A 55,703-nucleotide genomic window follows, 5' to 3' on the forward strand; every position below is an offset into this window, starting at 1 on the left:
GAAGTGATGCTGACCATGGAAAGGCTCCAATGCCGGTTATAGATAACCGGTCATCGACACTGGCCGCATCAATTTGAGATCGACTGTGTACCGACTCGGTATCCGAACCGGTACACAGTCGATGGCGTCAGGCGCTCAGGCGCGCGGTGACTTCGTTCAGTTGCCCGGACAGGCCATGCAGGTTCTGGCTGGCGCTTTCGGTGCGCTGCACGTTGTCGAGGTTGGTGCTGGCGATCGAAGTGATTTCGGTGAGGTTGCGCGAGATGTCCTCGGCCACCGAGGTCTGCTCTTCGGCAGCGGTGGCGATCTGACGGTTCATGTCGCGGATCGCTTCCACCGCGTGAGTGATACGCTCCAGCATCGCGCCGGCCTGGGTCACCTGTTCAACGCTTTCGTCACTGCGCGTCTGGCCGCTGTCGATGGCTTGCGCCGCGTCCACCGCACCGGTCTGCACGCTCTGGATGATCTGGTTGATCTCGATGATCGACTCGGCGGTGCGTTGTGCGAGGTTGCGCACTTCATCGGCAACCACCGCAAAACCACGCCCGGCTTCACCGGCGCGCGCCGCTTCAATCGCGGCGTTGAGCGCCAGCAGGTTGGTCTGCTCGGCGATGCCGCGAATCACTTCCAGCACCTTGCCGATACGGCCGCTATCAGCTTCCAGACGACGAATGACGGTCGCGGTATTGGCGATTTCACCGCGCATCTGCGTGATCGAATGGATGGTGCTCTGCATGACCTTCTCACCCTGTTGGGCGGACTGGTCAGCATCGTCGGCAGCACGCGCAGCATCAGCGGCGTGGCGGGCCACTTCCTGCGCAGTGGCGGACATTTCGTTCATCGCCGTGGCCACCTGATCGGTGCGGTTGAACTGCTCGTTGGTGCCGCCGGCCATGGTCGTGGCGATGGCGTTCAGCTCACCGCTGGCGCTGTCCAGATCCGACGCACTGCGTTGCAAACGGGTGAAGGTATCGGCGAGGAAATCGCGCAGGGTGTTGGCCGCTGCGGCGAGGTTGCCCAGCTCATCCTGACGCTCACTGACCACACGTTCGGCCAGTTTGCCGCGACTCAATTGGGTGACGTAATCGATGAGTTTGCGAATCGGCTCGACCAGGTTGCGGTTGACCAGCCACAGGCTCAACAAGCCGATCAGCAGACCCGACGCGAGCATCACCAATAGACCCAGCCACACGGTGCGATCAGCCTCGGCACTGATCAGCGCCGACTGCGCGCTACCCTGCTTGCGCAACTCGGCGACCAGCTCGCTCATCTGATCGCTGGCGGCGCGGTCGACGCCTTTGACCGCCGCGTCACCCGCCGTCGGATCACCACCGGCCGCCACGTAGGCGTCGCGGCCCTTCTGGTAAGCGGAACCGAGTTGACGATGCTCATCACGCAAACGTTCGATGCGGCTTTTCAGGCTCGGCTCAATGCCTTTCTGGCTGGCCAGTTCACCGAGGATGTTCTGCACATCGCGCTGACGGTCTTCGAACTGGCCCCAATATTTGGCCAGATCCGCCGGTTGCTTGCCGCGCAGCAAAACGTTTTTCCACTCCTGCACCTGCACCTTGAATTGCAGGTTGGCTTCGTCAATCAGTTGCGAGGTGTGCAGGGGTCCGGCGATCAACTGGCTGTAGCTTTGCACGCCGTTGGACAGGAAATGAAAACAGGCCAGCGCAATCAACAGCACCGCCAGCAGGCTGCCGCTCAACAGGGCGAGAATTTGCGCTCTCAGGGATTTTTGCAGCATCTAAAGATACTCAGGACAAGGATGAGGCACGCCCGGTAAGGCGTGAAATTTTGCCGGACATCCATGTCGGCGAGCCTTGGCTCATGGCCAATGGCGCGCAACCTAACGCACCTGTGATCGGCGCGCCAGAGCGCTTCTTGAAGAAAATCCGACCGTCGGTAAGTCGCTGATTTGACGTCATTTTGCTGTCACACAAACGTCATGTGACATTGCGATGATGCGGCTCAGTGAACCTGCCATTTGCGCGACCGACGCCCCCTCCTCGCAGCGAGCCTTCATGAACCACAGCCTCGATATCAGCCATCGCGATCCTGATCTGTTTGGTCTGCTCTACGGCTTTCGTTTCCTGCCCGGCGAGCGTGGCCGAGAAGTCGACTCGGCGACGGCGTTGCGCTGCTTGCAGGACGACAATGAAAACGCTGAATTCCTCTGGCTACACCTGAACCTGGCCCACGCGGCGTGCGAGCGCTGGATGAAAAGTCATCTGCAATTGCCTGAAGAGTTTTTCGAGGCGCTGCACGAAGGCTCGCGCTCGACGCGTATCGAGCATGTCGATTCGGCGTTGCTGGCGGTGGTCAACGATGTAGTGTTCAACCTGAGCAGCATGGTTTCTTCGGACGTGTCGACGTTGTGGGTTTGTGTGCGCAGCAAACTGATCGTCAGTGCACGTCTGCAACCGCTGCACTCGGTGGACAAATTGCGCTCATCGGTGAAGGCCGGCGAACGCTTTCGTTCGCCCTCGGAACTGCTTGTGCATCTGCTCCGTGATCAGGGTGAAGTGCTGACGCAGATCGTGCGCAAAACCAGCCTTAGTGTTGATCAGGTCGAGGACGAATTGCTCTCCTCGCGGCTGTCGACCAACCGTGCCGAACTCGGTGCCAACCGCCGAGTGCTGGTGCGTTTGCAACGGCTGCTGGCGCTGGAGCCGGGTTCGCTATTACGCCTGCTTAATCGGCCGCCGCCCTGGTTGCAGAAGGAGGACGTCAAGGAACTGCGCAAGTCCACCGAGGAGTTTGCGCTGATCATCAACGACCTCACCGCCCTCGGCGAGCGGATCAAATTGCTCCAGGAAGAGATCGCCGCCAACCTCAACGAACAGAGCAACCGCACGCTGTTCACTCTGACGGTGGTCACGGTGCTCGCGTTGCCGATCAACATCATCGCCGGTTTTTTCGGGATGAATGTGGGCGGGGTGCCGTTGTCGCAGGATCCGCAAGGGTTCTGGATTTTGGTCGCGCTGGTGGCGACGTTTACCGTGATTGCCGGGCGTTGGGCGTTTCGCAAGCGCGGGGATTACTAAGAGCAAAGATCGCAGCCTTCGGCAGCTCCTACCTTGGAATGAGTTCCCCCTGTAGGAGCTGCCGAAGGCTGCGATCTTTTGATTTTGCCTCCAGATCAATGGTTGGGGTATTCAGCCAAACACTGATCTGGCGCAGTCACTCTGTAACATTCTGCAACGATCATGGGCGACATTCCTTCCCTCGCTCAGGATTGTCCTCTCATGGCTACTCCCTCCCTGACCGCCAGCCCCGCGTCCGCCGCCAGCGGCAGGCCGGCCCTTGATAGAAAAACCGGTCCGTTTACCTACGTGATCTTTTTTGCGGTGTTGGCGATGGGGATGCTCTTCACCGCCTACAGCCTGATGCACGACATGCACGAACTCGGCACGGTGGTCACCACCTGGACGCCGTTCCTGTTGCTCGGTGTGGCGCTGCTGATTGCGCTGGGTTTTGAGTTCGTCAACGGTTTCCACGACACCGCCAATGCGGTCGCGACGGTAATCTACACCCACTCGCTGCCACCGAATGTTGCCGTGGTCTGGTCGGGGTTCTTCAACTTCCTCGGTGTACTGCTTTCGAGCGGCGCGGTGGCGTTCGGCATCATTGCTTTGCTACCGGTGGAGTTGATTCTGCAGGTCGGTTCGTCCGCCGGTTTCTCGATGATCTTTGCTCTGCTGATTGCGGCGATCCTGTGGAACCTCGGCACCTGGTGGCTGGGTTTACCGGCGTCGTCATCGCACACGCTGATCGGCTCGATCATCGGTGTCGGTGTGGCCAATGCCTTGATGCATGGCCGCGACGGCACCAGCGGTGTCGATTGGGCGCAGGCAACCAAAATCGGTTATGCGTTGCTGCTCTCGCCGTTGGTGGGTTTCGGTTGTGCGGCACTGTTGCTGCTGGCGCTGCGCGCATTCGTGAAGAATCGTTCGCTGTACAAGGCACCTGAAGGCAACACCCCGCCGCCATGGTGGATTCGCGGTTTGCTGATTCTGACCTGCACCGGTGTGTCCTTCGCTCACGGCTCCAACGACGGGCAGAAAGGCATGGGCCTGATCATGTTGATTCTGGTCGGCACGCTGCCGATGGCCTATGCCTTGAATCGCACCATGCCGGAAGAACAGTCGTTGCAGTTTGCCGCCGTGGCGCAAGTCACCCAGCAAGCGCTGGTAAAAAGTGCGCCGCTGCCGACGCCCGCCGATCCGCATGCGGTGCTCTCCGATTACGTGCGCAGCAAGGACGCCACGCCACAACTGATTCCCGCCCTCGCCGCCCTCACCGGGCACATTGGCGAAGAAGTCAGGGGCTACGGCTCGCTGGCAAAAGTTCCGGCCGAAGCCATGGGCAACGTGCGTAACGACATGTACCTGGCCAGCGAAAGCATTCGCCTGATGGACAAGAACAAGGTCGGCAATTTCGACGCTGACACCAGCAGCAAGCTGCAACTGTTCAAGCAACAGATCGACAACGCCACACGGTTTATTCCGCTGTGGGTGAAGATCGCCGTGGCCATCGCGCTGGGGCTCGGCACCATGGTCGGCTGGAAGCGGATTGTGGTGACGGTCGGCGAGAAAATCGGCAAGACCCACCTGACCTATGCGCAAGGTGCGTCGGCGGAAACCGTGGCGATGTTGACCATTGGCGCGGCGGACATGTTCGGTTTGCCCGTTTCGACGACACATGTGTTGTCATCCGGTGTAGCCGGAACCATGGTTGCCAACGGTGGTGGGTTGCAGATGAAGACCATCCGTAATCTGTTGATGGCGTGGGTGCTGACCCTACCGGCGGCGATCCTGTTGTCAGGCAGCCTCTATTGGCTGTTCACCCAGATTTTCTGACCCTCCACAACTCCCGTGTAGGAGCTGCCGGAGGCTGCGATCTTTTGATCTTGTTTTTAGAAAGCAAAATCAAAAGATCGCAGCCTCCGGCAGCTCCTACATTTGGATGTGTGGTGTTGGTTAGAGCGCGGAGCGAATCAGATCGCCGAGCCAATCCATGAACACGCGCACTCGCAAAGGTAGGTGTCGCTGCCTGGCATACAGCAATGAAATGCCCATCGCCGGCGCGGTGAATTGCGGCAGCACAGTGACCAGTTCACCGTTTTCCAGATGCGGTTGCATGCCGGTGCGCGGCACCTGCGTCAGACCAAATCCGCCCAGGCACGCCGACTCATAAGCATCAGTGCTGTTGACCGTAATGCTGCCAGCCATCGGCAAGCGTTTAACCTGCCCGCCCTCCTCGTACACAAAGCCTTCCGAACGCGAGCCCAGCACGCCGACGTAATGCACCAGTCGATGCTGCGCGAGATCTTCCAGCGACTGCGGCACACCGTAGCGCTCGAGGTACGCGGGGCTGGCGCAATTGACCATGGGGAAGTCACCAAGATGTCGCGCGACCACCGATTGATCCGGCTGCGCGCCAATCCTCACCACGCAGTCGAACCCTTCGCTGAGCAGATCGACCCGACGGTCGGTGCTGCTGATTTCCAGCTCAAGATTCGGGTGGCGATCCATGAACTGCGGCAGGCGCGGCATGATCAGGCGCCGCGCGAGAATGTTCGGCATGTCGACCCGAATGCGCCCGGTCAGCGAGGCCTCGTCCTGACGGAACAAGCCTTCGATCTCGTCCATATGCGAGAGCAGATCCTTGCTGCGTTCGTACAGCACCAGACCGTCCTGCGTTGCCTGTACTTTGCGCGTGGTGCGTTGCAGCAGGCGTGTGCCGAGCAGGGCTTCCAGCGCTTGCACGTGTTCGGACACCGTTGAGCGGGGCAGTCCGAGGTTCTCGCCAGCGAGGGTGAAACTCGACAGTTCACTGACCCGCACGAAGGTGCGCAGCAGTTCCAGTTTGTTCATGGGGCACCTGTGGATTGTTCGGCTGAGCCGATCAGTGATTCCGGTTTCAGTCTGTTTATCACCACAGGACGGATAAATAAACTTTGATCCATCACCTGATCACTCACGGCAATCGAGGAAAAACCATGAACCGCAAAATCGCATTGATCACCGGCGCCAGTCGTGGCCTGGGCAAAAACGCCGCCCTGCACCTCGCCGCCCAAAGCATCGACATCATCGGCACCTACAACAGCCGCGCCGATGAAGCCCAGGCGCTGGTGCTTGAACTGGAAAAATTCGGCGGCAAAGCCGTGATGCTGCAACTGGATGTCAGCCGCAGCGAGAGTTTTGCCGGTTTCGGTGCGCAGGTTGAGCACGCGTTGCAGGAAACCTTCAAACGTCAGCGCTTTGATTTCCTGATCAACAATGCCGGAATTGGCGTGCACGCGCTGTTCGCCGAAACCACGCCGGAGCAGTTCGATCTGCTGATGAACATCCAGTTGAAAGGGCCGTTCTTCCTGACCCAGCAGTTGCTGCCACTGATTAACGACGGCGGGCGCATCATCAATATTTCCAGCGGCCTGACCCGTTTCAGCCTACCGGGTTACGGCGCTTATGCGGCGATGAAGGGTGCAATGGAAGTGCTGACCCGCTATCAGGCCAAAGAGCTGGGCGCACGGCAAATCGGTGTGAACATTCTGGCGCCAGGTGCCATTGAAACCGACTTTGGCGGCGGCGCCGTTCGCGACAATGCGGCGGTGAATGCGATGGTCGCCGACAACACCGCGCTGGGTCGTGCCGGTCAGCCGGATGATATTGGCGGGGCATTGGCGTTGTTGCTGTCGCCGGGTGGACAGTGGATCAATGGCCAGCGGGTTGAGGCATCCGGCGGCATGTTCCTCTAACCAACGCTGAAACACTTTCCCTGGTAGGAGCTGCCGAAGGCTGCGATCTTTTGATATTGTTTTTAAAGACAAGATCAAAAGATCGCAGCCTTCGGCAGCTCCTACACGGGGAACGAGGTTAGTTCTGGCAGGCATTGCGGGTCATGAAGCGCTCGCGCACTACGTCATAGCCCCAGTGATACACGTAGGTGTACGGCAGGAAAAACAGCAACACGCCGATGTCGAGCAAAAACGCCTGCCACAGGCTGACCGACAGCCACCAGGCAATCAACGGCACGCCCATCACGATCAAACCACCCTCGAACAGCAGCGCGTGCACCACCCGTACCCAGGCGTTGTGCGCAACGTTCATACGCGCCAGCAGGCGATCGAAGAAGCGGTTGAACACCACGTTCCAACCCAGCGCCAACAGGGCGATCAACACCGTCACCGCGCCCATTTCAAGCATCGGTTTTTGCATGATCCACGCCAGCAACGGGGTGCAGATCAGAATCGCCAGCAGTTCGAAACCGATGGCCTGGAAAATACGTTCAGTGATGGATTTGTTGGCAGTCATGGCCTGAGTCCTTGAGTGAAGATGGTTGCCATGATCTATGCTCGCATCGATACTTCATAACCAGTAACCATCGATCAAGGCGATAGTTGATGATCTCGCAAGAAGTGCTGTTGGCGTTTGTCCAGGCTGCCACGCAAGGTTCGTTTTCGGCAGCGGCGCGCAAGCTCGGGCGCAGCCAATCGACCATCAGCGCGGCGGTGGCCAGTCTGGAGATCGATCTGGATCTGCTGTTGTTCGATCGCAGCAGTCGCAAACCGACCCTGACCCCGGCCGGACATGTGATGCTGCAACGCGCCGAGGCGATTCTGGCGGCCAGCAGTCGCCTCGAGATGACTGCGCGGCAACTTTCCCAAGGCGTCGAACCGAAGCTGACCGTGGCGATTTCCGACACCTATCAGTCGGACCGTTTTGAAGCGGCGTTGGTCGGGTTTGAGCAGCGTTATCCGGATCTGGAGCTGGAATGTTTGATTGCCGAATGTGATGACCTGATCGAATTGGTCCAGCGTGGTCGTGCGCATCTGGCGTTCGCCGAAATGCAGGAGAGCTACCCGCCGGATCTGGTCACCTCGACCGTGGCCGAGCACACGGAAATTGCCTTGTTCGTCAGTCGTGAGCATCCGCTGGCGAAGCTTGATCACATTGATCAGCATGTGCTGGAGCAGCACCGCGAGCTGCGTCTGGCGACGATCGTCAATCCGTATGACAGTCGTGGCAAAGGTCGGGTGTGGTCGGCACCGAGTTATTTGATGTTGCTGGAAATGGCTGAGAAAGGCTTTGGCTGGGCGCCGCTGCCACGTTGGCTGGCGCAGCGCTTTGGCAATGATTTGCTGGTGGAATTGAAGGTGCGTGGCTGGCCTAAGCCGGTGTTTGTTGATGCTTTGTGGTCGCGGCTTTATCCGCCGGGGCCGGCGGGGAGCTGGTTGTTGAGCAAGATGCTGGAATAGCGGCGCAGCCAATCGCTGGCAAGCCTGAAGTCAAAAGCCCCTCACCCCAGCCCTCCCGAAACGTCGGACCGCCCGGAGGGAGAGGGAGCCGACCGAGGTGTCTTGCGTCAGACATCGACCTGAAAGACCGGGTCGTTTATGGATTCACAGCTGAGCTTTCAGGTCGGTGAACCTCTCCAATATCCCCCAATCGGTCCCCTCTCCCTCTGGGAGAGGGCTAGGGTGAGGGCAATTCCAGCGCCGAAAGCCGCCCTTCAATAAACCGCCGCTCCGGCTCTTGTCGGGTCAGCTCCAAAGCGCGCAAGTAAGCCGCCCGCGCCTCCTCCACCCTGCCCAGCTGCCGACAAAACTCCGCCCGCGCCGAATGCGCCAAGTGGTAATCCTGCAACTCCCCTCGCACCAAAATCCCTTCAATCAGATTCAACCCTGCCAGCGCCCCATCACGCTTGGCCACCGCCACCGCCCGGTTCAACTCGATCACCGGCGAAGGCACCGCGCGCAACAGCACGTCATACAAGCCGACGATCTGTTCCCAATCGGTTTCTGCCGCCGTCGGCGCCTCGGCATGCACTGCGGCAATCGCCGCTTGCAGGCAATAGGGCCCAAATCGCCGCGTGGTCAGCGCACGCTCAACCAGCGCACAGCCTTCGGCGATCAATTCGCTATTCCACAATGAGCGATCCTGATCATCCAGCAGCACCAATTCACCACTCGGCGAAGTGCGCGCCGAGCGTCGCGATTCGTGCAACAGCATCATCGCCAACAGCCCCATCACCTCCGGCTCTGGCAGCAACTCCATCAACAACCGCCCCAGCCTGATCGCCTCACGGGTCAGATCTTCACGGGTCAACTCAGCCCCGCCCGACGCCGAATACCCCTCGTTGAACACCAGATAAATCACCCGCAACACACTGTCGAGGCGCTCGGGCAATTCGCTCAGGCTAGGTACTTGATAAGGGATTTTCGCGTCACGGATCTTGGCTTTCGCCCGCACTATGCGTTGAGCAATCGCCGCCGGCGCGGAGAGAAAGGCGCGGGCGATTTCCTCGGTGGTCAGGTCGCAGACTTCACGCAAGGTCAGAGGCACTTGCGAATCCGCCGCCAGTGCCGGGTGACAACAGGTGAAGATCAGTCGCAGACGATCATCTTCCACGTCTTCACCGCTCCAGTCGGCCTGCTCGAGTTCTTCCAACTGCGCCAACAACAATGGCTGCGAGGCCTTGAACCGCGCGCGGCGGCGCAACACATCAATTGCCTTGAAGCGCCCGGTCGACACCAGCCAGGTGCGCGGGCTGTCCGGCACGCCGTCGCGTTGCCAGCGCTCGACCGCGACGAAGAACGCCTCATGCAAGGCCTCTTCGGCGAGGTCGAAATCGCCCAGCAGACGAATCAGCGTCGCCAGAATCCGCCGCGAGTCTTCGCGATAGACCTGCTCGACCCGCGCCCGAACCTCAGACATTCAACTGCCGCACCGGCCGCACTTCCACGCTGCCGACCCGCGCCGCCGGAATGTTGCCGGCGACCTGGATCGCTTCGTTGAGATCCTTGGCGTCGATCAGGTAGAAACCGGCCAATTGCTCTTTGGTTTCGGCAAACGGGCCATCGGTGATCGACACTTTGCCGTTACGCATGCGCACCGTGGTGGCGGTCTGCACCGACTCAAGCGCTTCGGCGGCAACCATCCGCCCACTGCCCTGAATCGACTCGGCGTAGGCCCAGCACTCGGCATCCTCCGGGCTGTCGGGCGATGAATGCAGCAGGCGTTCATCGCTGTAGACCAGGCATAAATACTTCATGGCGTTCTCCTGAATCGGACGGTTCAACTATGGCTGAAGATCAGGGGGTCACATCGAACAGCGTCGCACCGCTCATCGGATCGAACGGCGCCGACCAGTGTTCGTGGGCGATTTTCCACGCCCCGCCGATCTGCCGATAGCAGGCGGTGACGCGCATCCAGCAGCTCTGGGTTTCGCCTTTGTCATTGGTGCCGCCGCAGTTGGCCACCCAGTGGGCGAAGGCGATGTTGTCGGCGCTTTCGATGGCGATTTCATGGAACTCGAAGACGTGCGGGCCGGGGCACATTTCCATGCACTCGACCCAGTGCGCGCGGTAGGCGGGTTTGCCCTTGAATTGCAGGGCCTTGATCGCGTCGAAGGAGACGATGTCATCGGCATACAACGCCATGACTTTCTCTACGTCCTTGGTCATGACGGCTTCGCGGTAGGTGTTGATCAGGGTCTGGATTTCAGATTGTGCGCTCATGCTGTTCTCCGTGGTTTTTGTTGTGAAGACACTCTTAGTCGTTCGGCGATTGGGCAGATCGACAGAGCAAACAAAAAAATTCTACAGAAGACAAAATCGCTAGAATCCGAGGCTCATCTTTGTAGGAAAAAGGAAATTCCCGTGTCAGCCCAACTCGTGCCGTACGACAGCCTTAACGCCTTGCAGCGTGAGCAAGTCGAGGCGATTGAAATCCATGCCGAGCAGATCAAGTTCTCTGGCGATATCCACGGCGCTTTGCACACGCTGCTGTCGAAACCCGGCCCCGGCGTGAAAGGTTTTGCGCTGTTGGCGGATGACGTGCCGGTGGCGTTTCTGCTGCTCAAGCGCCCGCCGGTGTTGCCCGCTTGGGCCAATGAGCACAGCGCCACCTTGCATGCGTTGCAGGTCGATCGCCGCGCGCAGGGCAAGGGTTACGGCAAGGCCTGTCTGCAAGCGTTGCCCGAAGTCGCGCGTCAGGCCTGGCCGGAGATCAAGGGGCTGGAATTGTCGGTGGACGCGGACAACGACGCAGCCATCGCGCTGTACGCCAAGCACGGCTACGTCGACAGCGGCGAAGCGTACAAGGGCCGGATCGGTTACGAACGGCGCATGGGCCTGGTTTTCTAAGTCATCGAGGGATGCACGATGATCGATTCAATCGAAGCGCTGGAAGCGATTTACGGATTGCCGCATGAACGGGCGGTGCGCAAGCAGATCGGTTTTCTCAACGAGGATTATCAGGCGATGGTGCGGGTTTCGCCGCTGGTGATTGTCAGCTCGGTGGGGACCGATGGCCTCGATAACTCGCCGCGCGGTGATGCGCCGGGGTTTGTGCGGATCATTGACCAAAACACCTTGGCCTTACCGGACCGTCCGGGTAACAACCGCATCGATACCTTGCGCAATGTACTGCACGATTCGCGTGTGTCGTTGCTGTTCATCATTCCGGGGATTGGCGAGACGTTGCGGGTCAATGGCACGGCGATGATCAGCGCTGAGCCGGCTCTGCTGGAAAGCTTTGCGGTGAATGGCAAACCGGCGAAGACGGTGTTGCTGGTGACGGTGGAGGCGGCGTTTTTTCATTGTTCAAAAGCGTTTGTACGCTCGGATGCTTGGAATCCTGAAACGCATCTGCCGCGCTCAGCTCTGCCCTCTGCCGGCGCCTTCCACAAACGCCTGAATGATGGCGAGTTCGACGCCGAGACCTACGACCGTGAAGCGCCTAAACGGGTAACCGACACCCTCTACTGATACAACACGATCCCCTGTAGGAGCTGCCGAAGGCTGCGATCTTTTGACCTTGCTGTTAAAAAATCAAGATCAAAAGATCGCAGCCTTCGGCAGCTCCTACAGTGGAGATCGGGCTGGGGTCAGAGAGTCAGGATCATCTCGTGCCACGCCATGCCGCCGTGATCGGACTCCGACGGTTTGATGTAGGCAAACCCAAACCCGGCATACAGCGGGATGTGCTTCTCCTTGCACATCAGATGAATCGTCGCTTTATCCATCCCGCGCATGCGCTCGATGAACTCGCCCATCAAGCGCTTGGCCAATCCCTGCCCCTGATAATCCGGGTGCACCACCACCGACATGATCACCACGTTCGGGCCTTTCGGGTCATGGCCGATCAACTCTTTGAAGGCCTCGTCCGACATCTGCACGTCAAACGCCGCGCCGGAGTTGACGAAACCCGCCACCACGCCATCTACCTCGGCGACGATAAAACCCTCTGGCCAAGTGGCAATGCGCGTGGCGATCTTCTCGCGGGTCGCCGCTTCGTCGCCTTCGTAGGCAACGGTTTCGATGGCGTAGCAGCGATCCAGGTCGGCGGCGGTGACGTTGCGAATGACGGTGTTCATGGCAGCTCGGAAATCAGCAGAAGAAAGTGCCGAAAGCATAAAGGAATAAGGCCTGCATATCGATGCGCACGGGCGGCGTAAAGCCTGCGTATAAGTGCTTTTCTTCGTGTTCGCGGCGGGCTATTTCTCAGGTGTGTCTCTGATCACCCTTGGGGGAAACCGTTTATGAGCAGCGTTGAAATCGGCCTGTTGATGGTGTTGGGCATCAGTACGTTCGGCTTTATCACCTTGGGCATCGACCTGTTGCGGGCGCGACGTAAACAGCGTTGAAAGCCTGAGGCGGATCATTGATCCGCCTCACTGCTGCGGGCTCAGGCCTTGGTATCGACCGGCACGCAGATTTCCAGCTTGCCGGTGTGCAGCTTCGGATTGAAATCGGCGCTGTAGCGCTCCAGTTCCGGGGCGTTGAGCTCCACGTAATGAGAGCTCGGCAACCAGGTCTTGTAGATGTATTGCAGGGTTTGCGGCAACTGATCGAGCGGTCCCTTGTGCTCAAACACCGCGTACTGCCGTGGCAGCACTTCCACCCACTGATAAACCTTCTGGTCGAGGTCATCGAGCTTGCTGATTTCCACCCCGGCGATGTAATCGAAGCCGCCCTTGCCATCGAAGTTGCTGCAGACCCCGTAGGTCACTTCGTTCTTTTGCCCCTGGATCTTTCCCAGATGCGGCAAGAACTTTTCCCACAACGCCGGAATGTCTTTTGCGCTGTCCTGGGTAAAACGACCGCGAAAGCCTGCAATCAGCAGGAAGTGTCCATGTTCGAAGCGAGGTTCAGCCACTTCGACGCGTTTTTGCTCATCCATGACTCGACTCCTGGAACAAAAAAGGGGGTTCGGCTGGGAGTATAGAAAGCCGAATCCAATTCGCACGTTTACAGCGAGTGCAACTGCTCGACGGCGCCCGAACCGACAAATTCGTTGTAGCCGGATACGATCACGTAGACCGCGAAATAGCAGAAGATCGCTGCAGATGCCATATAGGAGTAGCGCAATAGCTTGTCGCCCAGCAACTTGCCACCGTGACTCGCCGCGAAGCACAAACCGGCCGACCACAGTAGCCCGGCGCAGAGGAAACCACCGAGGAACAGCGCCGAACTCAGCGGGCCACCGCCACCGGAACGCGCGATCAAGGTGCCGCCGACCGCCGCAAACCAGAGAATCGCGCTTGGCGATGACATAGCGAGAAATATCCCCCGGAAGAACTCCTTGCGATGGGAGTTCTGCCCCACTTCCGCCGTCTCGGCCAGCAGCGCCTCGTGATGGATTGCCGAGTGAATCATCTTCGCCGCAAAGTAGATCAGCAGCGCCGAACCGCCGATCCATAGCACCCAGCGCACGGTTTCGTACTGCAGCAGAACCGTCATCCCGGCCAACGCCAGCACCGCATAAATCAGGTCACCGACACAGGTGCCGAGGCCCAGCGCGAAGCCTTGAAAGTAACCACGCTGCATCGCCAGCGTGATCATGGCGATGTTGGCCACGCCGATATCCAGGCACAGCGAAAGGCTCAGCAAGAAGCCGCTGGTGAATTCCATCTACCGATTTCCTTGGAACAAAATTGTTTACAAACGGGCTGGACAGTATGCCATCACTGACCTTATCTTCCGCCACAGGTCACCGCAGTGACCAGCGTCGCTCGGACGGTTCCGGGCGCTTACGTTATCCGAGGCAACAATGGCTGAACAAGGTTCGCCGCGCCGCTTTGCGCGCATAGATCGACTCCCCCCTTACGTTTTCAACATCACCGCCGAGCTGAAGATGGCCGCGCGTCGTCGTGGTGAAGACATCATCGACTTGAGCATGGGCAACCCCGACGGGGCCACGCCGCCGCACATTGTCGAGAAACTCGTACAAGTTGCGCAACGCGAAGACACCCATGGTTACTCGACGTCCAAGGGCATTCCGCGCCTGCGCCGGGCGATTTCCAACTGGTACAAGCAGCGCTACGAGGTCGATATCGACCCGGAAAGCGAGGCGATTGTCACCATCGGTTCCAAGGAAGGCCTGGCGCATTTGATGCTGGCGACCCTGGATCAGGGCGATACCGTGCTGGTGCCGAACCCGAGTTACCCGATTCACATCTACGGTGCGGTGATTGCCGGCGCCCAGGTGCGTTCGGTGCCGCTGGTGCCGGGCGTGGACTTCTTCGATGAACTGGAACGGGCCATTCGCGGTTCGATCCCGAAGCCGAAAATGATGATCCTCGGCTTCCCGTCAAACCCGACTGCACAGTGCGTGGAGCTGGATTTCTTCGAACGGGTGATCGCCCTCGCCAAGCAGTACGACGTGCTGGTGATTCACGATCTGGCCTACGCCGATATCGTTTATGACGGCTGGAAAGCCCCGTCGATCATGCAGGTGCCGGGCGCCAAGGACATCGCCGTGGAGTTTTTCACCCTGTCCAAGAGCTACAACATGGCCGGCTGGCGCATCGGTTTCATGGTCGGCAACCCGGAACTGGTCAACGCCCTGGCGCGGATCAAGAGTTACCACGACTACGGCACCTTCACCCCGCTGCAAGTGGCGGCGATTGCTGCGCTGGAAGGCGATCAGCAATGCGTGCGCGACATCGCCGAGCAGTATCGCCAGCGCCGTAACGTGCTGGTCAAAGGTCTGCATGAGCTGGGCTGGATGGTCGAGAACCCGAAAGCTTCGATGTATGTCTGGGCGAAGATTCCTGAGCAGTACGCGCATCTGGGTTCGCTGGAGTTCGCCAAGAAATTGCTGGCCGAAGCCAAGGTCTGTGTTTCGCCGGGGGTGGGGTTTGGTGAGTATGGCGACGATCACGTGCGCTTTGCGCTGATCGAAAACCAGGACCGGATTCGTCAGGCTGTACGCGGGATTCGCGGGATGTTCCGGGCGGATGGCCTGACTCCAAAAACTTCCGCCTGACACTTACCCCCTGTGGGAGCGAGCCTGCTCGCGAAGGCGTCGTGTCAGCTACATCAATGCTGACTGACCCACCGCTTTCGCGAGCAAGCTCGCTCCCACATTGGTTTTGTGTGTAGCGAAAAAAATCATCACCCACAAAAAAACCGCATCGCTGCGGTTTTTTTGTGTCTGCAAGAAGCTGTTTAAACGAACAGCGACAACAGCAGGATAAAGCCCAACGCAACCACCGAGAGGATGGTTTCCATCGCCGTCCAGGTCTTGAACGTCTCGGCCACGGTCATGTTGAAGTACTGCTTCACCAGCCAGAAACCGGCGTCATTCACGTGCGACAGAATCAACGAACCGGCACCCGTAGCGAGTACCAACAGCTCACGGTTAACGCCCGGGATCATCCCGACTACCGGCACCACAATGCCCGCGCCAGTGATGGTCGCGACCGTCGCCGAACCGGTCGCGATACGGATCACCGCCGCCACCAGCCACGCCAGCAGGATCGGCGAAATCTGCGCGCTGACCGCCATGTGGCCGATCACATCGCCCACGCCGCTGGTGACCAGCATCTGCTTGAAGCCACCACCAGCACCGATGATCAGAATGATCGCGGCGGTTGGCGCCAGGCTTGCATCGAGCCACTTGAGCATTTGCTGGGAACCGATGCCCTGCTTGTGCCCGAAGGTGTACAGCGACAGCAGCAACGCCAGCAGCAGTGCCGAGATCGGGTGACCGATCATGTCCATCCAGGTGCGGAAGAAGTGACCGTCCGGCAGCGCCACGTCAGCGAAAGTTTTCAGCAGCATCAGGAACACCGGCAGCAGCACGGTGATCAGGGTGATGCTGAAGCTCGGCAGCGTAGTCGAGTCGTCATTTTCGCGGGCCAGTTGATCGACCAGTTCCTGATTCGGGTGACCCGGAATGTGCTTGGCGATGAACGTACCGAAAATCGGGCCGGCGATGATGGCGGTCGGCAGCGCAACGATCAGACCATAAAGAATGGTCTTGCCGATGTCGGCACCGAACACGCCGATGGCCAGCAGCGGGCCCGGGTGCGGTGGCACCAGACCGTGAACGGCGGACAGACCGGCAAGCAGCGGGATACCGATCTTGATGATCGACACGCCAGTGCGACGCGCAACGATGAACACCAGTGGAATCAGCAGCACGAAGCCGATTTCGAAGAACAGCGGAATGCCCACCAGGAACGCGGCGAACATCATTGCCCATTGGACTTTGTCTTTACCGAACGCCCGGATCAGGGTCTGGGCGATCTGATCCGCCCCGCCCGACTCGGCCATCATTTTGCCGAGCATGGTGCCCAGCGCAAGGATGATGCCGACAAAACCAAGCACGCCACCGAAGCCGTCCTGGAACGCCTTGATGATGGTGCCGATCGGCATGCCGGAGGTCAGGCCGAGGAACGCGGCGGCGATGGTCAGGGAAATGAACGGGTGAATCTTGAATTTGGTGATCAGGATAATCAGGCCGATTACCGTGACCACTGCATCGAGCAGCAGGAACGTCTCATGGGACATGCCAAACATTGGGGGTGTCTCCTGGATTGTTGTTGTTATTAAAGCGGGTTAAACAGAAGTCGGGAGGACAGCGCTATCTCTTTCAACACACTCATACCGCCTGCTTCAGACCGTGGGCCTGCCACCAGACGTGAGCCTGGGACGCCAGTTCTTCAACGCTGTGGACCGAAGCATTCAACGCCAGGGTCAACGGTTCGCCCTTGGGCGACTCGAGGGTGGCGAACTGGCTTTCGATCAACGTGGCCGGCATGAAGTGGCCCGGACGATGGGACACACGTTCAGCGGCAACTTCAGGGGTCAATTCAAGAAACACGAAACCCAGGCCCGGCAAGGCACTGCGCAACACTTCGCGATAACTGTGTTTAAGGGCTGAGCAGGTCAGCACCGGGCGTTTGCCCAGCGCGTCGACGCGACGCAGTTCATCGCACAGGCTGTCGAGCCAGCCAGCACGGTCGTCGTCGTTCAGGGGGATCCCCGCGCTCATCTTTTCGATGTTCGCGGCCGGATGGAAAGTATCGCCTTCAATGGCAGTGGCGCCGCTCAATTGGCACAGGGCCTCGCTGACGCACGTCTTGCCGCAACCGGCAACGCCCATGATGACCAGGGCGGTGATGGGATGACTCATATAACACCTCAGCGCGCAGACAGCGCTACCTTTGCTAGCTATGACTCTAGTGCACAGGCAGAAGTTGCCGACGCCTTCTTGTCGTTTTTTTGGGTTGCAGCAGGTTTGTTCCCAACACCAAAAAGCGAAGATCAGGCAGGACCTCGCTTACGCATTTACAGCTGCATCAGGACAGCGCTACCTTAGTGCCTTGATTTTTGTTTGGCAAGCCGTCGATGACCACCCCTAAAAACGATAAAAATACCCGCACCACCGGCCGTCCCACCCTGAATGAAGTTGCCCGCCTGGCCGGTGTCAGCCCGATTACCGCCTCCCGCGCCTTGCGTGGGGTCAGCACGGTCGCCACGGAACTGGTGGAAAAAGTGCAGAAAGCAGCCAGTGAACTCAACTACGTAGTGAACCCTGCTGCCCGTGCGTTGGCCTCGGCGCAGAGCCATTCTGTAGTCGTCTTAGTGCCTTCGCTGTCCAACCTTCTGTTCATCGATACGCTGGAAGCCATTCATCGGGTGCTCACGCCCAAAGGCTTTGAAGTGCTGATCGGCAACTTCCACTACTCGCGCGATGAAGAAGAAAACCTGCTGCGCAACTACATGGCCTATCAGCCGCGCGGTTTCTTGCTGACCGGGTTTGACCGCACGGAAAGTTCGCGGCGAATGATCGAGGCGAGCAACATTCCCTGCGTGTACATGATGGAACTGGACAGCGCTGCCGGGGTGAATTGCGTCGGCTTCTCGCAGCTCAGTGCCGGTGAAACGGCGGCCGAACATTTGCTTTCTCGCGGACGCAAGCGTCTGGCTTACATTGGCGCGCAACTCGATCAGCGCACCTTGTTGCGCGGTGAAGGTTTTCGCAAAGCGTTGCAGAAGGCTGGCCGTTACGACCCGGATCTGGAAGTGTTGACGCCGCGTGCTTCGTCGGTGGGCCTGGGTGGGGAATTGTTTTTGCAGTTACTCGCCGCGCATCCGGATGTTGATGCGATCTTCTTTGGTAACGACGATTTGGCGCAGGGCGCATTACTGGAAGCGTTGCGCCACGGCATCAAGATTCCCGAGCAGGTGGCGATTCTCGGTTTCAACGACTTGCCGATGTCCGAGCACATGGTGCCGCGCCTGAGCAGCATCAACACCCCGCGTGAAGCGATTGGCCGCCGCGCGGCGGAGCAGATGCTGACGTTGATGGCGGGTAACAGCGTGGCGCGTCCTGTTGAAGACATGGGCTTTGAACTGAAGATTCGCGAAAGTACCTGAAAATGTCGCGATCCCCTGTAGGAGCTGCCGAAGGCTGCGATCTTTTGATTTTGCTCTTGAAAACAAGATCAAAAGATCGCAGCCTTCGGCAGCTCCTACAGTTTTATGTGGTGCTCACAAATGCTGAGTTGAAACACAATCCCTGTGGGAGCGAGCTTGCTCGCGAAAGCGGTGGTTCAGATAAACCTGTGTCGTCTGACACACCGCTTTCGCGAGCAAGCTCGCTCCCACATTGGATCTCCACTGTTTCTAGTGGCTGAGCAGGTCGACGAGGACCAGTGCGCCCTTCTGCAATGGCTGGCTCTTGAGCCACACCGCATGCACCGGCATCACCAGACCGTTTTCGATATTGCGAAAATTCAGCCGTTTCAGCCGTCCGCTGTCCAGCCGCGACTGCACCACCGACAACGGAAAATTGCCCCAGCCCAATCCCGCCTCGACCATTTCCATCGCCGTCTCAAGGCTGTCGGTGCGCCAATACGACTCTGCCACCAACGGCCGCGTTTCACTGATCGGCAAGTCGCGACTGGCGACGATGATCTGCCGCACATGTACCAGATCCTCGAGAAACACATCCTGGCCCTGCAACAACGGACTGTCCGCCGCTAGCGTGGCGATCATCCGTTCGCTGCCGACAAACTGAAAACGCTCCAGCACATTCATGCTCAGCCCGGCGAAGGCCAGGCACACGCTGACCCGGCCGCTGTGCAGCATCGCCAGCACGTCATCCTGCGGTGCGGTCAGCACTTCGATATCGAGCAGCGGATGGCGCTCGGCGATCACCTTGATCGCCGCCAGCAAACGGCGCCGGTCGATGTCCGCGACTACGCCAATCGACAACTTGCTCTCCAGCCCCAGCGACAACTCCACGGCATGCACTTGCAACTGCTTGAGCTGCTCGGCAATCAGTCGCGCATGGGGCACCAGCGACAGTGCCATCGCCGTCGGTTGCGGTTCCCGATGGCTGCGGTCAAACAGCAGATAACCCAGCTCAGCCTCAAGGTTGCCGATACCCATGCTCACGGCCGATGGGACCTTGCCCAACGCGCGAGCCGCCGCTGAAAACGAGCCGCGCTCAATCACCGCAAGAAACAGCTCAATGCTGTCGCTGTTGAAATTCACTTTGCACACCTATCAATATAACTGAAAGTAGCTGACTTTTTCTGTCAGCCCCATTGAAGCTATCTTTCGCCCCCTTCGCCAGTCCCGCTGGCCAACAAATGGCAAGAAAGAGGCAAATCCCCATGCAAGGCGTCAAACGCAAACTGGTCTATGTGTCGCTCTATGAAGTGATCGGCATGACCTTCTCCGCCCTTGGCCTCGCGCTGTTGTCCGGCACTTCGCCGGGTAGCACCGGGCCATTGGCGGTGATCATCACCACCATCGCCGTCACCTGGAATTTCATTTACACCTCGATGTTCGAGCACTGGGAAAGCCGCCAGCAATCACGCACCCGTACGGTAAAACGACGAATCGCTCACGCGGTCGGCTTTCAACTGACGCTGATCGTATTCCTGATTCCGTTGATTGCCTGGTGGATGAACATCAGCCTGATACAGGCGTTTCTGCTGGATCTGGCGTTGATCATTTTCATCCCCTGCTACACGTTTGCCTTCAATTGGCTGTTTGACCGGATCTTCGGGTTGCCTGCCTCGGCGCTACCGGATTCGGCGGCCGCGGCATAAATCGTTAATTCGTAAGCAGATATTGCGAGAAATCAGCGGTTTACCCGGTTAAACCGCCGATATTCACAATCCGTTAACTCCGATAGCAGGCTAAGATTTTCCATCAATAAAAAATGGATCAGCCCATGACTGCTCACGCCCCCGCCGCCGCGCCACGCGACGGCATCGACCCGATACGCGCCGCACAGGTGTCCGCCCGCATCGATCGCCTTCCGGCGGTCGCGACGATCTGGCGCTTGGTGGCGCTGCTGTCGATCGGTGGTTTCTTCGAACTCTACGATCTGTTCCAGACCGCCTACATCAGCCCCGGGCTGATCCGCGATGGCATTTTTGCCACCGGTAATCAGGGCGTGTTCGGTTTCTCCGATCAAGCGGCGTTTGCTTCGGCGACGTTCCTCGGCCTGTTCCTCGGCGCCAGCCTGCTCAGTCCGTTGGCGGATCGGTTTGGCCGCCGTGCGATCTTCACCTTCGCCTTGGTCTGGTACACGCTGGCGACGGTGTTGATGGGCATTCAGAGTTCGGCGCTGGGCATCATTTGCATGCGCTTTCTGGTCGGCATCGGCTTGGGTATCGAACTGGTAACTATCGACGCCTACCTCTCGGAACTGGTGCCCAAGCGCATGCGCAGCTCGGCGTTTGCCTTCGCGTTTTTCGTGCAGTTTTTGTCGGTACCGGCGGTGGCGTTGATGTCGTGGTGGCTGGTGCCGCAAGCGCCGTTCGGCGTGTCCGGCTGGCGCTGGGTGGTGTTGGCCAGCGCGGTGTTTGCGCTGTTCATCTGGTGGTTGCGCAAACGCCTGCCGGAGTCGCCGCGCTGGTTGGCGCAGCATGGCCGCTTTGATGAAGCCAACCGGATTCTCGATGGCATCGAAGCGCGCTGCGAGAAGGATCACGGTAAACCGTTGGATACGCCGGAAACTGTACCCGTCGACGTCGAAGGCAAGGGCCGTTTTGCTGATATCTGGCAGCCGCCGTACCGTCGTCGCGCGTTGATGCTGATTGTCTTCCACATTTTCCAGGCCATCGGTTTCTTCGGTTTCGGCAACTGGCTGCCGGCGCTGCTCTCCGGCCAAGGTGTCAGCGTCACCCACAGTTTGATGTACGCGTTCATCATCACCCTCGCCTACCCACTCGGGCCGTTGCTGTTCGTGAAATTCGCCAACCGCTTCGAGAACAAATGGCAGATCGTCGGGTCGGCCCTCGGCGCGATGACCTTCGGCACCTTGTTCGCCCTGCAAACCAGTGCGTTCGGGCTGATCTTCTGCGGGGTCATGATCACCTTCTGCAACGCCTGGCTCAGCTTCAGTTATCACTCGTACCAGAGCGAACTGTTCCCGACCAACATTCGCGCCCGAGCGGTGGGTTTCTGCTATTCGTTCAGTCGTTTGTCGACGGTGTTCAGCAGCTTGCTGATCGGCCTGTTTCTCGACAACTTCGGTACGCCGGGCGTACTGGCATTCATCGTCAGCAGCATGCTGATCGTGATGCTGACCATCGGCTGGTTCGGTCCGCGCACGCGCAATCTGTCGCTGGAGAATATTGCGCATCGCTGAGAGGCAACGGTCATCCTCTGCCGCTTATAGGCAAGGGATGACCGCCACGAACACCTGACTGACAAGCAAATTGTTGAAATAACAGGATTTATTCAGAAGGCACGGTAATTGCTCCTCTACGCGAGTCAGCAATTACCTACAGGCCTACACATCATGTTGATCAGTGCCAAACAACAGCAAATCATTCACCTGCCCAAAGCGCTGAATGACGATGCGACGTCCACCGCTGCGGCCGGTCTGCAAGGTGGCCTGCACGGCGCCATGCTGCAAACCCTGCAAAACCAGACCCAGGCGCAAACCGCTGAGGCCACCGCCAAGGTGCAGGACTCGGCCACGCAGATCGCCACCCAGCAAGTCAGCGAAGCCTCGCGTATCAGCGACAACGTCGACGAAGCGTTCGCCAAGACCCGCGTGGGCCTGCAGTCGACCGACGCCACCAGCGCCTCGGCGACATCCGCCACTGACGAGTTCAAGGACTACATGAGCAAGACGCCGGAACAGCGTTTGCGCGACAGTATCCTGCAGTCCATGGGGCTGACCGAAGATGACATCAAAGCCATGCCGCCGGAGAAACAACTGGCCGTCGGCAAGGAGATCGCCGAGCGCTTGCAGGACAAGATGAAGTTGGCGCAGGCGGAGAAAGACAACGACGTGAAGGACAGTGACAAGCAGGCGGACAAGTTTCTCGCAGCGCTCTGAGACCCCGCATTCCTGGCTACCGCACGGTATGCCTGTAGGAGCTGCCGAAGGCTGCGATCTTTTGATCTTGCTTCCAACAACGAATCAAAAGATCGCAGCCTCGTTCCACTCGACAGCTCCTACAGGCCACTTTGTGGAATCAGTTCAGTTGCAGGGTTTCATTGAACTGACTGATCGCATCCACCACATGCCGTGAGCCCTGCTGAATCTCGAGGATCACCTCGCCCGCCTCGTTCGCCAGTTCCACGCCGAGCCCGGTGCGGCTCAGGCTTGATTGCATACTCGACACCGCACTCAGCGACAGGTCATGGTTCTTGCGCACCACATCGACAATTTCCAGGGTCGCCTGACTGGTGCGCGCTGCGAGGCTGCGCACCTCGTCCGCTACCACGGCAAAACCGCGCCCGTGTTCCCCGGCCCGCGCCGCTTCAATCGCAGCGTTGAGCGCCAGCAAGTTGGTCTGATCGGCAATGCCGCGAATGGTCTGAACGATTGTGCCGATGATGTCCGACTGCTTGCTCACCGCATCGATGCTGACGGCAGCTTCGTTGAGGTCGCGGGAGATGTCCTGAATAATCTGCACGGTTTGCTGCACGACCTGTGAGCCTTTTTGCGCGCAGGCATCGTTTTGTACCGAGGTGCTGTGGGCCGATTCGGCAGCGTTCTGCAAAGTGGTCATCTGATGGGTAATGTCGCTGGCGAACTTGACCACTTTGTACAGGCGGCCCTTGGCGTCGAACAATGGGTTATACGAGGCTTCCAGATAGACCATGTGCCCGGACTTGTTCTTGCGCTCGAAACGATGTGAGTGATATTCGCCGCGGTTGAGCGAGGCCCAGAATGCCTTGTACTGCGAGGATTCCGCTTCGCTGCGATGGCAGAACATGCTGTGGTGATGGCCGATGATTTCGTTGAGCGAGTACTGCATGGTCTTGAGGAAGTTGTCGTTAGCGGTAATGACATTGCCTTCCGGGGTGAACTCGATCACCGCCATCGAGCGACCAATCGCGGCCAGCATGCTCTCTTCTTCGTGTTCCTTGTTGATCCGCGCGGTGATGTCCGCCGCCACTTTGATCACACTTCTGACTTGCTTGTCCGGGCCATACACCGGCATGTAACTGGCTTCGAGCCAGACTTCCCTGCCGGCCTTGTTCAAACGCAGAAAAGTCCCGCTGATCGGTTCACCACGGGCCAGGTCACGCCACAGCTTTGCGTATTCCTCACTGCGGTAAAACACCTCTTCACAAAACACCCGATGATGTTTACCACGCACTTCATCGGCGCTGTAGCCCATGGTCTTGCAGAAATTTTCGTTGGCATCCAGAACGATGCCGTCAGGGCTGAACTCGATCATTGCCATCGAACGGCTGATCGCTTCCAGCTTGGCGTTGGCCTCGGTCAAGGCGCAGCTGAAGCGCTCGATCTGCTGCAGGTCAGCCTTGTGATGTAGGTTGAACATGGTTGTATCACCTTCCGCGCGTTCTTTTGATTTGATGAAAGTTCAGGTCTTTCAGAATCCACCACTACGTTCCATAGAACAGGCACACGCATTCCTCCACGGGAGGAAGTTGTCAGGTGATAAATGATGATCAATCGGAGAGTCCATGCAGCGACGCTCTAATCAAGACATCCTTCTCTTGATAGCCCGCACGCGGGCCAGCCCTAACGCGTTGAAGAACTTCCATGTAAGTGACGCTCCTTGTTGGTTCAGTGTCGGTGCCTCGGGTTGCGCACTCTGGCAGCATGAATTCACGGACCAACGATGTGTTCGCGCCATGTTTTGACATGACGGTCGACATAGTTAGTTACGAGAAGCATAGCCAGCGGCAAGCCTTGCGCAAGGCCACTAGTCGGCCAGTATCTGGCACTTTTTGCACAAGAAACGGTTCAGCGCGGGGAAAGTTGTTGGCGGGGCGGACGCTTTCGCGAGCAAGCTCGCTCCCACATTCGGAACGCATTCCACTGTGGGAGCGAGCCTGCTCGCGAAGGCGCCATAAGAAGCACTACAAAAACAACAGAAATAACTTACAGACTTCCAGCCACTTTGGTCGCCACCTCCGCAGGCACCCAAGGCTTCCAGACCTGCGGCTGATCACGCAGGAACGCCTGCGCCACCACTCTCGGCTGCAAACGCTTTTCGCTCATCCCGGCCAAGGTCTGGTTCAACAGATCAATCGGCAGATCAACCTTTTCAAAGAACGTTACCAGTTCCGGGTACTGCGCCTTGAACGGCGCCGACACACCAATCGCCAGACTCGCCGGCATCGAACGGGTGCCTTTGGGATTCGGGTTATTGGCATCGGCCAGGGTCTTCCAGGCCTCGGCATCGAACGGCGGCTCTTCCAGTTTGACCAGTTTGAAGCGGCCGAGCAGCGGCGTCGGTGACCAGTAGTAGAACAGCACCGGTTTACCCCGTTTGATCGACGACGCTACCTCGGCATCCAGTGCCGCGCCGGAACCGGTGCGGAAGTTGACGAAGCTGTCGTTCAGCGCATAAGCCTTGAGCTTCTGGCTGTTTACGATCTCCGAGGTCCAGCCGGTCGGGCTATTGAGGAAGCGTCCGCGTGAAGGGTCTTCCGGGTCACGGAACACGTCTTTGTAGCGCGGCAGATCCGCCACCGACTTCAACTCTGGCGCCAGTGGTTTTATCCCGCGCTCGGGGTCGCCCTTGATCACATATTCCGGCACCCACCAGCCTTCGGTGGCGCCCTTGACTGTGTCACCGAGGCCAAACACCTTGCCTTCTGCGGCAGCCTTGACCCAGGCCGGACTGCGCCCGGCCCATTCCTCACCGATCACCTGAATGTCATTTTTCGCCAGCGCGGCCTCAAGGCTGACCGTGCTGCCGGGCAAGGTGTCGGTCGGGTAACCGTAGCCTTTCTCAACGATCAGACGCAGCACTTCGGTAATGAAACTGCCGCTTTCCCAAGTGATGTCGCCGAAGTGAATCGGCGCGGTTTTCTCCGCCGCCGAAACAGCGCCGATGCTAAGGCTGAAGGCCAGCAGCGAAGTGCCGAGCAGGGTTTTGATCGATCTCATGCAGACCTCTTGTCTTCCATAAATTGGTTGGCGCTATGGCGATCGCACAGCGCTTGGGAACGGCTCATGTACTCGCTGACCGAACGCTGGGAAATGCCCAGTTCGGCAGCGATTTGCGGGTAGGTCAGGCCGTCGATGCGGGCGAGCAGAAACGCTGTGCGAACCTTGCCGGGCAGGCGCTGCAAGCTGTGATCAAGGCGCTTGAGGGTTTGTGACAGTTGAACCAGTTCTTCAGGCGAGGCGGCGTAATTGACGTCGATCTGCTGGCGATATCCGCGCTCCAGATCTCCACGCCGCCAGCGCTGGTAAAGCAGGCGTTGGGCGATGGTCGTCAACAAGGCGCGGGGTTCGCGGATGGCTCTTAACGCCGGGGCTTCGAGCAACTGCGCAAAGGTCTCGGAGGCGATGTCTTCGCTGCTGGCCGCGTCGTGCAGATGACCGCGCAGATAGGCACAGAGCCAGCGATAGTGGACGCGAAACAGACTGTCCACGGTATGACGATGGGAAAGGTCGGCGCCGGACATAGGGGCTCCTTGATAGGGGGTCGCTGAATGTCCGGTGTTCCGGTGGCGCGATCGTAGCAAGGCGCCTTATTCGTTAAAAATACTTAAAATGAATTTTTATATTCCATTTACAAATAAAAGATCGAAAGATCGCAGCCTTCGGCAGCTCCTACACCAATCCCCTGTAGGAGCTGCCGAAGGCTGCGATCTTTAGCGCAAGCGGCCATAGCCAAGTCCTTCAGCCTCACGCTGATAGTCGAGCAGGATTTGATAATCGCGCTCACTGGCCGCAAACACCTCAGGCAATCCCAAGGTCTGTGCGACATCAGGGAGTTCGCGCAAGGTTTCATTCATTACCTGTCGGAGCTGCTCGATCTGCTCGTCCGTGGCACTGGCGACCGTAATGAACGGCAGGGTCGGGCTCAGGGCACTGCGCGCAATCACCTGCAAGGCACGGACTTCTTCCGGCGCATATTGCGCCAGATAGGCGTAGGTAACGCTGTCGATGGCAGCCAGATCGGCGCGGTTTTCGCGCAACCAGCGCAGGCTCTCGCGATGTCCCCCGCTGGTGCCGACCGAGGCGAAGAATTGTCCGTCCTGATGCAGCGGCGCGAGGCGCTGACGGAACAGGTTCATGCCACTGTTGGAGTCCTGACTGTTGATCACCCCGCGACTGTCACGGAACTCTGCGAGGGTTGTGCGCCGGTCATCAGCACGGCTGAGGATCAGGCTGCAATGGTAGCCGGCGCTGGCGTCGGGGAGTTCGTAGCGTGGGCGGCCGACGATGCGCACTTGTCCGCGCAAAGCGGTCATCAGCGGGTAGCCACAGGTTTGCGTGAGCAGCAGATCGGGGGATAACCAGAGTTCGGGTAATGACAGGCCTTCAGCGCTCAGGCGGGTGTGGCCAAGCTGCTCAAGGATGCGCGCAATCCAGCGCTCATTGGCCGCGCGGATCGGCTCGGGGGCGACGTACATCAGGAGTTCGGTGTGGTGTTGGGTCATACACATTTTTCCCGAGTTACAAATATCCAATGTGGGAGCGAGCCTGCTCGCGAAAGCGCTGGGTCAGACAACAGATTCATCAACTGACACGACGCCTTCGCGAGCAGGCTCGCTCCCACAGGGTTTTGTGGTGTTCTTGGGTCAGTGGAACGGATGCTCGGGACTGTCGATCGGCCTAAAGACATTGCGTTGCCAGAACTCGCCATACCCTTGCACCAGAAACCCGCCACTGCGCGCGATCCACTGCTCGCGATGCATCCGGTAAACCGTCGGCAAGTCGTACCATGCAAGCTTCGGCAAGTCGTGATGCACCAGATGAAAATTCAGATTCAGGAACAACCAGCGCCATGGCCAACCGGCCTCATTGAGCACCGTGCGTTGTTCCGGTTGCGCATGCGGACGGTGTTCATAGTAGGAACGGATCATCGCGACCGATAGCGCCGGCACGCTGATCAGCAGCAGGTAATGCCAGACCGGAAGCACACTGAAACGGGCGATGAACCCCAGCATCAGCAGGGTGAACGCGCCGTGGGTCAGCCACATCAGCCATGCCTGGCGTTCGCCATTCTTCAGCCGCTGCAGTTCTTCACCAGCGAGCGCCAACAATGCCAGGGGGGCGCCCAATGCGAAACGGCCGAGCACGGTTTTGTTCAACCAGTACAAGCTGCGTTCGAACAGCGAACTGCCCTGCCAGCCAGCGCGGGTCAGGTAACGGCTCTCCGGATCGACGCCGGGCACAGTCAGATCCTCATCACGGTGATGCAACAAATGGCTGTCGCGATACAGCGTGTACGGATACCAGACCGCGAATGGCGCGTAGCCGAGGATTTTGTTGAGCAAGGTCCAGCGCGTCGGATGCCCGTGGAGCAATTCGTGCTGCACTGACAGCCACAGGACCAGTAGCGGAATTAGCAGCAGCGTGCTCAAGCCACGACCGAGCCACTGACTATTGAGCACAATGGCAAACCAGCCGCCATAGACGCCGATCAGCAACAGCCAGGTCGGCCATTCGGTGCGGGCGGTGAACCGCTGGCGCAGGATTTCGATCTGCTGACGATGGGCGGCGTCGAAGTAATGGGGCATGGCATTGCTCGGAACGGGATTGATCCCCTTCTGTGCAACGACGCGGCGCAATCTTGCAGATTATTTTCAGATCAAGGCAGGAGCCCGAGAACCGGGCTCCGGAAAGACGTGATCAATGGCCGAAAATGTCGACTTTCTTGGCTTTCTTCTCTGCGCGTTTTTCAATCGCGGTCTTGGCCGGTTTCTTCTTCGCGGCTTTCTTTGAATCCATACCTTTGGACATGATGCGTACTCCACTCACAGGGGATGTGAGGTCAGGTATACACCTATCCAGAGCCGTGCGTTCTTTTATAATCGGCGCTTTGCCCACCGACAGTCCGATCCCATGCCCGACACCCAATACAGCCTGCTCGACGAGTCGTTATGGCCGTTGATGAACAAGTTTTACCGCAGCCATCAATCATCGATGAAAGCCGTTCGCGATGCGCAATTGTGGGTAGCGAGGCGCGGAGAAATCGTTGGCGCGTTGTGCTTGCGGCCGGTGGCGGGTGGGCATTGGTTGACCGGGTTGTTTGTTGATCCGGGCTGTCGTGAACAGGGGATTGCAGCGCAGTTGATCGCGGCGGCGGTGCTTGATGTGAACGAGCCGGTTTGGCTGTTCTGTCATCCGGATTTGCGTGAATTTTATGAGCGACGCGGGTTCACCTTCGATCCGGCCCTGCCGCAAGCGATGGCGGAGCGCTTGAGCCGGTATGCGCGGAGCAAGCCGATGATTGCGATGGAACTTGTTTAAAGATCAAAAGATCGCAGCCTTCGGCAGCTCCTACACCGATCCCTGTAGGAGCTGCCGAAGGCTGCGATCTTTTGATTCTGGTTAGTCGTCGGCTGTGGGATCGAGATCCGGGAACATCACTTCAGTGAAGCCGAATTTGCTGAAGTCAGTGATCCGCGACGGGTACAAGCGGCCGATCAGGTGATCGCATTCGTGCTGCACAACCCGTGCGTGGAAACCCGACGCAATGCGCACAATCGGCTCGCCCTTCGGATCAAAACCCTCATAGCGAATCTGCTGATAACGCTCCACCGCGCCACGCAACCCCGGCACCGACAGGCAGCCTTCAAAGCCCTCTTCCGTAAGCGGACTCAGCGGCGTGATCAGCGGATTGATCAGGATCGTCTGTGGCACTGCTTCAGCGTCCGGGTAACGTTCGCTGTGTTCGAAACCAAAGATCACCAATTGCAGATCGACACCGATCTGCGGCGCGGCCAAGCCAACGCCACCGACGCTTTCCATGGTCTGGAACATATCGTCGATCAGTTGCCACAGCTCAGGGCTGTCGAACATCTCGGCCGGCACTGGCGGGGCGATACGCAGCAGGCGCTCGTCGCCCATTTTCAGAATTTCACGGATCATGATCAGACTTCGTCAGTGTCCGGCTTGAGCGAATGATCGCGGCCCAGGCCCGAGACGTGTTGTTTGGGATGTTCATCGAGTTCGCCGGGGACTTTCTCACCCGCATCCTTGCCCTCGCTGGACATGTGTTCGATCACCGCGTTCATCTCGGCGCCGAGCAATAGCACCGCGGCGGAAATGTAGAAGTACAGCAACAGCACGATGATCGCCCCGATGCTGCCATACATCGCGTTGTAGTTGGCGAAGGTTTTTACGTAGAAGGCGAACCCCAACGAGGCGATGATCCACACCACCACGGCCAACACAGAACCGGGTGTGATGAAACGGAATTCCTGTTTGACGTCGGGCATCACGTAGTAGATCAGTGCCACGGCGACCATCATCAGAATCACGATCACCGGCCAGCGTGCAATCGTCCACACGGTGACGATGAAGTCTTCCAGTCCCACTTGCGCGGCGATCCAGCCCATCACCTGCGGCCCGAGCACCATCAGCGCGGCGGCCACCAGCAGCATGCCGGCAATGCCGACGGTGTAGACAATCGACAATGGGAAGCGCTTCCAGACCGGTCGGCCTTCGACCACGTCGTACGCCGCGTTCATCGCACTCATCATCAAGCGCACACCGGCGGAGGCGGTGTACAGGGCGATAACGATACCGACGGAAAGCAGGCCACCCTTGGACTGCTGCAACTGGTCGATCACCGGATTGACCTGCTCCAGCGCCTGCGGTGGCAGGACCAGTTCCGACTGCAGGCGCAGCCAGGAGAAAAAGTCCGGCAGGTGCAGGAAACCGATCAGGGCGATCAGGAACAGAATGAACGGGAACAGCGAGAACAGCATCTGGTAAGCCAGTGCCGAGGCGTAGGTCGACATCTCGTCGTCGACGAATTCAGTGACCGTGCGCACCATCACCCGGTGCAGGGGCAGACCTTTCATGTCCGGAAAAATCATTCGCGTCTCCTTTCGCCGCAGAACAGGTTGAAGTCGTGGCGACTCAGGGGCGTTTTTTACATCACGTTAGCCTGTTTGGCGAACCTCGTTGGGTTGCTGCAGGCTTTTGACACAAAAACGGCCATCCTTGGATGGCCGCTCGTGTATTTCGTTCAAGGCTGAATTACGCCTTGTCGACGCCTTTTTTGACCGCGTCCTTGGCTTTGCCGACGGCTTGCTGGGCTTCGCCTTTTTTCTCTTGAATCTTGCCTTCGGCTTGCAGCTTGGTGTTGTCGGTGGCTTTACCGACGCCTTGCTTGACGTTGCCGACCGCTTCGTTGGCCATGCCTTTTACTTTATCGCCTGTGCTACTCATGGTGTTTCTCCTTGGTGCAATTAGGGGGAAAAGTCAGTACGTAATGATTGACTGGCCGGGTTTGCGCCAAGTTTCATTTATTTTCAGGGGCTCATTTCGTCGTGGCATGCAGGTTGGGCTTTATGTTTGCGTGCGTAGCCCCGAGAATGCGCAACATATGGGCGCCAAACGCCAGGAACCGATCCCGCAGGAATGTTATGAAACTCGATAAAACGCAGGCCATCGCCCGACGCAACAAGGAACTGGGCGGTGCCGTGCTCGGCACCAACAACTGCCACTTCGCCGAACTGAACCGCAACCGCAACATCTGGTGGTTCGACCTGCCAGTGTCGCGTCTGGCCATCGGTCAGTACGAGTGGATTCACCTGCTGATGCACACCCCGGCCACCGATGAACTGCTGCACCTGAAAGTGCCGACGGTGTTTTTGCGTGAAAAGCTTGAAGGGCTGGTGATTCGCAACGAAGGCAAGCGTAAAGCGGCATTGAGCCTGGAATTGAGTGCGGACAAGGATTCGTATCTGCAGGACATGCGTCCGGCGGGGACCAACGTGAATTTCGCGCCGTTCCGTCAGTAGGATTTGTGCTGTCCCCTTTTCCCCTCACCCTAGCCCTCTCCCAGAGGGAGAGGGAACTGACCGAGTTGTTTGGGCGAGCTACATCGACCTGAAATATCGAGTCGAACTCAGGTTCTGAACAGCACCCTTCGGCTCCCACCCCTCCTCGCCCATTGGGAAAAGGAACTGACCGAGGTATTCGGGCGAGATACACCGACCCAAGATGTCGAGTCGAACTCAGATTCTGAAAAGCCCCACGATCGGCTCCCTTCCCCCTCGCCCCCCTGGGGGAGAGGGTTGGGGTGAGGGGGTAGGATTTACCGGACTCTGCAAACTCCCCGCATACACCAACAAAAAGCCCCGCATCTGCGGGGCTTCGTGTTTTTTAAGCGGCGGACCTGGCCTTGATCTTCTTCAGCTCTTCATCCCGCAACTCACGGCGCAGGATCTTGCCGACGTTGGTGGTCGGCAGCGCATCGCGGAACTCCACCGAACGCGGCACCTTGTAGCCCGTGACGTTGGCGCGCATGTGATCCATCACCTGTTCTTTCGTCAGGGTCACACCTGGCTTGGCAACGATGAAGATCTTGATCGCCTCGCCCGACTTCTCGTCCGGCACGCCGATGGCCGCGCACTGCAACACGCCCGGCAGGGTCGCCAGTACGTCTTCCAGTTCGTTCGGGTAGACGTTGAAACCGGAGACCAGAATCATGTCTTTCTTGCGATCGACAATACGCATGTAGCCGTCCGGCTGGATCAGCGCGATGTCACCGGTCTTCAACCAGCCTTCGCTGTCGAGCATTTCATCGGTGGCTTCCTGACGCTGCCAGTAGCCCTTCATCACTTGCGGACCCTTGACGCACAGCTCGCCGATTTCACCCAGCGGCTGCTCGACACCGTTATCGTCGATGACTTTGCACAGGGTAGATGGCACGGGAATACCGATGGTGCCGATCTGAATGTTCTGGATCGGGTTGACCGTGGCCACCGGGCTGGTTTCGGTCATGCCGTAACCTTCGCAGATAGCGCAACCGGTCACCGCTTTCCAGCGCTCGGCAGCGGCCAGTTGCAGGGCCATACCACCGGACAAGGTGACTTTCAGCGCCGAGAAATCCAGCTTGCGGAAACCTTCGTTGTTGCACAGCGCCACGAACAACGTGTTGAGACCGACGAAACCGCTGAACTTCCACTTCGACAGTTCTTTGACCATCGCCGGCAGGTCGCGCGGGTTGCTGATCAGGATATTGTGGTTGCCGATCAGCATCATCGCCATGCAATGAAAGGTGAACGCATAGATGTGGTACAGCGGCAGCGGCGTGATCAGGATTTCGCAACCTTCATTGAGGTTGGAACCCATCAGCGCCTTGCACTGCAGCATGTTGGCGACGAGGTTGCGGTGGGTCAGCATTGCGCCTTTGGCCACGCCCGTGGTGCCGCCGGTGTATTGCAGCACCGCCACGTCACCGCTGTGCGGATTGGCTTCGGCCACCGGCTGGCCCTGCCCCTTGCTCAGCACCTCGTTGAACTTGACTGCTTTGGGCAGGTGATAGGCCGGGACCATTTTCTTCACGTACTTGATGACGCTGTTGATCAGCAGGCGCTTGATCGGCGGCAGCAGGTCGGCGACTTCAGTGACGATGACGTGTTTGACGCCGGTTTTCGGCACCACGGCTTCAGCCAGGTGCGCCATGTTTGCCAGGCACACCAGCGCCTTGGCACCGGAGTCATTGAATTGGTGTTCCATTTCCCGCGCGGTGTACAGCGGGTTGGTGTTGACCACGATCAGCCCGGCGCGGATCGCACCGAAGACGGCCACCGGGTACTGCAGAACGTTGGGCAGTTGCACGGCGATTCGATCGCCGGGCTGCAAATCGGTATGCTGTTGCAGATACGCGGCAAACGCACCGGACAATTCGTACAATTCACCGTAGGTGATTGTCTTGCCCAGGTTGCTGAAAGCCGGTTTGTTGGCGAAGCGTTGGCAGGATTGCTTCAACACTGCCTGAATGTTCGGATACTCGTCCGGATTGATGTCGGCAGCAATTCCAGCCGGGTATTTATCCTTCCAAAAGTCTTCGATCATGGAAGCCCACTCCTCAGCAACGCGAATTCTTCACCGCATTTGATGCGATTATTATTGGTGTGTGTTTGGTATTGGTGAATCTGGCTTTTATATAGGCCGAGAAGTCACAAAGCGCGCCGAGAGTAGCAGCTTTGCCAAGGGTCGACTAGAGCCAAAAGCGGCCCCTACAGTCATTATCATGACTCAAGACTATCTAGCAGTCATTTTAGAGCAAAAATCCTAGATAACCTTGAAAGCCCCGGTTTTCGGGGACTTAAAGCAAAAGATCGCAGCCTTCGGCAGCTCCTGTAGGAAATGCATTCCAAGGTAGGCGCTGCCGAAGGCTGCGATCTTTTCGCTTCTGGTGTTTAAGCGATATCGCGCAACTCGCGCCGCAGAATTTTCCCGACAGGCGTCATCGGCAATGACTCACGCAACACGATGTGTTTCGGCACTTTGTACGCGGTGAAATTCTCTTTGCAGTAGGCCTTGAGTTCTTCGAGACTGACCCCGGTTTCCCGCGCCACCACAAACAGCTTCACCGCCTCGCCCGAGCGCTCGTCCGGCACACCGATCACCGCGCAGTTGGCGACTTTCGGGTGCGCCATCACCACGTCTTCAATTTCATTCGGATAAACGTTGAAACCGGAGACGATGATCATGTCCTTCTTGCGATCGACGATGCGCACGAAACCGTCCGGGTCGATCACCGCAATATCGCCGGACTTGAACCAGCCCTCGGCATCCAGCACTTCGGCCGTGGCTTCCGGTTTGTGCCAGTAGCCCTTCATGATCTGCGGGCCTTTGATGCACAACTCGCCGCGCTCGCCCATCGGCTGCTCGACACCGTCATCGTTGATGACTTTCAGCAACGTGCCCGGCACCGGCAAACCGACAGTGCCCAGACGCGACTGATCACCGTACGGGTTGGTACAGGCCACGGGTGAGGTTTCGGTCAGGCCGTAACCTTCGGTGATGCGGCAACCAGTCATCTGCTCCCAACGCTCGGCGGTGGCCTTGACCAGCGCGGTGCCGCCAGAGTTGGTGAGCTTCAAGCTGGAGAAATCGAGGGTCTTGAAATCCGGGTGATCCATCAGCGCCACGAACAAAGTGTTCAAGCCCAGCAGCGCCGAGAAGCGCCAGTTTTTCAGCTCCTTGATGAACCCGGCGATATCGCGCGGGTTGGTAATCAGCACGTTGTGGTTGCCGGAAACCATCATGCACATGCAGTTCGCGGTGAAGGCATAGATGTGATACAGCGGCAGCGGCGCGATCATCACTTCCTGGCCTTCGCGCAGCAGCGGCTGGCCGTCCGGGCCGAGTTGCGCGAGACAGGCGCGCACTTGTTGCATGTTCGCCACCAGATTGCCGTGGGTCAGCATCGCGCCCTTGGCCAGGCCGGTGGTGCCGCCGGTGTATTGCAACACGGCGATGTCGTCGAGGCTGGCTTTCAGCGGCTTGATACCCAGACCCCGGCCCATGCGCAGTGCGCTTTTGAAGGAGATCGCCTGCGGCAGCGAATACGCCGGGACCATTTTCTTCACTTTGCTGACCACGGTATTCACCAGCCAACCCTTGGCGGCGGGCATCAGATCGCCCATCTTCGCTTCGATCAGGTATTGAATGTCGGTGTCGGGCAGCACTTCCTGGACTTTCTGGCCGAACATGTTCAGGTACACCAGCGCCCGCGCCCCGGAATCCTTGAACTGGTGGCGCATCTCCCGCGCGGTGTACAACGGGTTGGTGTTGACCACGATCAGCCCCGCGCGCAAGGCACCGAACACGGCAATCGGATAATGCAGGACATTGGGCATCTGCACCGCGATGCGATCGCCCGGCACCAGATCGGTATGCGCTTGCAGGTAACCGGCGAACGCGGCGCTCTGGCGTTCGAGTTCGGCGTAGGTCAGGGTGATGCCCATGTTGCTGAATGCCGGGCGGTCGGCGAACTTCTTGCAGGAACGCTCGAATACCTCGATCACCGACTTGAACTCACCCATGTCGATGTCCAGCGGTACGCCGGCCGGGCGTTTGTCGTTCCAGAAATCAGGTTGCATTGTTCTTGTCCTCTTTACCTGAGCCGATCCGGGGCCGCTTTCTGTCATTTCTGAAAAAGCGGAGCTTCACGGACACTAGCAGCTATGGCCATGGAGGCAAATATGGACAAAGCCGTCATTGATCGTGTGAATCTTCCTGCCGTGGCGTGGGCTGATCAGACGCGCTATACAATGTTCCGACTCTGAGCAAAGGAAGCGCCATGATCCACGACACCCTATGGCTGGATGCGAGTGACCGCAGCCGCCTCTTCGTCAATCAATGGCTGCCGGCAGCGCCGTTGAAAGCGGTGATCCTGCTGGCCCATGGCATGGCAGAACACAGCGGCCGCTATGCGCGACTGGCCGAAACGTTTTGCGACAAAGGATATGGCGTGTATGCCCCGGATTTGCGCGGACATGGCAAAACCGCCAATTACGGCACCCTTGGCCACTTCGCCGATGACGATGGCTGGTGCAAAGTGCTCGGCGATCTGGCCAGCCTCAATCAACACATCGGCCAGCAACACCCCGGTGTACCGATCATCCTGTTGGGGCACAGCATGGGCAGCTACCTCGCCCAAGGTTATCTGCTGCACCACAGCGCCAGCCTGAACGGGGCGATTCTCAGTGGTTCAAACTTTCAGCCCGTTGCGCTGTACAGCGCCGCGCGGCAAATCGCCCGTCTGGAAAAACTGCGTCAGGGTGGCAAGGGTCGCAGTGCGCTGATCGAATGGCTGTCGTTCGGCTCGTTCAATAACAAATTCAAACCGGCGCGCACACCGTTCGACTGGTTGAGCCGCGACCCGGCCGAGGTTGACCTGTACGCCAACGACCCGCTGTGTGGCTTTCGCTGCACCAATCAACTGTGGATCGACCTGCTCGGCGGCTTGCAGCAGATCAGCAAAGCGTCCAATCTCGCGCAGATCGACCCGGGCCTGCCGCTGCTGGTAATCGGCGGCGAATGTGATCCGGTGAGTGAAGGCAAGCGTCTGACAGATCTGGCCAACGCCTTGCGCACGGCCGGCAGCCAAAACCTGCAACTGCAGATCTACCCGCAGGCGCGGCACGAATTGTTCAACGAAACCAACCGCGATGAAGTGATCGCTGATGTGCTGGCCTGGATCGATCAGGCCCTGAGCCATCCGCGCCCTCATCGCAGCGAATAATTTTTTCTGGATTCACTGAATCCGTTACAGGAACCGAGACCGATGACCCAGGTTACCAACATCCCTTACGAAGCCCTCGAAGTCGGCCAGACCGCCAGCTACAGCAAGACCGTCGAAGAGCGCGACATCCAACTGTTTGCCGCGATGTCGGGTGACCACAACCCGGTGCACCTGGACGCCGAGTTTGCCGCCGCGAGCATGTTCAAGGAGCGTATCGCTCACGGCATGTTCAGCGGTGCGCTGATCAGTGCCGCAGTGGCGTGCGAGTTGCCTGGGCCGGGCACTATTTATATCGGTCAGCAAATGAGCTTTCAGAAACCGGTGAAGATCGGTGACACGCTGACAGTGCGTCTGGAAATCCTCGAGAAGCTGCCGAAGTTTCGTGTGCGCATTGCCACTCGTGTATTCAACCAGCGTGATGAGCTGGTGGTGGATGGCGAGGCGGAGATTCTGGCGCCGCGCAAGCAGCAGACGGTGACGTTGCCGACGCTGCCGGCGATTAGCATTGGCTGATTGATTTGTGGTGTGTCAGTGAGAGCTTTCCCCCTCACCCCAGCCCTCTCCCCCAGGGGGGCGAGGGGGAAAGGGAGCCGATCTATGTAGACTTCAAATCGCTAGTTCGACTCGGTATCTCAGGTTGATGTACCTCGAAGAACACCCCGATCAGTCCCCTCTCCCTCCGGGAGAGGGCTAGGGTGAGGGGCTCTTGCTCTTGCTCTTGCTTTTCCCAGCCCCATAAAAAAACGCCAGACTAGCTGGCGTTTTTTGTAACCGGCAAACGCTTACGAACGAGCACGAGCCTGGTTACGCAGGGCTTTCACCTGGTCGTGGTTACGTTGCACGCCGTGGTATTGGCGCTCAACCAGGTCACGAATGCCTACCAGGTTGTGCTTGTTGATTTTCTCGATGGCTTCGCGATAAGCCTTCAGCGCATGGTCTTCACCGCGCTCGGCTTCGTTCAGCACTGCCTCTTCGTCTTTGCCAGTGAACATGGCTTTGACGTCGACCCAGCGACGGTGCAGGTCACCGCTGACGCTGGTGGAAGTTTCCGGATCGCCGCCGAGCTTGCGAACTTCAGCTTGCAGCTCAGCTGCAGCAGTCGCGCAATCGGCAGAACGAGTAACAAACAGGGTTTTCAGTTCTGGATGCTTGATGTCTTCAGCGCAAGTCTTGAACCCTTCCTGACCGTCCTTGCTGGTTTCAATCAGGTCATTGAGTACAGAGATGGCTTCTTTATTCATGTCGGTCATTTTTCAATTCCTTGCGATTGGTTGAAGATGCAAGGGATATTGCAGTGAGCGTGCCAGCTTTTTTATTTATATATTTTCTTTATTTATCAGTAAGTTAAAGATAATTGAACTATCTGTATCACTGTTATTTGCATGATCTGTCATTTGGCCTGCATGCAGAATGCCTGTATTTTCCAAGCTGATTTGAAGCCAGACGAAATCTCTGATGAATCCCGAAAAACTCGAACTGCTGATCACCCGCGAAATGCCCTTCGGCAAGTACAAGGGCCGGATCATTGCCGACCTGCCGGGGCCATACCTGAACTGGTTTGCCCGCGAAGGTTTCCCGCACGGCGAACTCGGCGGCCTGCTCGCGCTGATGCAGGAGATCGACCATAACGGCCTCTCGGACCTGCTCGAACCGCTGCGCGCCAAACACGGCAAACCTGCCCCGCGCCACTGAAGCGCCCTCCTCTCTAGAGTCTGCCGACCATGCCCGATAACACCCGCCGCGCCCGTGACGAAGCCTTTTGGCAAACGTTCGCCGACCGTTACGACGTTCAACCCGGCCCCGTGAACCTGGAAAACGGTTACTTCGGGCGCATGTCGCGCACGGTAATCGAGGAGTACCAACGCAATATCGAGCTCATCAACACCAGTAACTCGGTGTATGTGCGCCAGCGTTTCGAGCAGCACGACAACCTCGACATTCGCGCGCAATTGGCCGAATTGATCGGCGTACGCGCGCAAAGCGTGGCTTTCACCCGCAACGCCACCGAAGGCCTGCAATCGCTGATTCGCAACTACAACCGCTTGCAGCCGGGCGATCAAGTACTGATCAGTGATCTGGAATACGACACGGTCAAAGGCGCCATGCGCTGGCTGGCCAGACATCGCGGCGCCGAGGTCATCGAGATTGCCCACGCGCACCCGGCGAGTTTCGATAGCCTGCTGGAGACTTACCGCGAAGCTTTCAGCGGCCAGCCGAAGATCAAGCTGATGGCCCTGACTCATGTCACTCACCGCACCGGTCTGGTCATGCCGGTGCAAGCCATCGCCGCACTCGCCAAGGAGCATGGCATCGATGTCATCCTCGACGGCGCCCACGCGCTCGGTCAAATCGATTTCGATCTTGAAGCACTGGGCATCTCTTTCGCCGGATTCAACCTGCACAAATGGATCGGCGCGCCACTCACCCTCGGCTTCCTCTATATCGCGCCACAGCGCCTGACCGATATCGATCCGGACATGGGTGAAATGCATTACCCGGTTAATGACATTCGGGCACGCACGTCTTACAGCACGCCCAACATTCCAGCGCTGATGACGTTGCCGCTGGTGTTCGAGGAGCACCGCTCACTCGGCGGTGCGCCGGCCAAAGGCGCTCGCGTCAATTATCTGCGCAATCTGTGGGTCAGCGCGGTGCGACACTTGCCGGGTATCGAGGTGATGACGCCAGACGATCCACGGCTGTATTGCGGCATCACCTCGCTGCGCTTCACCCGGCACGACAATCAGCAGGCGATGGCCGAGCGTCTGCTCAACGACTACAACCTGTTCACCGTGGTGCGCAACGGCGCCGCCAGCGGGCCGAGCATCCGTATCACTCCGGGGCTGACCACCACCGCTGCCGACATGCAGTTGCTGGTGCGCGCGCTGAGCGAACTGCGCTAAAACACTGTGATCAGGTATTTGTCGTAGCCCGCCACGCCGATCTGCGATGACACCGCAAAGGTGTCGACGCCGATCGTCAGACTGCCGAAGTAGCCGTCCTCCGGGTCGTCGTCTGCAAGGGGGCGTAACGCTAGCCGAACGGCATCGTCATCCACGGCAGTGCAATTCCAGACGCAGGGCAGATGCAGGCGCCCTGCCCAGGCCTCCTGGTACGACTGCGGTTGTTGATCATCACTGGCAATGGCGACACTCAGAGCGATGCACGTGAAGGCAGTGTGCCGATCCGGGTAAAGGCTGGTGAAACGAACGATGCCCTTACTGTCGGTCGACTGGCTGCCGCACAGAATGTCGGTGCCAATGCGCTGCTCGATGCGGACCACGGCGCCGCTGACCGGCTCGCCGGTCATGGCATCAACCAGGCCCAGACGCAATATAAGGGGCAAGCCTTCGATACCCGCGCTGATGTTGCGCACCTTGCCTTGGCTGTTGTGCCAATCGAAACTGCCCACCACGGGCAACTGGCGCGGGCGCAGGGCGTTGGCTGATAAAGCTACAGATTGATGGTCGTCCATGAGGCGTTCTCTCTTCCGTAAGATGAACGCAGATTAGCGTCACGCAAACGCAGTTGTGCGGTAACTATGTATCGCCTGATGTCCCGGCACTTTCTTCAAGGCAAAAAAAAACGGTGCACCGACCAAGCGCACCGTAAAGCCGTAGAACACACAACGAAGTGTCTGGTAACAATCAGTCCAGCAGCGCCAGTGCCTCGGCGGTGCATTCCTGAATACGGGCCCAGTCGCCGTTCTTGATCCACTCCGGATCAAGCATCCAGCTACCGCCCACGCACATGACATTTTTCAGCGCCATGTAGTTCTTGATGTTGGCCGGGCCGACGCCGCCAGTCGGGCAGAATTTCACTTCGCCGAACGGGCCGCCGAGGGCTTTGATTGCCGCCACGCCACCACTGACTTCAGCCGGGAACAGCTTGAAGCGGCGATAACCCAGACCGTAGCCTTCCATGATGCCGGAGGCGTTGCTGATGCCCGGCAACAGCGGAATCGGGCTGTCGACGCTGGCTTCCAGCAAATCACGGGTGATGCCCGGGGTGACGATGAACTGCGAACCGGCAGCTTCGGCAGCCGCGAGCATGTTGCGATCGAGCACGGTGCCGGCACCGGTCATCAGTTCCGGGCGCTGGTCGCGCAGGATCTGGATGGCTTTGAGGCCGAACTGCGAACGCAGGGTCACTTCCAGCGCGGTGAGGCCACCGGCAGCCAGAGCGTCGGCCAGCGGCAGCACGTCCTGTTCGCGAGCGATGGTGATCACCGGCAGGATCCGCGCTTTGGCGCAGAGGCTGTCGATCAGGGCAACTTTGTCCGCCATGGAAACGGTCGGGGATGGGGTTGTCATAGCGGCTGTTCCTTGGCTCATGGGCACCAGTAAATCTCTAACGTAGGTTGCAGAAACGCGCGCACCGGCATGGCGGCGACGTCGTCGGATGCCAGTGCGGCATTCAGGGTGGTCAGTTTCGATTGACCGGAAATCGACAGAATCTTGTGCTTGGCCGAGGCCAGCAGCGCACGGCTCATGGTCAGGCGCTGACGCGGCACGCTTGGCGCCAGCATCGGCCAGCAACGGCGTGTGCCATCGGCCTGCAGAGCTTCGGCAAGGTTCGGGCTGTCGGGGAACAGCGACGCGGTGTGGCCGTCATCGCCCATGCCCAGCACCAGCACGTCAATCGGCGGCAATTCGGCGAGCAAGCGGTCAGCCTGTTCAGCAGCCTGCTCGACGTTGGCCGCCGCGCTATACAGGCTAAGGAACTGCGCCTTGGCCGCCGGGCCTTTGAGCAAGTATTGCTTGAGCAAACCGGCATTGCTGTCAGCGTGTTCAACCGGTACCCAGCGCTCATCGGCGAGGGTCACGACGACCTTCGACCAGTCCAGATCCTGCTTGGCCAGGTGCTGGAAAAACGCCACCGGGCTACGACCGCCGGACACCACCAGCACCGCGTTGCCGCGCGCGGCAATGGCGTCGCTCAATTGCTTGGCAACGTTCAGCGCCAGACCTTCGGCCAACAGCACCGGGCTCTTGAATTCGTGAGCGTTCACGCCCGCAGGCAGTTGCACATTAGATATCGCCATACCACGACCTCCCGTCCCGCGTGATCAATGCAATGGAGCTCATCGGCCCCCACGACCCGGCCGCATACGGCTTGGGCGCGTCACCGGATTTTTTCCACCCGGCGATCAGCTGGTCACACCACTTCCACGCGGCTTCGATTTCATCTTTACGGACAAACAGGTTCTGATTGCCGTTCATCACTTCCAGCAACAACCGCTCGTAGGCATCGGGGATCCGCGCGCTACGCCAGGTGTCGGAGAAATTCAGTTGCAGCGGACCGCTGCGCAGTTGCATGCCTTTGTCCAGGCCCTGCTCTTTGGTCATCACGCGCAAGGAAATGCCTTCGTCCGGTTGCAAACGGATGATCAGTTTGTTGCTGATCTGCAGGCGTTGTTCCGGCGCAAAAATGTAGTGCGACGGTTCCTTGAAGTGGATGACGATCTGCGACAGTTTCTGCGGCATGCGCTTGCCGGTACGCAGGTAAAACGGCACGCCGGCCCAGCGCCAGTTGCGGATATCGGCACGCAGAGCGACGAAGGTTTCGGTGTCGCTCTGGGTGTTGGAATTCGGTTCTTCGAGGTAACCCGGTACGGATTTGCCTTCGCTGTGACCGGCGATGTACTGGCCGCGCACCACTTGCGTGGTCAGGCCTTCGGGGCTGATCGGCGCCAAGGCCTTGAGCACTTTTACCTTCTCGTCACGGATGCTGTCGGCGGACAGGTCAGCCGGTGGGTCCATGGCGATCAGGCACAGCAGCTGCAACAGGTGATTCTGAATCATGTCGCGCAGCTGGCCGGCCTTGTCGAAGTAGCCCCAGCGGCCTTCGATGCCGACCTTCTCGGCCACGGTGATTTCCACGTGGGAGATGTAATTCTGGTTCCACTGGGTTTCGAACAGGCTATTGGCGAAACGCAGGGCAATCAGGTTCTGAACGGTTTCTTTGCCCAGGTAGTGGTCGATGCGGTAAGTGCGGTTTTCCGGGAAGAACTGCGCCACGGCGTCGTTGACCTTGCGCGACGATTCGAGGTCGGAGCCAATCGGTTTTTCCAGCACCACGCGGGTGTTTTCTGCCAGGCCGACTTTCGCCAGGTTCTCGCAGATCGCGCCATACACCGCTGCGGGTGTGGCGAAGTAGGCAATCATGCGTTGCGTGCTGCCAGCCAGTTCGGCCAGCGCCACATAATCTTCAGATCTGAGGAAGTCGACGTGCAGGTAGGTCAGGCGTGCGAGAAAACGCTCGGCGACGGCCTCGTTCAGCTCTTTGCCCACATAACGACGCAGTTCGGCGGCGATGAACGCCATGTGCTGTTGCTCGGAACCTACTTCACGGGCCAGCGCGATGATGCGCGTGTCCTCGTGCAACAGGTCGGCGCCATCGAGGTGATAAAGGGCAGGAAACAGCTTGCGCAGGGCCAGATCGCCAAGCGCGCCGAACAAGGCAAAGGTGCACGGTTCAACCGTAATCGAAGGCATGATGTTTGTTCTTTTATCAAGTTAAGCTACAAATACCTTTTTTCAAGGCATCACTCAAGGGAAAATGTAGTAATAACCACAACATTTTCGCAAAATACAGATTCCGAGTGGTGGTCGGTCGGAGCCATCAGTAGGATAGGCCACCGTTACGGGCCATATCAAAGGCCCAATTTGCATAGCCCGGCGCACCTTTGCGCAGGTGAATTAGGAATTCCATATGGACCGCGTGCGAAATTTACTGGAACAGATCCAGAGTCGCCTTGAAGACCTGAACAAGGCCGAACGCAAAGTCGCCGAGGTGATCCTGCTCAACCCGCAGCAGGCCACCCGCTTCAGCATCGCCGCCCTCGCCCAGGCGGCGTCGGTGAGCGAGCCGACGGTCAACCGTTTCTGCCGTTCGTTCGGTGTCAGCGGCTATCCCGAGCTCAAGCTGCAACTGGCGCAGAGCCTGGCCAGCGGCGCGGCCTATGTCAGCCGCGCGGTCGAGGCCGATGACAATCCCGAGGCGTACACGCAGAAGATTTTCGGCAGCGCCATCGCGTCGCTGGACAGTGCCTGTCAGGCGCTGGACCCGAACCTGATCAGCCGCGCTGTCGACCTGCTGATTCAGGCGCGACAGATCCACTTCTTCGGCCTCGGCGCTTCGGCACCGGTGGCACTCGATGCGCAGCACAAGTTCTTCCGCTTCAACCTCGCCGTCACCGCGCACGCCGATGTGCTGATGCAGCGGATGATTGCCTCGGTGGCGCACACCGGTGAGTTGTTCGTGATCATTTCCTACACCGGCCGCACTCGTGAGCTGGTCGAAGTGGCGCGCATCGCTCGTGAGAATGGCGCTTCGGTGCTGGGCCTGACTGCGGAGAATTCGCCGCTGGCCAAGGCCAGTACCTTGAGCCTGAACATTCCGCTGCCGGAAGACACCGACATTTATATGCCGATGACGTCGCGGATCATTCAGCTGACCGTGCTGGATGTGCTGGCGACGGGGATGACCTTGCGTCGCGGGGTGGATTTCCAGCCGCATTTGCGCAAGATCAAAGAGAGTTTGAATGCCAGCCGGTATCCGGTTGGGGATGAGTTCAACTAAAGATCAAAAGCACCCTCATCGGAACGCCGCCCGCCCAGCCCTCTCCCGGAGGGAGAGGGGGCCGACCGAGGTGTCTTGCGCTATACATCGACCTGAAATATCCAGTCGATTATGGATTCAGCACTGCTCTTTCATTTCGGCGTAACTCTTCAGCATCCCCCGATCGGTCCCCTCTCCCTCCGGGCGGTCCGACGTTTCGGGAGGGCTAGGGTGAGGGGCTACGATGTGACTGACACACTCAAGCCGCCGCCCACGCCTGCAAACTCAAATGCGCCTTCTCCCCCGGCGCCAGATGCAGGCTGTCAGTCCCACCCGCCGCCGCTTCCACGCACACGAACTCGGAAATCTCATCCCACGTCACGCCCAACAACGGCCGCGCGCCCGGATGCCAGACCACCGTGTCGGCACTGTCGCCGGTATCGATGCACAACTCACGCTGCCAGGCGTGATCCTTCAGCTGCAATTCACCGTCATGCTGGAATACCCGCTGACACCCGCCATCCACCCGCAACTCGCCTTCCTGCTGGCAAACCTGGCGATTCAACTGGTCATAACCCTGCGCCCCTTCGAGCCCAGACAGCGCTATCTCACCAACATCGCCAATACGCCAGTAAGCGTGCAAAGCCTGGCTCAACTGGCACGGCATGTCGTCCTGATGCTCGGTGCTCAGGCGTAATTCCATGCGTTCGCCTAGATGTGCGTGCAGGTCAACCTGCCAGTCGCACAGCTGCAATTGCCAGTGCAGGCGCACGCCATCTTCGGCGCTGCTGCTGTCGAGCAACTTCCAGTCGAGCAAACGCGCCCAACCATGCGATGGCCAGGCGTTTTCGCTCGGATGACGGCCATACCACGGCCAGCACACCGGCACGCCACCGCGAATGGCACCTACGTGCGGCCACTTCGCCGCACACCATAACCACGGCTTTTGCCCGCGCGGCTGAAAGTGCAGCAACTGCGCGCCCTGACGACTGAACACCGCCTGGCACAGTGGGTGATCGATCACCAACACGTCGCGCATCTGATAGCGCTCCCAGGCGAACACCGGTTGTTCACGCAGGGATTTGAAGAAGCGTTGTAGCGGATGCTCATGCATTTGCCACGGTCCTGAAATCGACTTTCACAGGGCGGCGCTTGCCCCAAAAAAAAGCGGACAGCCTTGGCTGTCCGCAAATATGCGCACATAGAGAGGAGCTTATCGCAGACGCGTTAGAACGTAGACTGAATTTTCAGGCCCGCGACCAATGCGTTGTCCACTTCATCCACACCACCCGGGTGAGTGATGTACTGCAGGTTAGGACGTACGGTCAGCCAGTTGGTGACGTGGAAGCCGTAGTTGATCTCGTAGTTGTATTCGGTTTCACGAATCGGCGAGAACACCGGATTGTCGTAATCCGACACACCGTTGGAAACGTTCAGCAGCTCGGCGTTTTTCTTCACGTCATCGTTGACGTGGATACGCGCCGCGCCGATACCGACGTCATCCTTCGGACGCGCGTCGAACGGGCCTTTGTAGACAAACATCACCGACTGGTAGTTGTCGATGAAGTTGGTGTCTTTGTCGTGGAACGTGGCGTTAGCCGCGATGTTCAGACCGCGAGTCGCATCACCGTTGTGGCTGGTGAGTTGCTGTTGCGCGACGAACCAGTAACCGCTTTTGCTGTTGTGAGATTTGTAGGCGTCGCCCGTGGTGGCGGCGTCGAAACCGTTGACGTCTTCACGAACGTCGTCAGCATCCGCCGTGCTCTTGTAGTAACCGACGCGGTATTCGCCCGGCAGGCTGTTGACCTTCGGCGACCAGACCAGCTCGACCGGCAACACAGTACCTTTGGTACCGCTGCCGCTCAGCTTGAAGCCGTTGCCGTGTTCCAGCTGCGACGGGTTCTGGTTGTACGCACCGATCTGCGCGTAGAGCTCGTCGTTGATGTTGTACTTCACACGGATCGCGGCCTGGCTGACGGGCCAGTTGTACCAGATGTTGGTCGCCCAGTTACCCACTTGGGAGCCGCAGAACGCCAGGTTCTGGAAGTCGCACGGGAAGGTGTTGAAGTCTTCGCCTTCACCGAAGTAACCGGCCTTGACGTCGAGTTTGTTGTCGAAGAACTGGTGCTGAATCCACAACTGGGTCAGACGCACCATGTGGCCACGGCCGTAAACTTCTTGCGAAGAACTCAAGGTGCCGGCACGCGGATCGCCAACGCGGTCGTTGGAAATGTTGTAGCCATTACGGTTGGTCAGCTGGATCTTCGCTTGGGTGTTATCCCAGCCCCACAGCTTTTGCAGATCGAGTGCCACGCCCAGACCGAACTGGTCGCTGTAGCGTCCGGTCTTGTCACCGTTGTAGCCGCCGTGCAGGTTGGCGCCCATTTCCCCAACGTAGTCGGCCTTGATGTCGATACCCTGCTCGATCAGCTTGGTCCGCTCGCCACCCCAGTCACCGGTCATCCATTTCGAGTCGGAGCTGAAGGCATCCGCCGCCATGGCGTTACCGGCCAGCACCAAGGCCGCCGCAGCTGACACTTGGCAGATCAACCGGGCATTGACGTGTTTCTTTTTCATCCCTACATCCTCGTCTTTATTGTTATTAACTGTTTTTATCTAACGCGGTTTACATAAATTGCGATGGATTACAGGCAATCCACCGCGTGCTCCTTTGTGGGGGCGAGCAGGCTCGCTCCCACATTTGTTCTTCAGCGGCCTTTGAATTGCGCCACGTTCGCAGACCGCGCATCGGTCTGTGGTTGGCCGGCAGTGCCGAGGCGCTCGCCGGTCTTGGCATCGAACAACAACACTTTCGACGGATCGAATTGCAGCGTCAGGTTCTCGCCCACCTGCGGTGCCACGTCTGGAGCCAAGCGGCAGCAGACCTTGGTTTCGTTGAGATTGACGAACACCAGGGTGTCCGGGCCGGTCGGCTCGGTCACCTGCACTTCGGCACGAATGCTCGGCAGGCCATTGCCCTCGCCGTTCGCCAAGACGATTTGTTCCGGGCGCAGGCCGAGGATCACTTCGCGATCTTCAAGGCCGGCGTCCTGCATGCTCATCGGCAACTCGCAACGCGCCTGACCACTGTCGAGCAGCGCCAGCAGACGACCGTCCTTGCGTTGCAGGCGCAGCGGGATGAAGTTCATCGGCGGCGAACCGATGAAGCTCGCCACGAACAGGTTGGCCGGGTTGTTGTAGATGTCTTTCGGCGTGCCGAACTGCTGAATGATGCCGTCCTTCATCACCGCCACTTTGTCGCCCAGGGTCATCGCTTCGATCTGGTCGTGGGTCACGTAGACCGTGGTGGTTTTCAGGCGCTGGTGCATCAGTTTCATTTCGGTGCGCATCTCGACGCGCAGCTTGGCGTCGAGGTTGGACAGCGGTTCGTCGAACAGATAAATCTTCGGTCGACGTGCCAGTGCCCGGCCCATCGCCACACGCTGTTGCTGGCCACCGGAGAGCTGACCCGGCTTGCGATTAAGCAAGTGTTCGATCTGCAGCAGCTTGGCCACGCGCGCGACTTCTTCATCGATCGCCGACTGCGGCATCTTGCGAATTTTCAGGCCGAACTCGATGTTCTCGCGCACGCTCATGGTCGGGTACAGCGCGTAGGACTGGAACACCATGGCGATGTCGCGATCCTTCGGGCTCATGCCGCTGACGTCCTGATCACCGATCATGATCGCGCCGCCGGTGATGGTTTCCAGGCCGGCGATGCAGTTCATCAGGGTCGACTTGCCGCAGCCCGACGGGCCGACGAGGATCAGGAACTCACCGTCCTTGATCGACAGTTCGATGTTCTTCAGGGTGTCCGGCAGGCCGGCACCGTAGGTCTTGTTGACGTTGCGAAGTTCGAGCGTTGCCATGATTACCCCTTGACTGCGCCGGCCGTCAGCCCGCGCACGAAATACTTGCCTGCGACCACATAGACCAGCAGGGTCGGCAGGCCGGCGATCATCGCCGCTGCCATATCAACGTTGTATTCCTTGGCGCCGGTGCTGGTGTTGACCAGGTTGTTCAGCGCCACCGTAATCGGTTGCGAATCACCACTGGAGAACACCACACCGAACAGGAAGTCGTTCCAGATCTGGGTGAACTGCCAGATCAGGCAGACCATGATGATCGGCGTCGACATCGGCAGAATGATCCGGCGGAAGATCGTGAAGAAACCCGCGCCATCCAGACGTGCCGCTTTCACCAGCGCATCCGGAATGCTCACGTAGTAGTTACGGAAGAACAGCGTGGTGAACGCCAGACCGTAAACCACGTGGATAAACACCAGACCGGTGGTGGTGCTCGCCAGACCCATTTTGCCGAGGGTGAACGAGGCCGGCAGCAGCACGGTCTGGAACGGCAGGAAGCAGCCGAACAACAGCAGACCGAAGAACAACTGCGAACCACGGAAGCGCCAGAACGACAGCACATAACCGTTCAACGCGCCGATGGCGGTGGAGATAATTACCGCCGGAACGGTGATCTTGATCGAGTTCCAGAAGTAGCCGTCAACCGTGGCCCAGGCCTTGACCCAGCCGATGCCGCTGACCACGGTCGGCCAGCTCAGCAGGTTGCCGGTGCTGATGTCTTCCGGGGTCTTGAAGCTGGTCAGCAACATGACCACCAGCGGTACCAGATACAGCAGGACGGCGAGGATCAGCACCGCGTAGATCGCGATGCGACTCAGGCTGATAGCAGGTTTGGCAGCGAGACTAGTCATTGCGCTTGGTCCTCAGCTCGGAATACAGGTAAGGCACGATGATCGCGAGGATCGCACCGAGCATCAGAATTGCACTGGCCGAGCCCATGCCCATCTGGCCGCGACTGAAGGTGAAGGAATACATGAACATCGCTGGCAGGTCGGAGGAATAACCCGGGCCACCGGCAGTCATCGCCGCGACCAGGTCGAAGCTCTTGATCGCGATGTGCGCCAGAATCATCACCGCACTGAAGAACACCGGACGCAGGCTTGGCAGCACCACTTTCCAGTAGATCGTCGGCATGCTCGCGCCATCGATCTGCGCGGCACGGATGATCGATTGATCAACGCCACGCAGGCCGGCAAGGAACATCGCCATAATGAAGCCCGAGGCTTGCCACACAGCGGCGATCACCAGGCAGTAAACCACGCGATCCGGGTCGATCAGCCAGTCGAGACGGAAGCCTTCCCAGCCCCAGTCACGCAACAATTTGTCCAGGCCCATGCCCGGGTTGAGCAGCCATTTCCACGCGGTACCGGTGACGATCATCGAGAGCGCCATCGGGTACAGGTAAATGGTGCGGATAAAGCCTTCGCGACGGATGCGCTGGTCGAGGAACACCGCCAGCAACACGCCGATCACTAAGGTGATGCCGATGAACATACCGCCGAACACCGCGAGGTTTTTGCTCGCGACCCACCAGCGGTCGTTGTCGAACAATCGTGCGTATTGCGCCAGACCGGCCCACTTGTAGTTAGGCAGGAAGGTCGAGGTGGTGAACGACAGCACGAACGTCCACAGGATGTAGCCATAGAAGCCCACCAGCACGATGAACATGCTCGGCGCCAGCACCAGTTTCGGTAGCCAGCGTTGCAATGCATCGAACGGCGAGGCCTTGCTGAACACAGCAACAGAACTCATGGGGAAATCCAGTACGAGGGTAGAAAATTCACATGCTTCCCCCTTGTGGGAGCGAGCTTGCTCGCGAAGGCGTCTGACAGGTATTACACCTGCGCCTGACATTGCGCTTTCGCGAGCAAGCTCGCTCCCACAGGGGTTGCGGTGTTAGCTGTTATTTGGACGACTTGATCGCTGCGCCAAGTTTCTTGGCGGTGTCGGCCGGGTCGGCTTTCGGGTCGTTGATGTAGTTGGTCACGACATCAAAGAACGCGCCTTGCACCGCCAGCGTGGTCGCCATGTTGTGCGCCATGCTCGGTTGCAGGCCGCCGGACTTGGCATCCGCCAGGAAGTCCTTGGCAGCAGTCTGGGCGCAGGAATCGAAACCGAGCTTGTCCATGTTGTTCAACATGTCGTTGCGCACCGGGATCGAGCCTTTGTTGATGCTGAAGACTTTCTGGAAGTTTTCACCCAGCACGACTTTGGCGATGTCCTGCTGACCGGCCGCAGTGCCTGCGTCCTTCTGCTTGAACACGGCCAGCGAGTCGATGTTGTAGGTGAACGCCTTGTCGGTGCCCGGGAAGGCGACGCACTCGTAGTCCTTGCCAGCGACTTTCTTCGCGGCGGTCCATTCGGACTTGGCCCAGTCACCCATGATCTGCATGCCGGCCTTGCCGTTGATGACCTTGGCCGCTTCGAGGTTCCAGTCCTGACCTTTGCCGTCGGCGTCCATGTAGGTCGCGACTTTCTTCAGCTCGGTCAACGCCTTGACCATTTCCGGGCCGGTCAGCGCGGCGTTGTCCAGGTCAACCAGGGCTTTCTTGTAACCATCGACACCCATGACCGAAAGCACTACAGCTTCGAACACGGTGCTGTCCTGCCAAGGCTGACCGCCGTGAGCCAGCGGAATGAAGCCCGCCGCTTTCAGCTTGTCGCCAGCGGCATAGAATTCTTCGAGGGTGGTCGGGTTCTTGGTGATCCCGGCTTTCTTGAACACTTCCGGGTTGATCCACAGCCAGTTCACGCGGTGAATGTTCACCGGCACGGCCACGTAATCACCGTCGTACTTCACGGTATCGGAGACTTTCTTGTCGAGCAGGCTGTCCCACTTTTCCGACTTGGCGACGTCTTTCAACACGTCGGTGTCGAGCAGGCCAGTGGATGCCCACTCCTGAATGTCCGGGCCTTTGATCTGGGCTACACCAGGCGGGTTGCCGGCAACGGCACGGCTTTTCAGTACGGTCATGGCAGTCGCACCGCCACCACCGGCGACAGCGCCGTCTTTCCAGGTAAAACCGTCTTTTTCGACTTGCGCCTTGAGCACATCAACGGCAGCTTTTTCGCCACCGGAGGTCCACCAGTGCACGACTTCGACCGAACCTTTGGATTCGGCAGCGGAAACACTGAGCGGCAGGATTGCGAGCGGGAACAGGGAGGCGACAGAAATGACAGTAGCGAGGCGAGAAATCGCATTCATTCGAAATGTACCTTTCTTGTTGTTATGCATTGCAAGTCTGGTGCTTGCGCTGCACAGGAGTTTAAACAGGACGTTTCCCCTCGCAGGTAACGAAGGGACGCGCGAATGTCACCACATGGTTACACAGGACTGCTCTGGGATAACTGTGCCAGCGCAGTCGCCATACTGGGTGACAAGGGTAGACGAGGGATCAGCACGGCTTGCCAGGCGTGATACAGATCGGGTTTGCCCGGCCAGATATCGGCACTCGGGATGTTTTGCGGATTGAGTTCGTGGTGCCAGCTGCCGTCGCAACGGTCGATGAAATTCACTTCGCAGAATTCCCAGAACAGCCGGTACCAAGTCTCGTACTGCGCCTCCCCCGTGCGTTTGAGCAACGCGCTGGTAGCGGCGCTGGCTTCGGCGTGCGTCCAGTGCAGGCGGTGGCGCACCACGGCCTTATTGTCCCAGTCGAGGGTGTAGACGATGCCCGGCAAACCATCGACGTTCCAGCCGTTTCGGCAGTTGTTCTCGAACAGTTTCTGCGCGTCGGTCGCGAGCCAACCCGGCGTGAGCATGCCAGCCTGAACCCGCGCGGCTTCGAGGTGCAGCAACAGCCGCGCCCACTCGAAACCGTGGCCCGGTGTGGTGCCGTAAGGGCGGAAACCGTCAGCGGGATTGTCGTGGTTGTATTCACGCAGCGGCTGCCAGTCGCGGTCAAAATGTTCGATGACCATGTAACCGTTGCCGGCAGCGTGACCGTGGATCACTCGCTCGACGATGCGTTGCGCGCGAATCAGCCAGCGCGGATCTTCAGTGACATCGGCCAGCGCGAGGAACGCCTCGGTGGCGTGCATGTTGCTGTTGGCGCCGCGATAGGCTTCTTCTTCGCTCCAGTCGCGGTTGAAGAATTCGCGCATGGCGCCTTCTTCTTCGCTCCAGAAATAGGTGTCGATGATGTCGATGGCATCGTCCAGCAGCGCTTGTGCGCCGGGTCGTTGCGCGATCACCGCAGAGCTCGCCGCGAGTGCGACAAAGGCATGCAGATAAGCATTCTTGCCGGTGTTGTCGTCGCGGTGTTCGGCGACCGCGAACCAGCCACCGTGTAACGCATCACGCAACGGCCCGCGCAGGGCGGCGATGCCGTGATCGACCAGTTCGGCAAACCCCGGCAGGCCCTGAATGTGGGCCATGGCGAAGCTGTGGGTCATGCGCGCGGTGTTCATGGTTTCGGCTTGCGCATTCGCTGGCAGACGGCCGCGTTCGTCGAGGTTGCCGAAACCTTGCGGAAGTTTTGCTGCCTTGGCGAAATCCAGCAAGCGCAGGCCTTCGGCGGCGAGCCATTGCTGGTGGGCAGGGGCGTTCAGCCAACTGCTGAAGCCTGGGTGGAAGAGATCCATGGGTGGCCTTTTTTGTTGTTATGACTGCGGGGAGTCTAAACAACGGGTCGGGGTGGGCTTGTAACGAAGGGGGCGGGGTTTGTCACCAGTCCGTGACAAAGAGCAGCCCTCACCCCAGCCCTCTCCCAGAGGTAGAGGGGGCCGACCGAGGTGTAATGAGCTTTCCGCCGACCTGAAATACCGAGTCGATTATGGATTCGGCGTTGTACGGTCAGGTCGGCGTATCTCTTCAGCATCCCCCGATCAGTCCCCTCTCCCCCTGGGAGAGGGCTAGGGTGAGGGAAAGCTTTTGACTCAATCCGCCGAACGCGGCAATTGCAGGGTCACCCGCAACCCACCCTCACGCAAATTCTGCAACGTCACCTCACCACCATGACTGTGGGCAATATTGCGCGCAATCCCCAACCCAAGCCCATACCCTTGCTGCTGCCCGGCCAACCGAAAGTGCGGCTCAAACACCTGCTCCAAACGCTGCTCCGGCACCCCCGGTCCTTCATCATCAACGTGCAAGACAAACGCGCTGTCATCGTCATCGATATGCAAATGCGCGTTCTGCCCATACTTCAAGGCGTTGTCGATCAGGTTGCCGATGCACCGTTTCAGCGCCAAAGGCTTACCCGGATACGCCGCCAGCGCGCGACCATGCTGAGTCACGCGACCATTGCCGTTCGGCGCCAGGTACGGCTCGACCAGACAATCAAGCACGTGGTTGAGATCCACCGGTTCGATATTCTCGTGAATATCAGTGTCCTTCACGCATTGCAACGCGCCTTTGACCAGCAGTTCCAGCTCATCCAGATCACGGCCGAACTTGGCTTGCAGCTTCTCGTCTTCAAGCAGCTCGACGCGCAAACGCAAACGCGTGATCGGTGTGCGCAGGTCATGGGAGATCGCGCTGAACAACTGACTGCGTTCAGTCAGGTAACGGCTTATGCGCTCGCGCATGGTGTTGAACGCGCGCCCCACTTCCACCACTTCGCTGCCGCCGCCCTCGGCCACCGGCTCGACGTCGGCGCCCAGCGACAGATCCCGCGCAGAACGCGCCAGACGTTTGAGCGGCCGGCTCTGCCAGTGCACCAGCAGGCCGATGAACAACAGCAAGAATCCGCTGGTGAGGACGATGAACCACACCTGCTGCGACGGCAGTCCCTGTTCTTCAAGACTGGTGTACGGCTCGGGTAAGAGTGAGGCGATGTACAGCCACTCGCCCGGGGCCATTTGAATCTGCGTGACCAGCACGGGCGGATTGACCGGTTCCAGAGTCAGCGCGTAATGCGCCCACGAGCGCGGCAACTCATCGAGTTTCAGCCCGGCATTGAAAATCCGCAGATCTTCGGGGCTGACAAAGGTCACCGAAATATCGGTGTCATGGCCCAACGTCTGCCGCAGCACTTCGTCGACCGCTTTCATCACTGCCGCTTTGCGCGGCGTGACCGGCAGCACATCCATGCCCAGCGGTTTGTCGTTGAGCGTCACCACGAAGCGCGTGCCGCCCATGCTGCGCAACTGGTCGAGCACCAGCGGTCGATAAGCCACCGGCAGCGAACGGAAGTAACTCACGCTGGCGGTCATCGAATGGGCGAGGCTGCGGGCGCTGGTGACCAGGCCTTCAAGCTGCGTGGCGCGCAGTTGCGAGACCCAGATCACGCTCGACAGCGTCTGTGCGAACAACACAGCCAACAGCGTCAGCAGCAACATTCGCCCGAGCAACGAGCGCGGCACCGGCACCTTGGCGGCGAGTTTACGCAGCGAATCAGTGACCATTGCTGGCAACCACATTGGCTGCCAGTTGGTAGCCGCTGCCGCGTACGGTGCGGATCAGTCGTGGCGGTTTCTCAGTGTCGCGCAGACGCTGGCGCAAACGGCTGACGGCCATGTCGACGATGCGATCGAGCGGCATCAGGTCGCGGCCCCTGGTGGCGTTGCCGATGGTGTCGCGGTCGAGGATTTCCTGCGGATGATCGAGAAACAGTTTCAGCAGGGCGAAGTCGGCACCGGAGAGAATCACTTCCTCGCCGTCGGTGTGAAACAGCCGATGGCTGACCATGTCCAGCCGCCATTCATCGAAGGCCAGCACGTCACTGCCGCTGCGCTCCTGACCGAATTGCGCACGGCGTAGCAGGGCCTTGATGCGCGCTTGCAGTTCGCGCGGGCTGAAGGGTTTGCCGAGGTAGTCGTCGGCGCCGAGTTCCAGACCGATCACGCGGTCGGCTTCGTCGGAACTGGCGGTGAGCATGATGATCGGCACCTGCGCCTGACGCGGATGCTGGCGCACCCAACGGCACAGGCTGAAGCCGTCTTCGTCGGGCAGCATGACATCGAGGATCACCAGATCGCTCGGCGCCTCGTTGAGGGCCTGACGGAAACTGGCACCGTCGGCGGTGGCCCGCACCTGAAACCCGGCGCGGGTCAGGTAGGTTTCCAGCAACTCGCGTATTTCCTGGTCGTCATCGACCAACAATATCGACTTGTTGACTGAGCTCACTTCGAAGGCATCCTTGTTGTTGGAATTGGGGCGGATTATGCCTTAAGCATCGAACTTACAAACACCACAGAACCAATGTGGGAGCGAGCTTGCTCGCGAATCGGTTTAAACATTCAACAGATCTGTTGACTGACACACCGCTTTCGCGAGCAGGCTCGCTCCCACAATTGGATTGCATTTCAGGTTGGGATTGATTGATCCAGGGCCACACCGGCGCCAACCAGGCCGGAATACGGCGCTGTCACCAGCCACACCGGTATGCCCTTGAAGTAATCGCTCATGCAACCTTTGTCAGCAAAGCTGCGGGCGAAACCGCTTTCGAGGAAGAAATCGGCGAAGCGTGGAATCACACCACCGACGATATACACCCCGCCACGTCCGCCCGTGGTCAGTACGTTGTTGCCGGCGACACGGCCGAGCCAGCAGCAAAACTGCTCGAGCACTTCCAGGGCAATCGGATCACCCGCCAGCCCGGCGGCGGT

At 58.9% G+C, this 55,703-nt stretch carries 56 protein-coding genes and 1 pseudogene (2 of these 57 only partly in view); 18 read left to right on the plus strand and 39 right to left on the minus strand.

Features of this window, described 5'->3' with window-relative positions; translation table 11 throughout:
- Positions 1-17 carry the 5' end (the start) of a hypothetical protein gene (locus F8N44_RS24505; RefSeq protein WP_150652100.1) on the minus strand. The gene continues 427 nt to the left of window position 1, outside the view, so only the first 17 of its 444 coding nucleotides appear in the window; its start codon is at positions 15-17; its stop codon lies beyond the left edge, outside the window.
- 110 nt (positions 18-127) lie between these two features.
- A complete protein-coding gene (locus tag F8N44_RS24510) occupies positions 128-1,750 on the minus strand; it encodes a methyl-accepting chemotaxis protein (protein ID WP_150652101.1) in 1,623 nt (540 codons plus the stop codon).
- 277 nt (positions 1,751-2,027) lie between these two features.
- Between F8N44_RS24510 and F8N44_RS24515 the strand changes: the two genes are divergently transcribed.
- A complete protein-coding gene (locus tag F8N44_RS24515; RefSeq protein WP_150652102.1) occupies positions 2,028-3,050 on the plus strand; it encodes a transporter in 1,023 nt (340 codons plus the stop codon).
- 201 nt (positions 3,051-3,251) lie between these two features.
- Positions 3,252-4,865 carry an inorganic phosphate transporter gene (locus F8N44_RS24520; RefSeq protein WP_150652103.1) on the plus strand — a complete coding sequence of 538 codons (1,614 nt, stop codon included), beginning with the start codon at positions 3,252-3,254 and terminating at the stop codon, positions 4,863-4,865.
- Positions 4,866-4,985: 120 nt separating this feature from the next.
- Here F8N44_RS24520 and F8N44_RS24530 read toward each other — a convergent pair whose 3' ends face one another.
- Positions 4,986-5,882, minus strand: a complete 897-nt coding sequence (locus tag F8N44_RS24530) for a LysR family transcriptional regulator (RefSeq protein ID WP_150652104.1) — start codon at positions 5,880-5,882, stop codon at positions 4,986-4,988.
- Positions 5,883-6,007: 125 nt separating this feature from the next.
- Here F8N44_RS24530 and F8N44_RS24535 point away from each other — a divergent pair, with 125 nt between their 5' ends.
- Entirely contained in the window at positions 6,008-6,766 is a 759-nt protein-coding gene (locus F8N44_RS24535) for an SDR family NAD(P)-dependent oxidoreductase (RefSeq protein WP_150652105.1), read from the plus strand.
- 118 nt (positions 6,767-6,884) lie between these two features.
- Here F8N44_RS24535 and F8N44_RS24540 read toward each other — a convergent pair whose 3' ends face one another.
- The gene (locus tag F8N44_RS24540) at positions 6,885-7,322 is read right to left on the minus strand and encodes a multidrug/biocide efflux PACE transporter (RefSeq protein ID WP_150652106.1); all 438 of its coding nucleotides are present in this window, start codon (positions 7,320-7,322) and stop codon (positions 6,885-6,887) included.
- An 89-nt stretch (positions 7,323-7,411) separates the two neighbouring features.
- Here F8N44_RS24540 and F8N44_RS24545 point away from each other — a divergent pair, with 89 nt between their 5' ends.
- Positions 7,412-8,266, plus strand: coding sequence for a LysR family transcriptional regulator (locus F8N44_RS24545; protein WP_150652107.1), 855 nt, complete (start codon positions 7,412-7,414; stop codon positions 8,264-8,266).
- A gap of 217 nt (positions 8,267-8,483) precedes the next feature.
- On the opposite strand, the gene F8N44_RS24550 is transcribed toward F8N44_RS24545, so the two are convergent.
- The 3 genes from F8N44_RS24550 to F8N44_RS24560 are packed head-to-tail and all read right to left on the minus strand — an operon-like array spanning position 8,484 to position 10,528.
- On the minus strand, positions 8,484-9,725 hold the full coding sequence (locus F8N44_RS24550) for an RNA polymerase sigma factor (RefSeq protein ID WP_150652108.1): 1,242 nt from the start codon (positions 9,723-9,725) through the stop codon (positions 8,484-8,486).
- Positions 9,718-10,062, minus strand: a complete 345-nt coding sequence (locus tag F8N44_RS24555) for a YciI family protein (RefSeq protein ID WP_053122952.1) — start codon at positions 10,060-10,062, stop codon at positions 9,718-9,720. Before F8N44_RS24555 ends, F8N44_RS24550 begins: the two co-directional genes overlap by 8 nt.
- Before the next feature lie 40 nt (positions 10,063-10,102).
- Positions 10,103-10,528 carry a YybH family protein gene (locus F8N44_RS24560; RefSeq protein ID WP_150652109.1) on the minus strand — a complete coding sequence of 142 codons (426 nt, stop codon included), beginning with the start codon at positions 10,526-10,528 and terminating at the stop codon, positions 10,103-10,105.
- Between the two features lie 141 nt (positions 10,529-10,669).
- On the opposite strand from F8N44_RS24560, the gene F8N44_RS24565 reads away from it, so the two are divergent.
- Both F8N44_RS24565 and F8N44_RS24570 read left to right on the plus strand, forming a co-directional pair.
- Positions 10,670-11,155 (plus strand): GNAT family N-acetyltransferase, encoded by a 486-nt coding sequence (locus F8N44_RS24565; RefSeq protein WP_150652110.1) that lies wholly within the window; start codon positions 10,670-10,672, stop codon positions 11,153-11,155.
- Positions 11,156-11,173: 18 nt separating this feature from the next.
- Positions 11,174-11,779 (plus strand): pyridoxamine 5'-phosphate oxidase family protein, encoded by a 606-nt coding sequence (locus tag F8N44_RS24570; protein ID WP_150652111.1) that lies wholly within the window; start codon positions 11,174-11,176, stop codon positions 11,777-11,779.
- 119 nt (positions 11,780-11,898) lie between these two features.
- Here F8N44_RS24570 and F8N44_RS24575 read toward each other — a convergent pair whose 3' ends face one another.
- The 3 genes from F8N44_RS24575 to F8N44_RS24585 all read right to left on the minus strand — a co-directional run bounded on the left by F8N44_RS24575 (position 11,899) and on the right by F8N44_RS24585 (position 13,924).
- Positions 11,899-12,387: a GNAT family N-acetyltransferase gene (locus tag F8N44_RS24575; RefSeq protein WP_064389186.1), complete on the minus strand. Its 489-nt coding sequence runs from the start codon at positions 12,385-12,387 to the stop codon at positions 11,899-11,901.
- A gap of 311 nt (positions 12,388-12,698) precedes the next feature.
- Positions 12,699-13,193, minus strand: a complete 495-nt coding sequence (locus F8N44_RS24580; RefSeq protein ID WP_150652112.1) for a GyrI-like domain-containing protein — start codon at positions 13,191-13,193, stop codon at positions 12,699-12,701.
- 68 nt (positions 13,194-13,261) lie between these two features.
- Positions 13,262-13,924: a LysE family translocator gene (locus tag F8N44_RS24585; protein WP_150652113.1), complete on the minus strand. Its 663-nt coding sequence runs from the start codon at positions 13,922-13,924 to the stop codon at positions 13,262-13,264.
- 139 nt (positions 13,925-14,063) lie between these two features.
- On the opposite strand from F8N44_RS24585, the gene alaC reads away from it, so the two are divergent.
- Positions 14,064-15,281, plus strand: a complete 1,218-nt coding sequence (gene alaC / locus F8N44_RS24590; protein ID WP_150652114.1) for an alanine transaminase — start codon at positions 14,064-14,066, stop codon at positions 15,279-15,281.
- Between the two features lie 182 nt (positions 15,282-15,463).
- Here alaC and F8N44_RS24595 read toward each other — a convergent pair whose 3' ends face one another.
- Together F8N44_RS24595 and F8N44_RS24600 are read right to left on the minus strand one after the other, a co-directional pair.
- Entirely contained in the window at positions 15,464-16,819 is a 1,356-nt protein-coding gene (locus tag F8N44_RS24595; protein WP_008082018.1) for a GntP family permease, read from the minus strand.
- Between the two features lie 82 nt (positions 16,820-16,901).
- Positions 16,902-17,435 carry a gluconokinase gene (locus tag F8N44_RS24600; RefSeq protein WP_150652115.1) on the minus strand — a complete coding sequence of 178 codons (534 nt, stop codon included), beginning with the start codon at positions 17,433-17,435 and terminating at the stop codon, positions 16,902-16,904.
- Positions 17,436-17,650: 215 nt separating this feature from the next.
- Here F8N44_RS24600 and F8N44_RS24605 point away from each other — a divergent pair, with 215 nt between their 5' ends.
- Positions 17,651-18,682, plus strand: a complete 1,032-nt coding sequence (locus F8N44_RS24605; protein WP_150652116.1) for a LacI family DNA-binding transcriptional regulator — start codon at positions 17,651-17,653, stop codon at positions 18,680-18,682.
- Between the two features lie 249 nt (positions 18,683-18,931).
- Here F8N44_RS24605 and F8N44_RS24610 read toward each other — a convergent pair whose 3' ends face one another.
- Complete coding sequence (locus F8N44_RS24610) at positions 18,932-19,804, minus strand: LysR family transcriptional regulator (protein WP_150652117.1); 873 nt, start codon at positions 19,802-19,804, stop codon at positions 18,932-18,934.
- A gap of 122 nt (positions 19,805-19,926) precedes the next feature.
- Between F8N44_RS24610 and F8N44_RS24615 the strand changes: the two genes are divergently transcribed.
- The 3 genes from F8N44_RS24615 (at position 19,927) to F8N44_RS24625 (ending at position 22,616) form a co-directional block, all read left to right on the plus strand.
- Positions 19,927-20,367, plus strand: a complete 441-nt coding sequence (locus F8N44_RS24615; protein WP_150652118.1) for a PACE efflux transporter — start codon at positions 19,927-19,929, stop codon at positions 20,365-20,367.
- A 125-nt stretch (positions 20,368-20,492) separates the two neighbouring features.
- Positions 20,493-21,917, plus strand: a complete 1,425-nt coding sequence (locus F8N44_RS24620) for an MFS transporter (RefSeq protein WP_150652119.1) — start codon at positions 20,493-20,495, stop codon at positions 21,915-21,917.
- A gap of 153 nt (positions 21,918-22,070) precedes the next feature.
- Positions 22,071-22,616: a hypothetical protein gene (locus tag F8N44_RS24625; RefSeq protein ID WP_150652120.1), complete on the plus strand. Its 546-nt coding sequence runs from the start codon at positions 22,071-22,073 to the stop codon at positions 22,614-22,616.
- 139 nt (positions 22,617-22,755) lie between these two features.
- On the opposite strand, the gene F8N44_RS32310 is transcribed toward F8N44_RS24625, so the two are convergent.
- From F8N44_RS32310 to F8N44_RS24665, 6 genes and pseudogenes are all read right to left on the minus strand, one after another.
- A complete protein-coding gene (locus F8N44_RS32310) occupies positions 22,756-23,295 on the minus strand; it encodes a methyl-accepting chemotaxis protein (protein ID WP_223259141.1) in 540 nt (179 codons plus the stop codon).
- A 3-nt stretch (positions 23,296-23,298) separates the two neighbouring features.
- Positions 23,299-24,075, minus strand: a pseudogene (locus F8N44_RS32315) (PAS domain-containing protein); the annotation flags it as partial.
- A 566-nt stretch (positions 24,076-24,641) separates the two neighbouring features.
- Positions 24,642-25,655, minus strand: coding sequence for an ABC transporter substrate-binding protein (locus F8N44_RS24645; RefSeq protein ID WP_150652124.1), 1,014 nt, complete (start codon positions 25,653-25,655; stop codon positions 24,642-24,644).
- Positions 25,652-26,179, minus strand: a complete 528-nt coding sequence (locus tag F8N44_RS24650) for a sigma-70 family RNA polymerase sigma factor (RefSeq protein WP_150652125.1) — start codon at positions 26,177-26,179, stop codon at positions 25,652-25,654. Before F8N44_RS24650 ends, F8N44_RS24645 begins: the two co-directional genes overlap by 4 nt.
- A 189-nt stretch (positions 26,180-26,368) precedes the next feature.
- Positions 26,369-27,160: a phosphate/phosphite/phosphonate ABC transporter substrate-binding protein gene (locus tag F8N44_RS24655; protein ID WP_150652126.1), complete on the minus strand. Its 792-nt coding sequence runs from the start codon at positions 27,158-27,160 to the stop codon at positions 26,369-26,371.
- Positions 27,161-27,301: 141 nt separating this feature from the next.
- Positions 27,302-28,243: a fatty acid desaturase gene (locus tag F8N44_RS24665; RefSeq protein WP_150652127.1), complete on the minus strand. Its 942-nt coding sequence runs from the start codon at positions 28,241-28,243 to the stop codon at positions 27,302-27,304.
- A gap of 325 nt (positions 28,244-28,568) precedes the next feature.
- Between F8N44_RS24665 and F8N44_RS24670 the strand changes: the two genes are divergently transcribed.
- A complete protein-coding gene (locus F8N44_RS24670) occupies positions 28,569-28,976 on the plus strand; it encodes a GNAT family N-acetyltransferase (RefSeq protein WP_150652128.1) in 408 nt (135 codons plus the stop codon).
- 81 nt (positions 28,977-29,057) lie between these two features.
- Here F8N44_RS24670 and def read toward each other — a convergent pair whose 3' ends face one another.
- The 3 genes from def to F8N44_RS24685 all read right to left on the minus strand — a co-directional run bounded on the left by def (position 29,058) and on the right by F8N44_RS24685 (position 30,905).
- The gene (def, locus tag F8N44_RS24675) at positions 29,058-29,597 is read right to left on the minus strand and encodes a peptide deformylase (protein WP_150652129.1); all 540 of its coding nucleotides are present in this window, start codon (positions 29,595-29,597) and stop codon (positions 29,058-29,060) included.
- 2 nt (positions 29,598-29,599) lie between these two features.
- Complete coding sequence (locus tag F8N44_RS24680; protein ID WP_077574243.1) at positions 29,600-30,550, minus strand: YihY/virulence factor BrkB family protein; 951 nt, start codon at positions 30,548-30,550, stop codon at positions 29,600-29,602.
- 163 nt (positions 30,551-30,713) lie between these two features.
- The gene (locus F8N44_RS24685) at positions 30,714-30,905 is read right to left on the minus strand and encodes a CsbD family protein (RefSeq protein ID WP_008082339.1); all 192 of its coding nucleotides are present in this window, start codon (positions 30,903-30,905) and stop codon (positions 30,714-30,716) included.
- Positions 30,906-31,102: 197 nt separating this feature from the next.
- On the opposite strand from F8N44_RS24685, the gene F8N44_RS24690 reads away from it, so the two are divergent.
- On the plus strand, positions 31,103-31,480 hold the full coding sequence (locus F8N44_RS24690; protein WP_007917843.1) for a hypothetical protein: 378 nt from the start codon (positions 31,103-31,105) through the stop codon (positions 31,478-31,480).
- A 364-nt stretch (positions 31,481-31,844) separates the two neighbouring features.
- Here the strand turns inward: F8N44_RS24690 and fadD1 are convergent, their stop codons facing one another.
- Both fadD1 and fadD2 read right to left on the minus strand, forming a co-directional pair.
- Positions 31,845-33,542: a long-chain-fatty-acid--CoA ligase FadD1 gene (gene fadD1 / locus F8N44_RS24695; RefSeq protein ID WP_150652130.1), complete on the minus strand. Its 1,698-nt coding sequence runs from the start codon at positions 33,540-33,542 to the stop codon at positions 31,845-31,847.
- A gap of 347 nt (positions 33,543-33,889) precedes the next feature.
- Positions 33,890-35,578 carry a long-chain-fatty-acid--CoA ligase FadD2 gene (gene fadD2 / locus F8N44_RS24700; RefSeq protein WP_150652131.1) on the minus strand — a complete coding sequence of 563 codons (1,689 nt, stop codon included), beginning with the start codon at positions 35,576-35,578 and terminating at the stop codon, positions 33,890-33,892.
- 200 nt (positions 35,579-35,778) lie between these two features.
- Here fadD2 and F8N44_RS24705 point away from each other — a divergent pair, with 200 nt between their 5' ends.
- Complete coding sequence (locus tag F8N44_RS24705) at positions 35,779-36,723, plus strand: alpha/beta hydrolase (protein WP_150652132.1); 945 nt, start codon at positions 35,779-35,781, stop codon at positions 36,721-36,723.
- Positions 36,724-36,765: 42 nt separating this feature from the next.
- Entirely contained in the window at positions 36,766-37,236 is a 471-nt protein-coding gene (locus F8N44_RS24710; RefSeq protein WP_003227420.1) for a MaoC family dehydratase, read from the plus strand.
- 269 nt (positions 37,237-37,505) lie between these two features.
- Here F8N44_RS24710 and F8N44_RS24715 read toward each other — a convergent pair whose 3' ends face one another.
- Positions 37,506-37,973, minus strand: coding sequence for a ferritin-like domain-containing protein (locus tag F8N44_RS24715; RefSeq protein ID WP_034153383.1), 468 nt, complete (start codon positions 37,971-37,973; stop codon positions 37,506-37,508).
- A gap of 205 nt (positions 37,974-38,178) precedes the next feature.
- On the opposite strand from F8N44_RS24715, the gene F8N44_RS24720 reads away from it, so the two are divergent.
- On the plus strand, positions 38,179-38,415 hold the full coding sequence (locus F8N44_RS24720) for a DUF3820 family protein (protein ID WP_003227425.1): 237 nt from the start codon (positions 38,179-38,181) through the stop codon (positions 38,413-38,415).
- Positions 38,416-38,444: 29 nt separating this feature from the next.
- A complete protein-coding gene (locus F8N44_RS24725) occupies positions 38,445-39,626 on the plus strand; it encodes an aminotransferase class V-fold PLP-dependent enzyme (RefSeq protein WP_150652133.1) in 1,182 nt (393 codons plus the stop codon).
- On the opposite strand, the gene F8N44_RS24730 is transcribed toward F8N44_RS24725, so the two are convergent.
- The 4 genes from F8N44_RS24730 to zwf form a co-directional block, all read right to left on the minus strand.
- On the minus strand, positions 39,623-40,198 hold the full coding sequence (locus tag F8N44_RS24730) for a hypothetical protein (RefSeq protein WP_150652134.1): 576 nt from the start codon (positions 40,196-40,198) through the stop codon (positions 39,623-39,625). The two genes, F8N44_RS24725 and F8N44_RS24730, sit on opposite strands and share 4 nt — an antisense overlap.
- A 172-nt stretch (positions 40,199-40,370) precedes the next feature.
- On the minus strand, positions 40,371-41,036 hold the full coding sequence (locus F8N44_RS24735; RefSeq protein WP_150652135.1) for a bifunctional 4-hydroxy-2-oxoglutarate aldolase/2-dehydro-3-deoxy-phosphogluconate aldolase: 666 nt from the start codon (positions 41,034-41,036) through the stop codon (positions 40,371-40,373).
- A gap of 17 nt (positions 41,037-41,053) precedes the next feature.
- Entirely contained in the window at positions 41,054-41,767 is a 714-nt protein-coding gene (gene pgl, locus F8N44_RS24740; protein WP_150652136.1) for a 6-phosphogluconolactonase, read from the minus strand.
- Positions 41,754-43,220 (minus strand): glucose-6-phosphate dehydrogenase, encoded by a 1,467-nt coding sequence (zwf, locus tag F8N44_RS24745; protein WP_150652137.1) that lies wholly within the window; start codon positions 43,218-43,220, stop codon positions 41,754-41,756. The genes pgl and zwf overlap by 14 nt, the downstream gene beginning before the upstream one ends.
- Before the next feature lie 226 nt (positions 43,221-43,446).
- On the opposite strand from zwf, the gene F8N44_RS24750 reads away from it, so the two are divergent.
- Positions 43,447-44,307 (plus strand): MurR/RpiR family transcriptional regulator, encoded by an 861-nt coding sequence (locus F8N44_RS24750; protein WP_171057240.1) that lies wholly within the window; start codon positions 43,447-43,449, stop codon positions 44,305-44,307.
- A 238-nt stretch (positions 44,308-44,545) separates the two neighbouring features.
- On the opposite strand, the gene F8N44_RS24755 is transcribed toward F8N44_RS24750, so the two are convergent.
- The 10 genes from F8N44_RS24755 to F8N44_RS24800 all read right to left on the minus strand — a co-directional run.
- Positions 44,546-45,400, minus strand: a complete 855-nt coding sequence (locus F8N44_RS24755; protein WP_007917868.1) for a D-hexose-6-phosphate mutarotase — start codon at positions 45,398-45,400, stop codon at positions 44,546-44,548.
- Positions 45,401-45,513: 113 nt separating this feature from the next.
- Positions 45,514-46,863 (minus strand): carbohydrate porin, encoded by a 1,350-nt coding sequence (locus F8N44_RS24760; RefSeq protein WP_150652138.1) that lies wholly within the window; start codon positions 46,861-46,863, stop codon positions 45,514-45,516.
- Positions 46,864-46,994: 131 nt separating this feature from the next.
- Positions 46,995-48,155: an ABC transporter ATP-binding protein gene (locus F8N44_RS24765; protein WP_150652139.1), complete on the minus strand. Its 1,161-nt coding sequence runs from the start codon at positions 48,153-48,155 to the stop codon at positions 46,995-46,997.
- Between the two features lie 2 nt (positions 48,156-48,157).
- On the minus strand, positions 48,158-49,003 hold the full coding sequence (locus F8N44_RS24770; protein WP_007917872.1) for a carbohydrate ABC transporter permease: 846 nt from the start codon (positions 49,001-49,003) through the stop codon (positions 48,158-48,160).
- Positions 48,996-49,904: a carbohydrate ABC transporter permease gene (locus F8N44_RS24775; protein ID WP_007917874.1), complete on the minus strand. Its 909-nt coding sequence runs from the start codon at positions 49,902-49,904 to the stop codon at positions 48,996-48,998. The genes F8N44_RS24770 and F8N44_RS24775 overlap by 8 nt, the downstream gene beginning before the upstream one ends.
- Before the next feature lie 151 nt (positions 49,905-50,055).
- A complete protein-coding gene (locus F8N44_RS24780) occupies positions 50,056-51,357 on the minus strand; it encodes an ABC transporter substrate-binding protein (protein WP_016983700.1) in 1,302 nt (433 codons plus the stop codon).
- Positions 51,358-51,476: 119 nt separating this feature from the next.
- A complete protein-coding gene (locus F8N44_RS24785; protein WP_150652140.1) occupies positions 51,477-52,736 on the minus strand; it encodes an AGE family epimerase/isomerase in 1,260 nt (419 codons plus the stop codon).
- 294 nt (positions 52,737-53,030) lie between these two features.
- On the minus strand, positions 53,031-54,500 hold the full coding sequence (locus F8N44_RS24790; protein WP_122606629.1) for an ATP-binding protein: 1,470 nt from the start codon (positions 54,498-54,500) through the stop codon (positions 53,031-53,033).
- The gene (locus F8N44_RS24795; RefSeq protein ID WP_102900192.1) at positions 54,490-55,221 is read right to left on the minus strand and encodes a response regulator; all 732 of its coding nucleotides are present in this window, start codon (positions 55,219-55,221) and stop codon (positions 54,490-54,492) included. The genes F8N44_RS24790 and F8N44_RS24795 overlap by 11 nt, the downstream gene beginning before the upstream one ends.
- A gap of 179 nt (positions 55,222-55,400) precedes the next feature.
- Positions 55,401-55,703 carry the end of a glucokinase gene (locus tag F8N44_RS24800; RefSeq protein WP_150652141.1) on the minus strand. 657 nt of this gene lie beyond the right edge of the window, so the window shows 303 of its 960 coding nt (coding positions 658-960); its start codon lies off the right edge, out of view — the gene reads right to left on this strand; it ends in the stop codon at positions 55,401-55,403.

The organism is Pseudomonas fluorescens, assembly GCF_902497745.1.
Classification (GTDB): domain Bacteria; phylum Pseudomonadota; class Gammaproteobacteria; order Pseudomonadales; family Pseudomonadaceae; genus Aquipseudomonas; species Aquipseudomonas fluorescens_BM.

What these genes read in the sequence shown, in the direction of transcription:
- F8N44_RS24510 (WP_150652101.1), bottom strand. Translation starts at nt 1,750, where the DNA reads ATGCTGCAAAAATCCCTGAGAGCGCAAATTCTCGCCCTGTTGAGCGGC.
- F8N44_RS24515 (WP_150652102.1), top strand. Translation starts at nt 2,028, where the DNA reads ATGAACCACAGCCTCGATATCAGCCATCGCGATCCTGATCTGTTTGGT.
- F8N44_RS24520 (WP_150652103.1), top strand. Translation starts at nt 3,252, where the DNA reads ATGGCTACTCCCTCCCTGACCGCCAGCCCCGCGTCCGCCGCCAGCGGC.
- F8N44_RS24530 (WP_150652104.1), bottom strand. Translation starts at nt 5,882, where the DNA reads ATGAACAAACTGGAACTGCTGCGCACCTTCGTGCGGGTCAGTGAACTG.
- F8N44_RS24535 (WP_150652105.1), top strand. Translation starts at nt 6,008, where the DNA reads ATGAACCGCAAAATCGCATTGATCACCGGCGCCAGTCGTGGCCTGGGC.
- F8N44_RS24540 (WP_150652106.1), bottom strand. Translation starts at nt 7,322, where the DNA reads ATGACTGCCAACAAATCCATCACTGAACGTATTTTCCAGGCCATCGGT.
- F8N44_RS24545 (WP_150652107.1), top strand. Translation starts at nt 7,412, where the DNA reads ATGATCTCGCAAGAAGTGCTGTTGGCGTTTGTCCAGGCTGCCACGCAA.
- F8N44_RS24550 (WP_150652108.1), bottom strand. Translation starts at nt 9,725, where the DNA reads ATGTCTGAGGTTCGGGCGCGGGTCGAGCAGGTCTATCGCGAAGACTCG.
- F8N44_RS24555 (WP_053122952.1), bottom strand. Translation starts at nt 10,062, where the DNA reads ATGAAGTATTTATGCCTGGTCTACAGCGATGAACGCCTGCTGCATTCA.
- F8N44_RS24560 (WP_150652109.1), bottom strand. Translation starts at nt 10,528, where the DNA reads ATGAGCGCACAATCTGAAATCCAGACCCTGATCAACACCTACCGCGAA.
- F8N44_RS24570 (WP_150652111.1), top strand. Translation starts at nt 11,174, where the DNA reads ATGATCGATTCAATCGAAGCGCTGGAAGCGATTTACGGATTGCCGCAT.
- F8N44_RS24575 (WP_064389186.1), bottom strand. Translation starts at nt 12,387, where the DNA reads ATGAACACCGTCATTCGCAACGTCACCGCCGCCGACCTGGATCGCTGC.
- F8N44_RS24580 (WP_150652112.1), bottom strand. Translation starts at nt 13,193, where the DNA reads ATGGATGAGCAAAAACGCGTCGAAGTGGCTGAACCTCGCTTCGAACAT.
- F8N44_RS24585 (WP_150652113.1), bottom strand. Translation starts at nt 13,924, where the DNA reads ATGGAATTCACCAGCGGCTTCTTGCTGAGCCTTTCGCTGTGCCTGGAT.
- alaC (WP_150652114.1), top strand. Translation starts at nt 14,064, where the DNA reads ATGGCTGAACAAGGTTCGCCGCGCCGCTTTGCGCGCATAGATCGACTC.
- F8N44_RS24595 (WP_008082018.1), bottom strand. Translation starts at nt 16,819, where the DNA reads ATGTTTGGCATGTCCCATGAGACGTTCCTGCTGCTCGATGCAGTGGTC.
- F8N44_RS24600 (WP_150652115.1), bottom strand. Translation starts at nt 17,435, where the DNA reads ATGAGTCATCCCATCACCGCCCTGGTCATCATGGGCGTTGCCGGTTGC.
- F8N44_RS24605 (WP_150652116.1), top strand. Translation starts at nt 17,651, where the DNA reads ATGACCACCCCTAAAAACGATAAAAATACCCGCACCACCGGCCGTCCC.
- F8N44_RS24615 (WP_150652118.1), top strand. Translation starts at nt 19,927, where the DNA reads ATGCAAGGCGTCAAACGCAAACTGGTCTATGTGTCGCTCTATGAAGTG.
- F8N44_RS24620 (WP_150652119.1), top strand. Translation starts at nt 20,493, where the DNA reads ATGACTGCTCACGCCCCCGCCGCCGCGCCACGCGACGGCATCGACCCG.
- F8N44_RS24625 (WP_150652120.1), top strand. Translation starts at nt 22,071, where the DNA reads ATGTTGATCAGTGCCAAACAACAGCAAATCATTCACCTGCCCAAAGCG.
- F8N44_RS32310 (WP_223259141.1), bottom strand. Translation starts at nt 23,295, where the DNA reads ATGACCACTTTGCAGAACGCTGCCGAATCGGCCCACAGCACCTCGGTA.
- F8N44_RS24645 (WP_150652124.1), bottom strand. Translation starts at nt 25,655, where the DNA reads ATGAGATCGATCAAAACCCTGCTCGGCACTTCGCTGCTGGCCTTCAGC.
- F8N44_RS24650 (WP_150652125.1), bottom strand. Translation starts at nt 26,179, where the DNA reads ATGTCCGGCGCCGACCTTTCCCATCGTCATACCGTGGACAGTCTGTTT.
- F8N44_RS24655 (WP_150652126.1), bottom strand. Translation starts at nt 27,160, where the DNA reads ATGACCCAACACCACACCGAACTCCTGATGTACGTCGCCCCCGAGCCG.
- F8N44_RS24665 (WP_150652127.1), bottom strand. Translation starts at nt 28,243, where the DNA reads ATGCCCCATTACTTCGACGCCGCCCATCGTCAGCAGATCGAAATCCTG.
- F8N44_RS24670 (WP_150652128.1), top strand. Translation starts at nt 28,569, where the DNA reads ATGCCCGACACCCAATACAGCCTGCTCGACGAGTCGTTATGGCCGTTG.
- def (WP_150652129.1), bottom strand. Translation starts at nt 29,597, where the DNA reads ATGATCCGTGAAATTCTGAAAATGGGCGACGAGCGCCTGCTGCGTATC.
- F8N44_RS24680 (WP_077574243.1), bottom strand. Translation starts at nt 30,550, where the DNA reads ATGATTTTTCCGGACATGAAAGGTCTGCCCCTGCACCGGGTGATGGTG.
- F8N44_RS24685 (WP_008082339.1), bottom strand. Translation starts at nt 30,905, where the DNA reads ATGAGTAGCACAGGCGATAAAGTAAAAGGCATGGCCAACGAAGCGGTC.
- F8N44_RS24690 (WP_007917843.1), top strand. Translation starts at nt 31,103, where the DNA reads ATGAAACTCGATAAAACGCAGGCCATCGCCCGACGCAACAAGGAACTG.
- fadD1 (WP_150652130.1), bottom strand. Translation starts at nt 33,542, where the DNA reads ATGATCGAAGACTTTTGGAAGGATAAATACCCGGCTGGAATTGCTGCC.
- fadD2 (WP_150652131.1), bottom strand. Translation starts at nt 35,578, where the DNA reads ATGCAACCTGATTTCTGGAACGACAAACGCCCGGCCGGCGTACCGCTG.
- F8N44_RS24705 (WP_150652132.1), top strand. Translation starts at nt 35,779, where the DNA reads ATGATCCACGACACCCTATGGCTGGATGCGAGTGACCGCAGCCGCCTC.
- F8N44_RS24710 (WP_003227420.1), top strand. Translation starts at nt 36,766, where the DNA reads ATGACCCAGGTTACCAACATCCCTTACGAAGCCCTCGAAGTCGGCCAG.
- F8N44_RS24715 (WP_034153383.1), bottom strand. Translation starts at nt 37,973, where the DNA reads ATGACCGACATGAATAAAGAAGCCATCTCTGTACTCAATGACCTGATT.
- F8N44_RS24720 (WP_003227425.1), top strand. Translation starts at nt 38,179, where the DNA reads ATGAATCCCGAAAAACTCGAACTGCTGATCACCCGCGAAATGCCCTTC.
- F8N44_RS24725 (WP_150652133.1), top strand. Translation starts at nt 38,445, where the DNA reads ATGCCCGATAACACCCGCCGCGCCCGTGACGAAGCCTTTTGGCAAACG.
- F8N44_RS24730 (WP_150652134.1), bottom strand. Translation starts at nt 40,198, where the DNA reads ATGGACGACCATCAATCTGTAGCTTTATCAGCCAACGCCCTGCGCCCG.
- F8N44_RS24735 (WP_150652135.1), bottom strand. Translation starts at nt 41,036, where the DNA reads ATGACAACCCCATCCCCGACCGTTTCCATGGCGGACAAAGTTGCCCTG.
- pgl (WP_150652136.1), bottom strand. Translation starts at nt 41,767, where the DNA reads ATGGCGATATCTAATGTGCAACTGCCTGCGGGCGTGAACGCTCACGAA.
- zwf (WP_150652137.1), bottom strand. Translation starts at nt 43,220, where the DNA reads ATGCCTTCGATTACGGTTGAACCGTGCACCTTTGCCTTGTTCGGCGCG.
- F8N44_RS24755 (WP_007917868.1), bottom strand. Translation starts at nt 45,400, where the DNA reads ATGCATGAGCATCCGCTACAACGCTTCTTCAAATCCCTGCGTGAACAA.
- F8N44_RS24760 (WP_150652138.1), bottom strand. Translation starts at nt 46,863, where the DNA reads ATGAAAAAGAAACACGTCAATGCCCGGTTGATCTGCCAAGTGTCAGCT.
- F8N44_RS24765 (WP_150652139.1), bottom strand. Translation starts at nt 48,155, where the DNA reads ATGGCAACGCTCGAACTTCGCAACGTCAACAAGACCTACGGTGCCGGC.
- F8N44_RS24770 (WP_007917872.1), bottom strand. Translation starts at nt 49,003, where the DNA reads ATGACTAGTCTCGCTGCCAAACCTGCTATCAGCCTGAGTCGCATCGCG.
- F8N44_RS24775 (WP_007917874.1), bottom strand. Translation starts at nt 49,904, where the DNA reads ATGAGTTCTGTTGCTGTGTTCAGCAAGGCCTCGCCGTTCGATGCATTG.
- F8N44_RS24780 (WP_016983700.1), bottom strand. Translation starts at nt 51,357, where the DNA reads ATGAATGCGATTTCTCGCCTCGCTACTGTCATTTCTGTCGCCTCCCTG.
- F8N44_RS24785 (WP_150652140.1), bottom strand. Translation starts at nt 52,736, where the DNA reads ATGGATCTCTTCCACCCAGGCTTCAGCAGTTGGCTGAACGCCCCTGCC.
- F8N44_RS24790 (WP_122606629.1), bottom strand. Translation starts at nt 54,500, where the DNA reads ATGGTCACTGATTCGCTGCGTAAACTCGCCGCCAAGGTGCCGGTGCCG.